Below are 56,655 nucleotides of genomic sequence, written 5' to 3' on the forward strand. Positions count from 1 at the left end.
ATGGGATATCACGATTACTCCAGTTTGATTGGGATCTTATTTTCTTGCAAGTCCCTAAAGGGTTTCTGTTAGTAATCTTTGTTGTTTTTCTGATGGTAGATTATCCAAGGGTTCATCGTCTTCTGTCACCAGAAGACTAACATCTGGTAACAAATCTTCTGGTAAGAAGCCAGCGTCTGTCAAGGTAATACATTCACTCATAAGAAATACTGGAGATAGCAGCTTAATTCTATTGTGGCAGCAGGATCAATTCCCTTCACCCTAGCAGCAGATTTTCTACACCTACTATTGTCGTCGTAGTTGCTACCTGGATAATTCTACTGTATTGCAATCGCCACTGTAGTGCATTAGAAATTGTTAGATAGCCAATTTCTGGGGGTTGCTGCAAAATTATTTCTGCAAGTATTTCACGCCCAATTTCATCTAAAGGAAAGTTGCGTCCCTCTAAAAATGCTATTACATCTTCTTTGTTACCATTACGGCGTAAGATTTCTATTAGCCCGTACGTTGTTTGATAATCTCCAGTTTTTTCTCTTGAGACAAGGACAACATTCTGGAATTTTAAATTAGCAGTGCGGGAGCTATGCTCATCAATCTTTTCATACGCCAATATCAGCAGATGATAGCCCAATCCATATACTTTTTGACTGGCATTCCGAAAGGGGCATGAAGATTGGGGCTGACGAATTGATGTCACTTTTAAATCAACTTCTAATCCGGGAAAATCAATTCCCAAAGCAGCACTACCAAGGGTGTATTCATAATTTGTAGACAAATAAATATTAATTAAAAGTCAACTCAACATACGTTCCTACTGCTTTGCCATCTGTAACCCCATACAAATTAGGAATCGGTGTTGCCTTAAGTACAACACAAAAATCCCGTGCAGCAGTTTTGAGAGAGGATAAGGTTAGCACTTCCATTTTTTAAATAGCCAAAGTTAATTGTTGCCAACCAGATTTACTCAATTCAAAGTTTGTCTGGCTGCTTCTGGTCTAATATTTCTATAATGCGCTCAAATAGTGTTCCCCTAACTCTATCTCTCACACCAAGTTTTTTACCAGCAGGACTAAACGGTTGGCAAGGGAAGCCAGCAGTTAAAATATCGTGATTGGGAATGTCTAAAATGGAGATTTTGTTAATATCGCCTAAAACAATAGAGTCTTTGCCAAAATTACTTTCATAAACTTTACAGCAAAGTTCATTGATATCATTCGCCCATACTGTTTGAATATTTGCATTTGCCAAACCCAGGCGAAACCCACTGATACCAGCAAAAAGCTCTAAGGCTTTGAGTTTGTTTGTTGTCATCTACGAATTTTGAAACAAATTATAACTGTGGGCAAGGAGGTATATTATAGTGCTTCTCGTTTGTATGCAATACACTCTAACCTCTTTCCTAAAAAGACAGAAGAATGAAAGTGAAGTCAAAACTGTACTGCACCCAAGCGAAAACCGCTATAGCGATCGCCATCGCACCCTTCGCGGTACGATGGGCACAAAGGGCGCAGAGAAGGTAAAATTATAAGTAAAAGTATTAAGAATTTTAAAGAAACTAATCAATGTCCAGCATTTCTCTTGACAAAAGTAACTCTCATGTCGTTGTTATTGGTGCGGGAATCGGTGGACTGACTGCTGGAGCATTATTATCTTATAGAGGTTACAGCGTCTTAATTTTAGATCAAGCCCTCGTACCAGGAGGCTGTGCTTCAACCTTTAAACGCCAGGGATTTACCTTCGATGTCGGAGCAACTCAGGTGGCAGGGTTGGAACCAGGAGGAATTCACCACCGCATTTTCTCAGAATTGTCAATAGATTTGCCACAAGCAACACCTTGCGATCCTGCTTGTGCGGTGTATTTACCTGGGGAAAGTACACCCATCAACGTTTGGCGCGACCAACAGAAATGGCAAGAGGAACGACAAAAACAGTTTCCTGGTAGCGAACCATTTTGGCAGTTGATGGCAACTTTATTTGATGCTAGTTGGGAATTTCAAGGACACGACCCAGTACTACCGCCGCGTAATTTATGGGATTTGTGGCAGCTAACGCAAGCGGTGCGTCCCAGTACATTAATTACCGTACCCTTCAGCTTGTTTACGGTAGGAGATGCTTTAAGGTTATGTGGATTGGGAAATGACCGACGACTGAGAACTTTTTTGGATTTACAACTGAAGCTATACTCCCAGGTGGATGCAGACGAGACAGCATTGCTTTATGCAGCAACGGCGTTGAGTGTATCCCAACTGCCTCAAGGATTGTTTCACCTCCAGGGAAGTATGCAAGTATTAAGCGATCGCTTGGTACAATCCCTAGAGAGAGATGGCGGCAAACTATTGATGCGCCACACAGTAGAAGAAATCAAAATAGAAAACGGTAAAGCCAGTGCTGTTGTTATTAGAAATCAGAAAACTGGCGAAGTTTGGACAGAAGCAGCCGACCACATAGTTAGCAACGTCACTGTGCAGAATTTGGTGCAGTTGTTGGGAGAACAAGCGCCATCTGGTTATAAAAACCGGGTGGAAAAACTGCCCCAAGCATCGGGTGCTTTTGTGGTGTATTTGGGTGTAGATGCTAGCGCGATTCCGCCTGGGTGTCCTCCGCACTTACAATTTCTGTACGATGCTGATGGCCCCATTGGAGAGAATAATTCCTTATTTGTTTCCGTCAGTCATCCTGGAGATGGTCGCGCACTGGAGGGGAAAGCGACAATTATTGCTTCTTCATTTGTCAATCCTGCACAGTGGTGGGAGACTGATGATTATGAAGGACTAAAAGAAAAGTTTACCCAAGAAGCGATCGCTCGTCTTGCTCAATACTTTTATCTCAAACCAGAAACTATTATTTATCAAGAAGCGGCAACACCCCGCACCTTTGCCCATTTCACAGCCCGCGATCGCGGTATAGTTGGCGGTATTGGTCAAAGGATTCCCACCTTTGGCCCCTTTGGGTTCGCCAATCGGACACCAATCCAGAATTTGTGGTTAGTTGGTGACTCCACCCATCCCGGCGAAGGTACTGCTGGGGTGAGTTATTCGGCCCTGACGGTAGTTAGGCAAATTGAAGCGCAAATGTAGTACTTTGTAAAGTTAGTTTTGAGGGTTTGTAGTAAGCACTTTAGTGCTTAGAAAATAAGGACTAAAATCCTTACTACAAACTTGTTTACAACTATTTAGATAGAGCAGAAATTTTATTAAATACTATAAATCATACTTATAACCGATGGCAAACAGGACGCAAAACTGATGAAATAAGGTTAGTGTTGCGAATCTGGAGTAATGACAGACAACGTTTTAATTCTTGGAGGACGAGGGCGGATTGGTAGCAGTGTTGCCGAGGATCTAGCTACCCATACGCAAGCACAAATTACGATTACTGGACGTTCTGCGGAGTTTGGGGAGGCTGTGAGCTTGTCTTCGGGGGGGCAAGTGCAGTTTTTGATATTAGATTTGGCAGAAGTTGACAAGCTGCGAGATGCGATCGCAAACTCTAACTTAGTCATCCATTGTGCTGGGCCATTTCACTATCGAGATACTAATGTTCTTGAAACCTGTATTGCTCAAGGCGTTAATTATCTAGATGTTAGCGACCACCGTTCTTATACCAGCAAAGCTCTTAATTATCATGAAAAAGCTGCTGCTGCTGGCGTGACAGCAATTATTAATACTGGCATTTTTCCTGGTATTTCTAACAGCATGGTACGCCAGGGAGTTGAACAATTTGATCAACCAGAAAAGATCCATTTAAGTTATTTAGTTTCTGGTTCTGGTGGTGCTGGCATTACAGTGATGCGGACAACTTTTCTGGGATTGCAGTATCCTTTTGAGGCTTGGATAGATGGAAAATGGGAGATAGTCAAGCCTTACAGTGAAAGGGAATTAGTTGAGTTTCCATCTCCTTATGGACGCAGTGGAGTTTACTGGTTTGATATGCCAGAAACCTTTACATTGCCCCACGCCTTCCCATCAGTAAAAACTGTAATTACCAAGTTTGGCTCTGTTCCAGATTTTTATAATCATCTAACTTGGATTGCGGCACACGTTTTTCCCAAGTGGTTAATGCAGCGTCGTTACATGATTGAATTTCTGTCTCATGTCAGCCATTCTATGACAGATGTCACTAATAATTTTAGTGGAATTGGAGTAGCAGTTCGTTCTGAGGTTACAGGGCAGAAAAATGGTGAAACAGCCGTTTATTGTTCAACTGTAGTGCATGAAAATACAGCTGTGGCTTCTGGTTATGGTACAGGTAGTATTGCCCAATTATTGCTAGAAGGTAAACTCAAAAAACCCGGAGTTTTTCCTGTAGAAGAAGCATTACCAACAAATTTATTTGAAGAGGTAATGCAAAGCCGAGGAATTAAAATTAATCACAGTTGGTCATAAGTATCTATCCGGTAATAAAGTAAAAATGTCAGTCTACTTAAGTAGATTTGAGCTATTAGTCCAGAATTTGATTTCTGGACGGTATGTTAGTAAGCACGATAATTTGCGACAGGTACGCGGGTAAGATTACACAACTTTGTGCTACTACTAAATCATTTGTGAACCACGAGATCCCCGACTTATTAGAGAAGTCGGGGATTTTAGTCTTGTGAATTAAGATTACTATAACTAAAAATTAATATACCTTGAGGTAGAAGAAAGAACTGTACCTAAACACTTAGGATGCCTGTGAGCCTAAGATATTTAGTTTATCTTCTACCTAAAAAGGCTCATAACAAAAGATTAGGAGGTTTTTTTCATGCAAAAAATTCTATTAACTTTAAAACAAGCATTTCGTTCAAGCTTTTTGGTTGTTAGCTTGATGGTTTTCATCAGCTTGACAGGTTCCTTCATTTTTGTTCAGCAAACTAGTTATGCAACTACTCTTGAAGAATTAAAACTAGTACCTCCAGAGTATAAACCGAATTCTGAAGAAAGAATTAATCGTGCTAACGAATACGATCCAGGTGTTGGCATTCAAGAAGAAGAACGAGAAGAAGCTTATGAGCAAGCAATAAAAGATTCAAAAAACCTTAATACTATAGAGAAGACTTATGAAAGAAATTTGAAGGCTGAACAAGAACAAAATCCCCCAGAAAGTTTTGGCGAAAAAGCGAAAGAAGTTATTGAAAAAGTAACAGGTAAATAGGGAATATAAACCGAAACCGAACCCCTTTATTACAAAGAAATGAGAATTTAATACTCAAAGCGCCTCTCCGGTTTGAAGCAAGTTTAGAAAATTAAATTGTAGCGACTGTCTTGAAAGTCGCTACATACAAAAAATGTTTTTACTCAAATTCATCTATTGTGGTGGGAGCACTAGTATTTTTCTTATTAGCAAAATTGCGCTCATACCACTTCATTAATGGAGTTGTACTAATTCCATGCACAATTACCGAGGCGACAATGGTAGTGTAAGTTATCCAAGCAATTTGTTCGGCTGCTTCACCTTTCAAGCCATGACCAAAGGCATAGGCTAGATAATATAAAGAACCAACTCCGCGAATACCGAACCATCCAAATAACCACCGAGTTGCTGGGTGGAAGGTTTGGCGGCGTGAATCTAGAGGACGTTTTCCTATTGTGCTAATCCAAACTCCTACAGGTCTGATGATCAAGAATAACAAAATTATCACTAACAAAGATTGCATACCATAATTAAGCATTGGTTTCAATAACAATATTGAACCTAATAGTAAAATTGTCCCAACTTCCAGCAGCTTTTCAATTTGCTCAACAAATTCCAATTGTGCTAGCGGTTTTTCAGGATTTCTGTAACTGCGTTGCACAACTAACCCAGCAACAAATACTGCTAGAAATCCATATCCATTAACCATTTCTGTTAAGGAATAAGTTAATAGAATTGTGCTGATAGCAATAAAATCTTCCATTAACTCATCGGCAGCACGGCGTTTTTGAACTTTTTTTTCAATCCAAACGATAGATTTGGCAACAACAATCCCCATAATAATACCAACTGCGATCGCCCATATTAAATCAACTGTAATCCACTTTTGAAACCAGTTACCCCAGTTGTCATCTTCTAAGGCATGAATGCCAAAATAAACGAAGGGAAAAGCTAAAGCATCATTTAACCCACCTTCAGAAGTTAAACCAAATCTCAACTCATCTTGGTCATTTGTACTGGTAAGTTGTACTTCTGATGCTAATACTGGATCGGTAGGTGCGAGAATTGCTCCTAGTAAAATTGCTTCTCCCCAATTCATCCCTAAAAACAATTTACCCACAACAGCCAGAGCAAAAATTGAAATTGGCATCAGAAATACAATCAATCTCACTGTAATATCCCAAACACCCAACTTTAGAGGACGAACAATTCTTAAGCCGCAGCTAAACACAGAAATAATTACTACAAGTTCTGTTATTTTCTCCAGCAGTTCGGTGTTAAAAACGTCATCTCGACGTAATTGAATCAGCCCTAAGCCATAAGGGCCTAGAAAAATACCAACCACTAGGTAGATAATGGCAAAAGAAAGGGGTAAGCGAGTAATCCAACCTGACCCTAAAGTTACCATCAGCAAAAGTAGACCAATCACAAATAGGTCAATAATATAGATATCTACCATATAGCGATTTACATAAATATAAGGTGTTGCTTTGTAAGCTTAGTTGCAATACCTTTGTATTAGAATTTACCTATGGGCAGATTTTCTGGGATTAGGAATTTAGAGACACCACCAAATTGGAGAAGAAGGGAATAGATAAATTTGGCGTTGGCTTTGCCCATCGTAGAAATCGCACTTTGATTATTTATTAGAAGTCTTTTAACTAATCGGATGTGGCACAGGAATATCGCTCAGACACACCTATACGCTTTTACGAATAGTTTGTAAGCTAAACGACATCTAGTTTGCATATCCAAAATTTATATAACTCTTGTGGCGTATGTCGAAAAGCTTACGCTAATTATGCAAGTTAAATGTGGAACAGCTTAATCGTATCTGGTTAAAGACTTATGATTAAAACCGCAGAGGGGAGGGATTTTTGGGCTTTCTGCATGGATTCAAGAATATAGCTAATTAGCCGGACATGATATATTTCCTACTTTCTGACTCAGATATCACCCAATTTAGTACAAATATACTATAATAGGTATAGCGTCCACAAAGCCTAGCCAAATGCATAATGGCTCTGTGAAAACCTTCTGGAAGATGGATTCAAGGGTTAGTTCGATGATGAAGCATTATATTCTCAACCTCAATCCGACTGCCAAGCATGAATGGGATCGGTGTATTTTACGTGACCCGCTGACTGCCAAACGCCCAGACATTGCTAAACTAATTGCCGAAGCAGTTGGTGCTGATACAGGTAGTTATTTGGTCAGTGTAAATATTGAAGTTCAAGTTTTGCAGCAAGCGGCAGTACCTCAAGCCGAACAACTCTCGCTTTCATTTCCAGAGGTGAGTGTGCCCTCACAACCACAACTGCGGGAAGCAGCTTGAGCTAAAGTGCAGAATTTAGCAGAAAATAATAAGCCTGCATAAGCCAATACGGTTCAGTTAAGCGCTACTTCTACAAAATCGTGGGTTTTTGAGACGCGATAAATCGCCGTCTCTACAAGTCTTTTGGTCTTATCTGAACTGTATTGCTGCATAAGCAGGCTTACTTTGTTAGCCGCAGACTTCAGTCTGACGGCTAAATAAATCATGGGTATATGGGCGGACTTAATCTTAAAAGGCAAAATTAACAAACTTTGGGGGTTTAAGTCCCCAGCCTCTATAGGCAGCGCGTTTTGTGTCGGGGTCTAAATCCCCCTCACAAAACGTAATTGCGAATTGCGAATTGCGAATTGCGAATTGCGAATTGGTTTAATGGTGTTATTCAAAAGACATCTCCAGAAATTAATGATGATCTACATTCATTTTCACTCCTATGTCCAAAGCTAATTTGAAAAACTTAAAAAATTGGCTGATACAGAGTATATATAAAGATGAATGAGGTTTAAATTTAAAATTTTTTGAGAGTTTATTTGAACTTGATTTTTGCTAACATTTAGGAAAATGACTGTAAATAATTAGTGGAAAATAATTGGCATACCTGCACTTCAGACATCGCTTTTTCTCCCCTAATTCAGTACATTTGGACTATAATATATATATAGCGTCCACCAAGCTGATTTAAGTGTAAAACTGCTCTGTGACAGCCTTTTGGTAAATGGATTCAAGGGTTGGTCTTATACTTAAACACTACATTATTGACCTTAGAGGAAAATTATTAAATGATGCAACTGAGTCATTATCCAGCTGCGATCGCACAAGCTGCCCAACGGGCTAATGAAATAGACTCTCAGTTGATGGCAGTGCAGCACCAAGTTAACCGATTTGAAGGCAATGCAGACCGCACCGCCGCCTTTGAGATGGATTTGAAAAATGATGCTCAACGCAAGGCTCGCCGCTTTGAGGTGTTGCTTGTGAATCAGGAATATCAAAAAGCAATAGACATTCAAATTCGACTAACTGTCGATAAAGCAAATGCCATTGCTCATTTGGAATATCTGCGTAACCAGTTTAGTGTAGCTAAGTTGGAAGCAAGATTAGCGATCGCTCAACAACTCTCCGATTTTGAATCTCGTGAATTAGTTGGTTTATAGTCACACCCATGAACCTCTAAATTCAACTCCCGATCTTTACACACATCTGTCGAATCTCTTGCTTGGTAACTATCATGCCTCGGAATCAACTCCGAGGCTAAGTCAAAGTATTAAGTTGCAGTTATGTATACAGAGGTGTTGTATCAGTATAGAGTCTAACCGAAGTTACTAAGCCTGTTTCGTGGCGATCAGTGATAGCTACCGCCCTAACTGTTACGACCTTTTGATCATTGCGTTTGTAATGATTTAAGGCTTCAAGGACAAAAGACGATTCGGTGCCGTAAATATTCAGTAAGTCGTGAGTCAAGCTATCGAAGGTAATCCAGTACTCAGAAAGACTCTGTAAAATGGCAGCCTTACCCTGAATAGGAGGATTATTGTTAGATTGCATAACACAATCATCTGCCAGAAATGTGCCATAAACTTCTATATTTTTAGTATCAATAGCCTCCAAGTAGGTGAGATACCACTCGTAGGTCTTGGGTGAAAGCTGGTTAATTGTAAGCCTATCGGTTTTCATGAGTCACTTATCCTTGCCACCTAACGAATTAAGCGGATTATCTCACGAGCGACTCATAATACTTAAACTTTGGAGTTTAGATTAGATATTCGTGAAGTTCTTAACTAATTACTATTAAATTTACTTACTAATAGTTTAGCAATGTAATCATTAATAGCTGTCATATCAAAACGCTGACTAGCGCTAGTTCTAGCATTACTTGCTATAGTTGCAGTTATTTCCGTCTCCTGAAGACAGGTGATAATTACTTGTGCAAGTTCCTGGGCTTCTCCTGGTGTCACTAGAAAACCATTAAGTCCATGTTCTACTAATTCCATTACACCCCCAGCTTTTGCTGCAACTACAGGTTTTCCACATAGCATTGCCTCTACAATCACTCTACCAAAGGGTTCTGCGGAAATAGAGGTATGTGCTACCAAGTCACAAGCTGCCATTAACTGGGGAATATCAGAACGAAATCCTAAAAATTTGACGCGGTTTTCTAATCCCAGTTCAGCAACTTGTTGATGTAGCTTTTGGACATAATCTTGTTCACCAAACAGTGCGTCACCCACTAAAATTGCTATCACATCATGCGGACATTTAGCAAGGGCATCAATTAAAATATGCTGGCCTTTCCAAGGTGCAAGACGGCTAAAGTGTCCAACGACAAATTTTCCTTCTAATCCTAACTGTTGCTGTAATTTATGAATGTCAAACTCATCAGTTTGATAACTTTTTGGATTAAAGCCGTTATAAACAACTTCGATGATATCTGGGCGTCCTCCTGCTTGTACGAAGGCTGTTTGACTAGCTTGAGAATTAGCAATTACTAATGATGCAAAACGATTAGCTAAGTTAACAGCAATGCGAAGATTAGTTTGGCTAAAATGTTCTTTGGAAAGAATATCATGCAAATGATAAACCAGAGGGCGACGACTAAAAAAACTTGCCAATGCTCCGACAACTAATGCTTTTTGCGTGTTGGCATAGATTAAATCGTATTCACGCGCTTTTTTAACTACCTTAGTAATCAAAGGCGCAAGTTGTCCTAAACTATTGAATCCTTGTAGCAAACTGCTTTCTTTACGAACTTGGATTGCTTGGGTTGTGAAAACTTCTACTGGAATATTATTTTGCTGTAATAAATTTTTAAATGGGCCATCTGCAAATAAACCTACTAAAGCGCGATCGCCATAAGGTTTAGCAATATCTATTAAACATAATTCGGCACCGCCTGGTTTACCGCTTTGATCTAAGAAAAGAATTCTCATTAAACCTCTTTTTATCTAATTTGACCCATGTAATGCCCCTAGCATTTATTAAACTTACTTGTTTAAGCTAATAAAATATTGCGTACTTGTTGGGCAATTTGATTCCAGTCGTAGTGGATGGTTGCGTACTGGCGACAGGCTGATCGTGAAGGTATGGGGATATTACCCAAAAGTACTTGTTCTAATTTTTCAGCAATGTCTGAGGCTTCTGTTGAAGTCGTAATTAAATCGGGTGAAAATTCTGATAAAATTTCTGGCATTCCCCCAACTGGAGTACATAAAACAGGAGTACCACAGGCTAGAGACTCAACTATTACTAATCCAAATCCTTCAAAAGATTGACTAGGCATAATAGTCAATTCGGCAGCTTGGTAAGCCATAGGTAATTGCTCATCAGGAAGAAAACCTAAAAATTTAACGTTGTCATCTAGTCCTAATTCTGTAGCCTGTTGTTGTAGTGCAGCTTGGATGTGACCACGACCTGCGATCGCTAGCCAAACATCTGGTATTCTGGGCTTAATTATAGCTAGAGCTTGTAATAATTTGTCAACTCCGGTTCGATGTACTAAGCGACGTGATGTAAATATAATCCGGCGATTATTAGGCCAGCCTAGCTTTGCACAAGCCTCCTGGGGTGATAAATTTGGTTGAAACCAATTAATATCAACTCCACCGGGAATAAGATGAATTTTGCTCCACGGTACTTGATATTTATCATGTAAAATTTTACCAAAAGCTTTGCTCAAAACAATGAAGCGATCGCAGCGATTATAAGTGTTTTGTTCTATTAACCAGTGTTTAATTAAAAGACTAAGGTTTTTGTTAACAACTTCCTGCTGACTCTCAGAAGCCCAAGGACCATGAAAGTTAAAAGTAACTGGTACTCCCTTTGGTAAAATATCTAAAATCGGAAAACTGTATAATGCAAAGTGCAAATTAATAGCATCTGGTTTGCTGGTTCTTGTTTTCTGGAAATTAGTGCGAATTGCCCATAATCTTTGCCAAATAGCACTATCCACAGAAGCCAAATTAGTCAGCTTAATGGGCGAATTTATTTCAGTCTCTGGTAGACCAACTCCGCATAATTCAATTTGGTCTTGATTTGCTGCTAATTTATGAGTTAGCTCATAAATATACCTTTCTAGTCCTCCGGGACTTTTGGGAAACCAACCTAATCCAAGGGTGAGAATAGATGCAGATGATGAAGCAAAATTTTTTGGTTGATTTTCCACTGATGTATCTCCTATAAATATATTAAAATAGGCGCACACGTGTACGCTTCTACATCTGTATCCAAACCTGAATCAATAGAATTTGTGAATACACATTACCAATAAGAATTTTTGTATAGAAAACCAATTTATAAACTATTTATATATCAACGTCAACAAGGAATAAAACCTGTGTTTTTCTTAACTAGATAACACCGAGATAGATATATATGATACCTCCAAATTCAGAAAGGTGAATGCTATATAGGTAGAGATCAAAAGCCACTACAAAGTAATAAATATAGAACGTTTTTGTATTAATGCTTACGATTTTAATTTAAAAACTAAGTAAATATTGATACCTTAAATAATAGACCTCTTGCATAAGTCGAATATACCCCCCTTAATCCCCCCGATATATTGGGGGGAAACTTGAAATCTTGCCCCCTCCCCTTCACAAGGGGAGGGTTGGGGAGGGGTGATTCAAGGATTTTTGCAACAGGTCTAATGTTTTAAATACAGCACATTGCAACTTGGTGAGGTACAGATTATCCTAAAGGCACAACATTGTTGTGCCCCTACCCGTGTACTTCATTTACCTGAAATAGGCTCTATATTAACTGAAATTTTAAAGAAGAAGGTGAGCTTTGTAAAGCTTATGTAAAATAATTTGCTATTTATATATCACTTTTTAATCACTTTATTCAAAGAAAAATCTCAGCCAACTTTGAAAGCAAGAGTGATTGGGGTAATAAATAAATAATGCTAACGCTTAGTACTTGTTTCGTGCGCTGATTGGTAGAGAACTAAGGCATTTTCACGTAAAATTGCTACAGAAATCGCCTCAGCTTCAGCTACAGTAATGTCAGAATCTGTAATTGCTTGCTCTAGCACTTCCCCTAAAACCTGGCGACCCCACTTTGCACCCAAGTAGTACAATTCTGGAATTGAGTGAGCATCAGAAGAATACATTAACTTAGTAGTGGGAGTTAATTCTAACATCTGCCTGATTGCTTCCCGCATTCCAGATACGCTTAAAAAGGGTATTGCCAAACCGAAATCTAGATAAACTTGGGGATATACAGAAGCTAAATAACCAGCCTGCTGCATATAAGGATATGAAGCGTGTAGCAATACTATTGGTACATGGCGATACTGCGGTAACTCTAGTAAATATCGCAGATTTAGAGGATTAGCCAATCGTAAATCCAAGCTAGGATCGCCGTAGCCAGTATGAAATTGCACTGGTAAGTGGTGTTTTGCTGCTACTAATAATGCCTGTTGTAACAGAAAATCAATCAGCGGTTTATCTGTCAGTCGCAGAGGTTGATTGTGCAGTTGTTGTTTGAGGTTGTCAAAGTGAGTCGCCGCCACCTCGTCAGCTACCGATTGAATATCCAAACCACTCCGGTAACAGGCAATACTTTTAAAAGCTACTACTCCCAGCGGTGGGGGATCAAGTTCACTTTTGAATCTGGCTAGGAAAGTAGCAAAATCAGGAGATTGCGGAATTAGCTGTTCTGCTAATAGTTCTAATCTCAGAATCCGTCGCACAGGAATAAACCTTTCATGCCACGACAGAGGTAGGATAGTTTCTGGCTGCAAACCATCATCTAAGTAAATCGCCTCTAGGTTAGCAGCCCGAAAATAAATCTGCGTTAGTTCTTCTAATCCTAGACTTTCTCGCCGTGCCAAAATTGCTGTTTCTTCAGCTTCGCAGTTCAATAAAGTGGCAATATCGCGCAAGCTACGCTGATAAAAGAACGTATGACGGGCATGGTAGTTAATTATTTCTGGATCATAGCCTTCAGTAAAGGCCGCTGCATAGGGAGACTGGGCAGCTACTTCTGGTTTTAATATGTTGTGGGCGTGTTGGTCAATTAAAGGAATATCAGCCAGATTCATTTTTAGTAGGGAGTAGAGAGTGGGGAATTAGGAAAAGACTACTTTCATACTTGGCAGTCTTACTAGTATTTTTCTAATAATGTTTTCACTTCTGCCGTTAATTCCCAATCTTTCATTGCTTGCCACTCTGCTTGACGCACTGCTAAGAACGCTTTGGCTAACTGGGGATTTAAAGCTGTTAATAGGATATCGTCTTGCTGGAGATGAGCGATCGCTTGCCCCAAATTATTTGGTAATGGGTCTATTTCTTTAGCACTGCGTTCTTCAATTGATAAATATCCAGGGTCTTGATTTACTGGGTTTAGTGGTGTGAGACTACGCTGCACACCATCAATTCCGGCTGCAATCACTGCTCCTATTGCTAAGTAAGGATTAGCTGAAGCATCTACAGTTTTCAATTCAAAGTGGCTGGGACAGCCCAAAGCAGGGTCACTAGGGACTCTAACCGCTGCCTCCCGATTATCTAATCCCCAACAACGGAAAGCACCACTCCAACTATGAGGAAGAATGCGGCGGTAAGAATTAGTACTTGGGGTAGTTAGTGCCATCAGTGCCGGCAGATGGCACAGAATACCAGCGATAAATTGTAATGCCACCTCAGAAAGACCATAGATATTCTGAGGTTCAGGTAATAGGTTTTTCTCGCCATGCCAAAGGCTCAGATGGATATGACAACCACTACCAGCTGCATCCGGGAAGATTTTGGGTAAAAATGAAGCAATGAGGTTGTGACGGTAGGCGATCGCTCTGACAGTTTCTCGAAAAGCAATTTGCCAGTCAGCTGCTTGTAAAGCATCGGTATAGCGCATGGAAATTTCCTGCTGACCTGGGCCTGATTCAGGATAATACTGTTCGACAGGTATACCTTGGGCAATAAGTGCATCAGCGATTTCATCAATTACTTTGCGGTGGAGATCCATTGCCTGAGTTGAAGCAAAAACTGTGGAGTCAGCCGGAATGATGCCATCAGGTGTTTGCCGCAGTAAGTAAAACTCATTTTCAAAGGCTGCCTGTACTTCCCAACCAGTTGATTTAGCTGCCGCAATCATCCGCTTCAAGAAATTTCGCGGGCATAACCCCCAAGCAGCACCATCTAATAACATATTGCCCATGACACGAGCATGACCAGGACTATAAGGTAAAGGCTTGAGGCTAGACCAATCTGGAACTAAGCGAATTTCACCTACTGGCCCTAAATTTGTTTCTGGCACAACTGCATCATACATTACGGGAATTCCCTGCTGCCCTACAGAAATCCCTACTCCATGTTCAAAGTAGTGAGCTAACATTCCCAGATGCACAGCTTTGCCACGGATAATATTAGCATTATCGCACCAAAGAACTCGTACAAATTTCACACCAGCTTCTTCAAGATATTTTTGTATTTTTTGAAAGTTCTTTTTTTCAGCCATTGCTAGTTATTTTTATCTTTACTCGATTTATTTTCTCATGAAAGTTATGGCAGAGTGATATCAGATGCCGTGTCCATACATAGCCCGTATCTTAGCCACTTCAAAATAGTTATATTTTTTTACGGATTTCATAAACAATGATTGTATATAAATAATTAAAAGCTGAAAATTATATGATAAATAAATTACTGGCGCAGTTAAAAAAACTACTTCACAAGCTCAATCAACACATCAAAAAATTATCTAATACTAGATATTTACAAAGAAATAAAACTTTCAATTTTTTACTCAGTCTGACTATTGGAGTCATTGTTACTACCCTTGGAATTACAACAGACTGGGCGACAACTGGAACACGCACGCTTACACATAATACTATTGGCAGTGAAAATCTGCGGCTACAAAATAATACTGAAATACCCACGCTTACACACAAGATATCTTCAATAAATAATACTATTGGCAGCGAACATCTGTGGGTACAAAACAATACTGAAATACCCACGCTTACACACAAAATATCGTCAATAAATAATACTATTGGCAGTGAAAATCTGCGGGTACAAAACAATACTAAAACACCCACGCTTAACTACAAAACATCATGGATAGGTAATACTATTGGCAGTGGAAATCTGCGGGTACAAAATAATATTGAGGCAATGTATGTTGCTCCTGATGGCACAGTTTATACCAACAGCCATTGGGATGAGGCGGCAATGGAGGCAGGAATATATAAAGATGGTAAGGTTATTGCTGCCCTTGGGGATACTCACGGCTGGAGTCGTGGTGGTGGCAAAGCTGTAACAGCAAATGGTAAATATGTTTACATTGCCATGACTCAAGGTTCGAGGGGTAAGACAAATGAAGATTACCCACCAGAAGGAACAACTTGGCATTGCGTTAGACGCTATGACTTGTCAGGAAAACCTGCGCCATTCTCTAATGGGCGTGGCTGGGATAAAAGTATGTTGATTACCAGTACTAAAAGTGAAGTCACTGGATTAGCAACTGTAGGAAGCGAGTTATATGTAAGTGATTTTGCTACTAACCAGATTCGTGTTTATGATACTGATACGATGAAGGAACTCCGCAGCTTTACCTTTGCTAATCCGGGAGCAATAACTATCGATCCACAAAAAAATCTGTGGATTATTCAAAGTAAAAATGGTACTAAGCCTGCAAAAATTTTACATTATTCCCAAAGTGGAAAGCAATTGCCCCAACAGATTGCAGATATCGTCGAACCAACAGCGATCGCTATTAATCATCAAGGTAAGCTGTTAGTAGCAGAAAATGGCCCGCGTCAGCAAATGTTGACTTATGAGATCAAAGATCAGCCAGTGCAGGTGGGTAGTTTTGGTTCTAAAGGCGGTATCTATGCAGGAGTTCCTGGTGAAGTTCGAGATTTGAAACTTTACGGACTTACCGGAGTTGGTACAGACGCTTCAGGCAATATCTATATAAATAGTAATGGTTTCAACAAATCAGGAACAGATTTGCGGAAATTTTCGCCATCGGGAAAACTAATGTGGCGATCGCTGGGATTGATATTCGTCGATAATGCAGATGCCGATCCTAAAACTGATGGTGTAGATTTATTCACCAAACAAGAACACTATCTGATGGATTACAGTCAGGCTGCTGGTAAGCAATGGACTTACAAAGCCTACACCTTAAATGCTTTCAAATATCCTCAAGATCCACGTCTGCATACATCGCCAGATGGAACCTTTGTTCGCCGCATCCAAGGGAAGCCGTTTTTGTTCCTTACAGATATGTATAACAGCTTTCTGCAAATATATCGTTTTAATCCCGCCACAGATGGTAAAGTCGCCATACCCGCCGGAATGTTTGTCGGTACTAATGGCGCAGATAAACCATTTATCAGCGGAAATTGGCCACCGCATCAACCAGAACAAGGAGAATGGATCTGGCGCGATCGCAACGGTAATGGCAAATTTGAAAAAAACGAATACGATCGCAGCAAAGATTATCCTCATCTCGGCGGCTGGTGGGTAGACAGCAAAGGAGATGTTTGGAAAGCTTTGCGAACAGAAGATGGCATTCGACATTATACATTACAGGGAATAGATCCTAAAGGCAATCCCATCTACACCTATAGTTTGATGGAAAAACAAACTACTCCCAAAATATTTAACGACTTGCGGCGGATCGAATATTTTCCTGAAACAGATAGTATGTATTTGTCAGGCTTTACGGTAGATCGTCCTGCATTTGGTGACGATGCTGGAGTTGCTGGATCTGAGATTGCCCGTTTTGACAATTGGAGTAAAGGAAATCGTACTCCCAAATGGCGGATTGTAATTCCCTACGACAGCACCGGTAAGCGTGAAGTGTCTACAGCAGCAATCAGTGTGGCGGGAGACTATGTATTTGCCGTGACAGTCAAAACCGCAGAAGTATATGTCTACAATGCCAAGACGGGAGCGCAAGTACAACAGTTAAAACCAGGCCCAGAAGTTGGCAGCGAAAGTGGCTGGATTGATATACCCTACGGGATTCGCGCTTTTCGGCGTTCCAATGGTGAGCATCTGGTATTTGTGGAAGAAAATTGGAAAGGAAAAGTGATTATGTATCGGCTGGCGGGGTGAGTATTTACAGCAATTACGACATAATATCATGTCCGCATAATTATACCAATTTGAAAAAAGAATGCGACAAATAGACCATTTGTAGAGACGCGATGAATCGCGTCTTTACCGAAAGATGTGTTGCAATCATTAATTGAATTGGTATTAGTTATGATTCCCCTAGTTATTACACCCCTCCCCTTGGTAAGGCTACGGTGTACACAAAAGTATAGTCTGCAAGGGTTTCAAGCCTTTTAGCCCCATAAATACCCCACTTTTGGGCAACTGGAAACTCAATTTCTCCCCCTTATTTTAGGGCTAGGGCAACGAAACCAAGTTTTAAGTGGGATTTCAAGACTTGTGTGTACACCGTAGGCTTGCGGGGAGGGGAGACGAAGCGTAGCTTTGGCTCTTTGGGGTTCTTCGGGTTTAATACAATGTCATTTGTGACTACAAAGGACAAATGACTAATGACTAATGACAGCCAACTCCAAAAATATTTCACAAATGATTTAGTATTGCTATATGTACAAAAATATGTGATTAAATATATCGCAGATTTAGTGTCAATTACTTTGTTATTTCCTATTTAGCCTTCACCCGCGCCTGCTTCACCATTGCAATCAAAGTTTGATGGGCATCTTCCGCATCTACTAAAACACGATCAAATTGAATGCGAACTGGTACAGCTTCCCCATTTACTTGCGCTGTTAAATCCATACCCTGTGCATCAATTGACAGCATTTCGGCTGCGATCGCATCTGTGACACCACCAAAAGCTTTAGCATAAACAACTACAGCATCAGCATGATCGTCATTCATGTGCTTGCAGATACGCGAACTAATTTCAGCAGAGAAATCATTAGACATTGTAAAGTTAAAAGTGATAAATATAGCAAGAGCCTAAATTCTCGGCTAAGTAGTTCAAATTAGCAGAAAAAGCTAGTCTTACGCATCGTTATTATAAGTTATATCTGAAAAACAATTGCTGTTGTATATATTTGATAAGTTAAGTTTATTACTCGTACAAAAATTAAATTAAAATAACTATTATCCAGTATTTTTACCTTCCATTGCGGAAAGCAGACAGCGTAAACTGTAGCAGAAGTATTAGCCAAAACTATTGCAGCTAAGAGACAATGAGCGAAACTAGCCCCAGACGAATTGTAATTGGGGATGTGCATGGACACTATGAAGGTTTAATGACATTGTTGGAGGCGATCGCCCCCACGTCAGAAGATCGAGTCTATTTTCTGGGAGACTTAATCGATCGCGGCCCTCATAGCGCACAAGTAGTTAATTTTGTCAAGGAAAATAACTACTCATGTTTGTTGGGAAATCATGAGCAGATGTTACTAAGCATTCTGACGAATGAAAGGACTTCCTCCTCGACGATGCAAGCATGGCTGTTTGGTGGAGGGCAAGCTACCGTGGCCAGTTACCAAGAGGCTCCAATTCCTGATGACCATCTGGATTGGTTAAAAGCTTTGCCTACATACCTTGACTTGGGAGATATTTGGTTAACTCATGCTGGTGTTGACCCTTGCAAGTCGGTGACAGAACAAACTGCCGATGAACTGTGCTGGATACGAGAGGAATTTCACAGCATTGAAAAACCCTACTTTCCAGATAAACAAATTATCATCGGTCACACCATTACCTTTACTCTGCCGGGTGTTTCTCCTGGTAAACTGGCACAAGGAAAGGGATGGCTAGACATAGATACTGGCGCTTATCATCCCCGGAGTGGCTGGTTGACTGGACTAGATGTCACAAATCAGTTGGTTTATCAAGTTAATATCTTTAAAAACTATATCCGTACGCTGCCTTTAGAAGAGGTTGTAAGTACGGTTGATCCAGCCAAAATTAAAGTCAATCGCCGCAATAAGAATTGAGCAATATTTGAAATGAGGGGGAGAAATCAATTCAAAATTCAAAATTCAAAATTCAAAATTAAAGAACTTCTGCCTCCTGCCTCCTCTTTCCCAATTCCCTCAAGACTTCGCTAATGGTCGAATATTAGCTTTATAACTAGCATTATCCAAGCCAGATTTTCCCTTACTAGGTTGAGAGTTAATTGCACGTTTGAGGGCATCAATGCGATCGCTGGTTCCGGGGTGTGTACTCAAAAATGTCGGAGTAGAACCACCTTTTTTCAGCAGCTTTTGCATAAAAGAGACCATTGCTGACTGGGCATAACCAGTACGTGTCAAAGTTCGTAGTCCTCTTTGATCGGCTTCAAATTCGTTTTTACGACTGCGTGGTAAGTCTCGCGCTAACTGTACACCAATTTGCACTGCGGAATTTCGATCTAAGCCAGCCGCCGTTAATAGACCACTTTCGAGGGCTTTTTGCTGCATCTGCTTGACTACGTGTTTCCCGCCAATATGACCAATTTCATGGGCAAGTACACTTGCCAATTCCGCTTCATTGTCTGCGGTTTTCAGCAAACCTGTGTGGACATATACATAGCCGCCCAAGGTCGCAAAGGCGTTAATAGAGTCATCCTCAACTATCTGGAAATTATAGGGGAGATCGGGGCGATCGCTATTCGTTGCTAAACGCCGACCAACTTGTTCTACATAACGATTCACTTCGGGATTGCGGTAAAGTCGGACTTGACTGCCGACCAATTCCTGATTAATCTGCTTACCAAGATCAACTTCTTGATTAGGAGATATATTAGAAAGCTGAAATGCCTGAACTCCTTGGAGTAGAAGAGGTAAGAAATCTAAAGTTCTTCCAGGCAAGGGTGTACTCAGGCACAGACTCAGGGCGACTACCACTGAAATTAGGGGATAAAACCAGCGACGCCGCCATACACGGTAATTTGCAGCAAAACCTTTCCAATTGAACATAATACGTTTTGAAGATTATTTCGGAAGAACATAAAATGAGGGGACAAATTATGAGACGGATTTAAAGTATTCTAAGTTGCATTCTTAACTCAAGACCAAAGGAGTTGTCATACAGATAATCTTGATGCAAATCTACCGAATTACGGAAGGCTAGGGATTCTCTCTAGAGATAGGCTTAAACACTAGATTTTACTTTCTAGGTGCGTCAGTCTTAACTGGTAAAAATTTAAGGGTTAGCTGCCGTGCCTCGGAAATTACGAACCTGTGATAAACTGTCGCATAACCGCAACCCCCGAATACTTTGAGTTATTACCAAAGAGGGAAAATTGCCGTTTCCATCGAAAACTTTCTTGCTACAATCCATTACTTCGCTATTACCTCGGAAAACTTTTTATGGCTATTTTAGATTCAAAAGGTCGCTTGTTTGGCAAAATCAATCTCCTAGATTTAGGTGCTGTGCTGGTAATTCTGCTAGTTATCTTTGGCATCTTTGTTTTTCCTGGCACTTCTGGTTCTGTTGCCCAAGTTGGTGCGAAAACAGTACCCATAGAAGTAGACTTAGTAGTTCGTGGTTTGAATGTACGCGACCCGGAAAAATTAATCGATAATGGGTTAAAAAAAGGCGGAAAAACCAATGTGATTATCCGTAATCAACCATACGGACAGATTGAAATTAAATCTATTCAACAGCTACCTAGAACAGTCAATGTTTTCCAACCGGATGGCACTGTTAAAGAACTGCCAGATCCAAAAAGCAACAATTATAGTGCAGATTTTCTTTTGACTTTAGATGGTAAAGCCCAAGTTACTGAAAGCGGGCCAGTTTTGGGTAACAGTAAAGTGAAAATTGGGATGCCATTTGAGTTAGAAGGCTTTAACTACAACTTCAATGCAACTGTCATTGATATCAGATTGAAAGATAAATAGTATTATCACTTTTGTTGATAATTTTATCTAGCAATCTTATTAAACATCTGGTGAAAAAGAATGTAGAGACGCGTTAGCGCAGCAGGGCAAAGCCCAGTCCAATTTTGCGTCTCTACTACTTATGTTAATTAAGCAAAGGCAAAAATTTGCGAATTAACCCGATTGTCACTGCTGGCAATTCCAACTGTGGTGTTAATCCGACATCTTCCAACTGTTGAAAAAATCGGATCGCTAGGGGATTGATTTCAGCAAGACGGCGACCAATTGAGGGGCCTGTAAATTCTGACTTTTGTCCCCAAATAATGGCGGTGGGAGTGGTTAATTGTTGAATATAAAGGGATAAATCAAAGCACAAATCGCCACGGACAAAGGACAGTGCTGCATACTCAGCATTAGGCTGTAGGGCAGATTCTAGATAAGCATCTACAATTTCTTGGTAGACTCGATTGGATTGAGCAAATTGCCGTTGTTCTAAAAAGCCGCGAATACCACTATTAGTAGCAATTCCAGTGCTGTAAAGTAAACGATCAACAATGGGAACGCTAACTAACTGGGCAAAAAAACTACGGGAGTAGTCTTCGCCAAAGTCAGAAAGTCCGGCGGGGGTGGTAAGAATTAAAGACTTGAATAAATCAGGACGATCTGCTGCTACCCGAATTATAAATGCTGCGGTCAAAGAAGAAGCGATCGCTGTTACTGGCCCAGTACAAGTCTGCTCGAAAAACTCCCGAATCGTGGTCAAATAATCCTCAATTTTATAACTCCGTGCTGGATGTTCAGACCTACCCCAACCGAGCAAATCTGGCGCAATGACCCGATATTCAGCCGCAAAAGCCGGATAAACTTTCGACCACTCATAAGCAGAAGACCCACCACCAAAGCCGTGCAGGAATACCAAAGTTTCTTGATCGTCTTTGGCAGTCTCATAATCCTGCCAAGGTGCTCCAGCAGCAGTATAATATGCCATTCTACCTAGTGAGGTATCTATAGAGCGTTGTTCAAATCCTAGTGGTTGAAACATAAGTATTTTTTCGTTGACTGTAGTGATTCGTTGGCACAAGTAAGACAAAATACCTTTGAAGTAGGCACACGGAGAGAATATTTGATAATTTCTTTGCCTCCCCTTTAGTCACCCTAGATGTTTACTGCACTCAGCGTTGAGTAAATTAACAAGCACTTAATATCTGTGTACTTAGTAAAAGCAACGTCCCTTGTAGGCAGTCTTTTAACTCAGCACTCTTAATGTGTTTAGTTCAAACTCCCCACTCATTGTTATTATCAGCGAACCAATCACTCTCAGACTTCTCGCTAGCGTCAGATTAAGTAGATATAAAATTACTGGATTACTTGTAAAGATTTGGTGCTTTTTTTCATAATAATCAAGTAACTTAACGTTGAAATTACTGTTTTATAAGGGTTTTTCATGGTAGCGAAGATCGCTCCAGCGTTAATCAAGCATAAGTTTTTATGGTAGTCTATCAAAAAACCCATAAATAATTTTGAGCGTCAACACGTCAACAATAGTTAAAACGCTTATTTTAATAAGCTGTTAAATCTACTTATATAGTAGAAACAATAGCTTTTGATGTATAACTAATCTGATTATTATCTAAGTAATGGTAAGGCGGAATGTCATGGTAAAGCAGGCTACTCTTCAATCAAATAAACTAGCAACGATTGAAGACGCTAAATTTGCGCTTGACAACTTTAATATACAAAACGAAATTAAAGCTTCAGCTAGGCGGGGTCAGGTCGAGCCAGTTCTTGATGCTGCCAGACTTACTGTACCTACTTGTATTTGTTTAGACTTAGAAGATTTGAAGTGTTTTGAAGCAGTAGAGCGCCAATATGAACGTTGGGGAGTCATTTTTCACAATTCTCTAGCAATACAGCCATCAAATCCAGCATTTCCAACCTATTCAGGGCTAATAGTCTTAATGGGAGCGCCTAAAAGCGGATTTTTAGAAGCTAGTTTCTTGCGTCCAGTTAATTCGGTTAGTGCCTTTGTCACTAGTTCGCAACGGCTAGTGCTTTCCGCCTACGATCGCGATCGGCAACTACTCGCTCAAACTGCACTACCAGGCTCTAATCTTGCCAATTCCGACTCGCCAATTTCCCCCAATACCTTATTATCTATAAATGTGAATAACATTTACAGCGTTACCTTTTGTACTTTTGATGGTCAATTCACCCTTGATAACTTTCGTTTTTGTCTTTAACTAAGACTTACCGAAGAAAGGCAGAGGGCAGGAGGCAGGAGGCAGAAGGTTTTAGAAAATAATTCTTCCCTTTTCCAAAAGGGTCTGAAAGCAACTAAATTTATTTATGAAAAACAAAAAAATATGTATTTCGAGACGTATAGCGCATATTTACAGCGTCCTTGCTAAATCCCCTGAATTTATGAATGGGGATTCCTCCTGCCTCTTTAAGTACAAAATGCCCTTGCTCTGAGCGATTGAAAATGGTATCTTATTTGCGCTGTGCTGTATTAGTCTACTATCCATTTATAAAACCGGGCATTTTGTGATTTAAGCCTTCATCCTTTCTTCATCCATAGTAAAACTTATACAATAGGTAATTTCTTAATCAAGTAGGTAAACACTGTGGCACAGGCTTCGTCTTCTTGGCAGCAATTGATCAACCAAATCCCCAACTGGAACTGGTCGCTTCCAAAATTCAAGACAAAGGGAGCCATAAAGCAGCAAACATTTAAACGTTTCTCTGGCCCTGGGGGCTTTCTTGGGTTCCTGACAATTATCATTGCCATGTTGTTGTGGAACTGGAAACTGCTACTGGCTCTCTTAATCGGCATTGGAGTAATGGTATTGGTTTACTCAATGCAGGCGTGGGACTGGCAATTGCGCTGGTCAAAAATACGTAAGTTCTTAAATAGTTCAAATCGTCGGTTAGCTTTAGCAGTCATCAGTGGTGGTATTGCTACTGTCAGCACTTACATGGCAGCTGCAATATGGGTTGACTCTCACAGTCACTGGATTGCTGCTGGTGCCATTGTGCAAGGTGTGGGAACCCTGTTAACTTTAATTTTATTGGTATGGCAAATTGTCAACTTCTATGAAAATCGAGAAGAAGACCACCTTGATCGGTTGTTGATGAATTTAACAGAAAAAGATTCATTGAAGCGGTTGATTGCTCTAGGTCAACTAACTAAATTGATCAGCCGTAAGCGAGTTGATTCTTCAGTGCAGCAAGATATTGTCCAATGCTTGCAACTCCTACTCAGTCGAGAGGAAGAAGTTGTAGTGCGAGAGGCAGCTTTTAAGAGTTTACAAGCCTGCGATCGCCTACAAGTGCTACCCCCCAAAACAGCAACAATTTTCACACCGATATCACCAAAAGTCAAACACCACGTTTATTAGTCATTTGTCATTTGTCCTTGGTTAAATGATGAGTCCTAATTAATGCCCAATGCCCAATCCCCTATGCCCAACACTTATTTTCGAGACAGCCTTCCATTACGAACTTGCACTACCGGATGATTGCACCGTCGTACCAATTGTTCATCGTGGGTGGTAACAATTACTGTAGCTCCAAAGGAATTTAACTTCTGGAGAATCTGGATCACTTGCCAGGAATTATCTGGATCGAGATTTCCAGTCGGCTCATCCGCTAACAGTAGAGGTGGTGTACCAACGATCGCACGGGCAATACTCACCCGTTGCTGCTCTCCTCCAGACAGTTGATCTGGAAAGCAGTCAGCTTTACTCAGCAAACCTACCAGCTTTAAGGTTGGTTCTAAACGTCGTTGAATTTCTTTACGGGTATACCCTTGAGCTTGCAGCACAAAAGTGACATTTTCTGCTACTGTTCGTTGGGTAATCAGTTTGTAGTCTTGAAACACAATACCAATCCGTCGCCGCAATAATGACAAGCGATCGCCCCGCAAATCAGCTACATTACATTCATCAACAATTACTTCTCCCTGTGTAGGCAACTCCTGGCCATACAGCAGTTTCAAGAGCGTTGATTTTCCAGAACCACTTGGCCCGGTTATAAACAGAAATTCTCCCTTTTTTACCTCAAGGTTTGCATTCAATAAGGCGTGAGTGCCGTTAGCATAAGTCTTGGTTACAGATTGCAATTGTACCTTTGTAGTATTGCTACCGTGCTGTTGAGTTTCACTGTCCTCTCCATGAAAGGATTTGTCTTTCTTAACTTGAGTTGTTAATACTGGCATTGTTAAATTTTCCTCATACCCACAACCAAACAGTTTGACTGCTTAAATGTGACATTCTCCCCAAAATAAGGATTCCCAGGTTTTGCCTGGGAATTTAAAATTCAACAAAGAAAATTTAAAATTTTTTTAAGACTTTAATACTAACTAAGTAAGAACACTCAGCACTCAGCACTCAGAATTCAGAATTCAGCACTCACAACTCAGCACTCTTAACTAATTGCACCCCTTGCTGTCAAACGATAAACAAACGCTTTCACCGCAAACGCTGGCAAAGCCAACATCCGCCGCCAGCGCCAAGGTTCTTGATAAAGGCGATACAACCATTCCAAATTATTATTTCCTAACCAAGCGGGAGCACGAGTTTTAGTTCCCGACCAAATATCAAAACTGCCACCAACGCCAATCCAAATTGCTTGAGGACACAAATGGCGGTTTTCGGCAATCCATAACTCTTGACGCGGCACCCCTAAACCGACAAAAATCACTTGTGGCTGCAATTGAGCCAGAGTTTCTCGCAATTGTGCTTCTTCTTCTGGAGAATGGTAGCCTGAGTGAGTGCCGACTATATTCAAATCTGGAATTTGCTGCTGCCAAAAATCTGCCGCATTTGCCGCCACTCCAGGCGCTCCTCCATAGAAAAATATTTTTGTTCCTGTGTTTTGTTGCCCAAGTGCTTGCAAAAGTTTTTCTGCTAATTCAATCCCTGGAAAACGCTGCACTTTTTGCCATAACAGCCACCGTAAATACAGAACAACCCCGGCTCCATCTGGAATCACGAGTTCAGCATTTTTAATCACCTGAGCTAATAATTGATTTCGCTCTGCCTGCATAGTCATTTCTGCATTGAGCGTTACGACATGAGTTCCTCTGCCTGTGTGCAGGCATTCTAACAACCAGCCTGGATAGTCAGCCATCACATGAACTGGTATTCCCAACACTGAAAATGCTTGATTGCCGTTAGACATAGCCTATTCTTAAGTAATACTCACACCAGATTTTGCATGAATGTTAAGTTTATCAAATTTTTTTATATTAGAACTTAGGCAAAAGAGATTCCCCTTTGCCCTGCAACGAGAGAAAGCATAATTAAACTAAATAGACATAAGAGTGAACAAGAATGTATCTACGCAGCACTGCTACGTATATATAAGGGTTTTAGATAACACATAATTAATTTCACTCCTCTGTCTATTAATCTTGGGCGCTTGTACTTGGGCTGAACCAGTCCAGCTTTTATTGTTAAAGTGTAATATTCACTCAGTATAAAACGCTCAACTCGCAACTCTGGTTCCGGGAATAGAAGCCCCCACTATACTGCTTGCAGTTAGTGTGGGAGTATGTCACGAAACTCGACTTTATGGTTATAGTGTAACGGGCTGAAGTTGGCTATGAGTAAAATTCGTATCGCTCTGATTGAAGATCATGACCTAACTCGTGTGGGTATTCGCACAGCACTACAGCAAAAGGATGAAATTGAAGTTGTAGGTGAAGCTGCTAATGCTGTTGAGGGTCTAAAAATGTTAAAAATGCTACAACCAGATATTGCCATTGTGGATATTGGTTTACCAGATAAAGATGGCATTGAGTTAACACGGGAGGTAAAATCTACTACTAATGGGCAGCAGCTAGTTACAAAAGTATTAATTTTGACGCTGCGGGATAACAAAGAAGCGGTGTTGGCAGCTTTTGCCGCTGGTGCAGACTCTTACTGTATGAAAGATATCAAATTTGATAATTTGCTGGAAGCAGTACGAGTAACTTACAATGGCAACGCCTGGATCGATCCAGCGATCGCTCGGATTGTATTACAACAAGCGCAACAAAATCCTCAAAAGTTGGAATCGGTTTTGGTCGATTCCAAGACTATTGCTCCTAACCCTGATTCTTTTGAGAATCTGGAAGGAATTCAACCTTACACCCTGACAGAAAGGGAATTGGAAGTGTTACAGTTGATTGTCGAAGGTTGTAGTAATGCAGTAATTGCGGAAAGACTTTACATCACAGTTGGCACTGTTAAAACTCACGTTCGCAATATTTTGAATAAGCTATGTGCCGATGACCGTACCCAAGCAGCAGTCCGCGCCTTGCGTTCTGGGTTAGTTGGATAAATTTAATTTTGGTGTGGATCAATTGAGGAGAATCAAGGGAAACTCACAACTTTGAAAATATAACTTTTCAAAGTGAATGGCTTCTCTAATTTTCTCTTATTTATTAGGTGGGATAAACATCATATTATCTCGCCATTCAAATATATAAAAACAAAAGTCAAATATGGCTGAGATTGGTACGGACAAACTTAAGCTCATGGTGGTAGATGATGAGCCAGATAACCTAGATTTACTCTACCGCACTTTTAGGCGAGATTTTCAAGTATATAAAGCCAATCATGCCTTTGGTGCTCTGGAAATCTTGGATCAATATGGCGAAATGGCGGTAATTATTTCTGACCAAAGAATGCCAGAAATGAATGGGACTGAATTTTTTAGTCGCACCGTAGAGCGCTTTCCAGACACGATTCGGATTTTGTTAACTGGTTTTACTGATGTCGAAGATTTGGTAGATGCGATTAACTCCGGTCAGGTATTCAAGTACATTACCAAACCCTGGAATCCAGAACGGCTGAGAGGGTTAGTTGAGCAAGCCACTGATACATATCGCCTAGTTAAGAAGCGCACCCAAGAGTTGCGTCGGGCCCTAAGGCGAGAATCTTTGTTTAATGCGGTAACAACAGCAATTCGGGAATCTTTGGACTACGATAGTATGCTGCAAAAAATTGTCGCAACTATTGGAGAAACATTTGAAGCTACCAGCTGCTTGCTCAAACCAGTAGAGGGCGATCGCCTTACACAAGACGAGTTTTTCTACCGCGATCCGAAATCTGATGTATTAGATTGCTTCTTCGACTCCAGTGTTTTAATCGAAAAGGTGCTGGAAACCCGTCATTATCAACTTGCTCAAGATATATATAACGGTAATCCTAGTCACCACCTAGTTGTGCCACTTAGCTACCATCAGCATCTGTTGGCTGTGCTGACCCTTCACCAATGGGGACGCGATCGCCCTTGGGAAGACGAAGACATCCAACTAATTGCAGGTGTTGCTGAACAAGCAGCCTTAGCCCTCTCCCAAGCAAAACTCTACCAACGCCTCCAAGAAAAGCAACAGCAGATTCACACTGAGTTAGAGGTGGCTCGCCAAATTCAATACAACCTACTACGCCAAAGTTTACCTGACATTAAAGGTGTGAAGGTACAAGCTTGCTGCTATCCGGCGCGAGAAGTAGGAGGCGATTTTTTTGAAGTTTTTGTCCATCCCAAAGGTGACTTGTGGTTGGCAGTGGGTGACGTTTCTGGCAAGGGCGTCCCAGCAGCTTTATTTATGGCTAGTATTATTTCAGTTTTGCGCCGAGAATTATCTCAAGAGACACCAGCAGAGCCGAATGTGGTCATGCAGAACCTCAACCACGCTCTCAGTGAAGATTTAATTAGCAACAATTATTTTGTCACTCTTGTGTTAGCTTGTTATACCCCTAGCACTAAGGAACTGGTCTACACTAATGCCGGTCATATCTATCCGCTTTTATGGTCACGTTGCTCGGCTTTAGCCGAAAATCCCAATTACCTGAAAGTTCGCAGCGTTCCTTTGGGGATTTTGCCTAAATGGCAGGCACAGTCTGGTCGCTTGGTTCTCGCTGCTGGAGACACATTGTTACTAGCCAGCGATGGCATTACAGAAGCAATGGTATCAAATAATCATGATTCAACAGTAAAAACTGAGGCTGGGGTTGAGCCAGTAAACCGTTCGATGCTGAATCAAGATGGTCTTTGGCAACTCTTACAACAAGAGCAACAACCACTTTCTCTTAACCATTTACTAGCTCGCATCCAGGCAGATAATCACGTTCAAGAAGACGATCAAACTATACTTTCACTGGAGATTTTGTAAGTCATGAAAAGTGAGCTTCATGTACCAAGCGACTTGAATTTTCTGAATATTGTTGAAAATTGGTTGTTAGGATGTTTGAAAATTCAGTTAGGGGAATCTGTGGATTGGTCGCGGCAATCAAGTCGTTTGAGACTGGCTTTAGTGGAAGCCTACTCTAATGCAGTCCGTCATGCCCACAAGGATCAACCAAATTTACCAATCTTACTACGTTTAGAAGTGAAAGACCGGGATTTTGCCTTAGAAATTTGGGACTACGGCGAAGGCTTTGACATGTCTAACTACTACGCTCCAAACCCGATGGAAAAGCAAGAAGGTGGTTATGGTTGGCTGATTATGAATCGTCTCATGGATAAAGTAGATTACAAGTTGCAGGTTAATGGTGCCAACTGTCTGAAGTTAGAAGCTACTTTACCCGAATTAGTCCAATAGACAAAAGTTATACCAATTCAAAATTCAAAATTCAAAATTCAAAATTAAGAAAGCCAGACATAACAAAGGTTTGGGAGTGTGTATCTGTCGCATTCTTTTTTCAAATTGGTATTACTATTTTTCAAGTCATGCTATTTATGAGGAAGAATTCAGAACTCAGAAGTCAGAATAAAGCCATGAATCTTGTGTGACTGTGTGAGAAATATTGGTTTAAAACTTTGCCCTTTATAGTTATTTGCTACTTACTTTTCACGACGTAAATTAAGTAACTCTTTGGGGGAAGCTAAAAGTTTGATTCTAGTATAAAAAATTTGCCGTTGTTGGTTGAGGATAAATAGCCACAAGACATTGACACTACACCACGAAGTTTGTGCTTTGCCTGTTACCTGGACTTGGATATCACCATTTTCTAAAGTCTCGGCTATTCCTGTGTTTGGGTAAGCTTTAATGTTTTGACCTTCTTGTTTTAAGTAGGCTGCGATCGCATCTACCCCCACAATATCAGATTCAAATGGCGGACGCATTACACCATCGATCGCAAATAAGGCAGCAGTTGCCTCAAATTCTCCTGCATTTAAGGTTTCAAAATAACGCAGTACGCTTGGTTCTGTAATTCCCTCAATCTGGAATTCTTCTTTAAACTGGGCTGGCGATATAAATTCAGCAGAGGTCATAAAATTACCTGTATTATGCTATCTGAATATTAATTTCAATACAAAAATAAATAAAATAAAAGCTGCTGTTGAGATAGATTGCTACATATTAATAAATCTTCCTAACGATGGAAGTCTTGAACTGCTACGCAGTTTAAGAAAGGCTATATGTCGGGTAATTAACAAATCTTAATTAAAGGTATTGGCTACTTAATGTATAATCAAGACGCCTTTATTTGGGCAAAATCCAGATAAAAAAATGAATCAGTATTCTGTAACGAGCAGCAGTCTGGTGAAAGAAAAAGCCAGCGAGTTGGGCTTTCACAAAGTTGGAATTACTGCTGTAGATCGGGTAAATGCCACAGAAGCGCAGAGGTTGCAAGCATGGATTGAACTAGGTTATCACGCTGATATGAAATGGATGGCTAATCCAAAGCGTCAGGATATCCGCTTAGTGATGCCAGAGGTGCGATCGCTAGTGTGTGTAGCGCTGAATTACTATACACCACATCAACGTCCTGAAAGTGAGGAATACGCCAAAATTTCCCGTTATGGTTGGGGAAAGGATTATCACAAAGTGATGCATAGAAAACTCAAGCAGCTATCTATATGGCTAAAATCACTTGATGCAGGCGTATTAGCTCTTTATTATGCAGATACTGGCCCGGTGCAAGATAAAGTGTTGGCTCAACAAGCTGGAATTGGTTGGATTGCCAAGAATGGTAATGTGATTACACGGGAATATGGCTCTTGGGTATTTTTGGGAGAAGTGTTGACCAATTTAGAATTAGAGAGCGATCGCCCACACACAGAACACTGCGGTAGCTGTACTCGTTGTCTTCAAGCTTGTCCCACAGGTGCAATTACTCAGCCTTTTGTTGTCGATGCTAATCGTTGCATTGCTTATCATACCATTGAAAATCGTGACAAGGAATTGCCAGAGGCGATCGCACCTCATTTACAAGGCTGGGTTGCTGGTTGCGATATTTGCCAAGATGTTTGTCCTTGGAATCAACGTTTTGCCCAAACAACTGATATTGCAGAGTTTCAGCCTTATCCTGGGAATATTGCTCCCCACCTGCTAGAATTAGCCCAAATCTCAGATCGGGAGTGGGATAAACGATTTCCAGCATCTGCCTTGCGGCGGATTAAGCCAGAAATGTTACGACGCAACGCCCTAGCTAATCTTGACGCATCCAGGCAGAAGAATGACCCAGAAAGTAATTATTTTTGATTTTGATGGCACAATTGCTGATACAGTAGATGCCCTTGTAAGTATTGCTAATCGTTTAGCTATAGAATTTGGTTATAGACAAATAAGCCCAGAACAATTAGCCTTCCTCAAAAACTTAACATCTAGGGAAATCATTAAGTACTCAGGAGTTTCTCTATTTAAGATACCTTTTCTAGTTAAAAAAGTTAAAGGGGAATTAAAAAACAAAATACCAGAATTAAAGCCAATTCCAGGCATTAAAGAAGCATTAACAGAACTCCAAAATCAAGGATATAAACTGGGTATTATCACTTCTAATTCTAAAGAAAATGTTACACGATTCCTCACAATCAATGATTTAAATCACCTATTTGATTTTATCTACTCAGGAATTACAATTTTTGGCAAAACAACTATCATTAATAATGTCTTGAGGCAAAAGCAACTCAAACCTCAAGAGGTTATTTATGTTGGAGATGAAACTAGAGATATAGAAGCATCAAAAAAAGCAAATATCCAAGTGATTGCAGTGACTTGGGGCTTTAACTCACCGGAAGTACTAGCCAAGCAAAATCCAGATTATTTAATTCAGCAACCTAGCGAACTACTAGAAGTGATGAACAGTCGTTAGTTAATAAATAATCAAAAGTCGATTGTGATAATTTGAACAATTGACAATCGATCAAAACAGTAGAGTGGGCAATGTCTACCAATGGCGATAACTTCAATTTTCATATTTGTGACATTGCCCATCTGACAAAATAGCAAGAAATCAGGAAAACTTAATTTTGCCGTTCACCCTTTTCTAAAGCTTGTTTTACTAAATCATCACTGACATTAGTTGCACCCCCAGTCTGAGAATTCCCAACTTCTTTTGCTGACTCTATAAAATCATCAGGATTGCCAGTTGACTGTGTTTGAGTTTTTGTCTCTTGTGGCTTAGAGGTTTTCTGGTTAGGTGCAGTAGCTGCTTCAGCTGCTGTTGCACCTTTACCTGTGCGATCGACTTCACTAACGCTGAATTTTTGTGCAGCTGCATAATCAGAATCAAAATCCACCGTTGGCGCTTTTTCTTCACCACTAGCTATGCTTTCGGCAGCTAATTGTGCATCCTGGGTGGAAGATTCATTTAAATTGGGCTTTACTTCTTCATCAGGCATAATTAAAACCTTAGGTAAATTTTTTATTGCTAGGGTGATTATAGCGAAGTAATGTGCTGATTTCTTGCTTCCTGGGGGAGACTTTTACCTCTATTAAAAGGTAGATTAAAGCTGCGATTTCCAATTAATTTAACTATTTCTATCGGTAGTAGAATCTGATCCTCAAACTCTGGTACCACTTAGTTTGGCCTGTTACATTTCCTTGGAAATAAATTTATGACTGCAAGTTACGATAAAACTATTTCTCAAGCCCAGAGCAATGAAACTCAAAAATTGGTGGATGCATTTAACGCCTTAGATACCGATGCTAAATTAGCCTGGTTCTATTTTGTTTATGAAAAAATGGGTGATTCGATCACGCCAGCTGCTCCTGCTGCGGCAGAACCAGAGTTAGCACCACTTTTGCTAGGAGATTATTTCAAATTGTCCGATGAGCAGCAACTAGATATTATGCGGGATATTGTTAACCGCAAAGACACAGAATATTCTCGTGCTTATGGGGCGATAAAAGAAAACAACCAGCTGCTAGTTTGGTATGCTTGGGCGGTAGCTATGGGAGATACGGTGGTTGGGATACCAGCTAGCTACCAGCCAAGTAAGGCAGTTAAGGATCTGCTTTCCCAAATTGAAGCACTAGATTTTGAAGAGCAAATGTCAGTGTTTAGGACAATAGCTGGTGAAGTGGGTTACACCGATGTTAAACCGATCGCAACGCAAGCAGAAACTGGGAAAACATCAAGTTTGTAATCAGCCTTGGCGATTAGAAGTCGCTACTACACAAATAAAAGTCCGCCTGTGCGGACTTTTATAACCTACGAGACAGCTAACTGACTCAAGTCGGCTGGAGTGAGGTTGGAGTGTACTACTTGACCATCACGGAACCAAACGATGCGCTGGGTTTGACGGGCAACTTCTGGTTCATGAGTTACCATGACAACTGTAATTCCACTGGCATTAAGTTCGCCAAAAATATCTAAGACTTCTTGGGTTGTGCGCGAATCGAGTGCGCCTGTGGGTTCATCGGCGAGGAGTACCACGGGACGATTGACGATCGCACGAGCGATCGCTACTCTTTGTTGTTGTCCACCAGATAGTTGAGTTGGTTTGTTGTTGAGGCGATTTGCTAAACCTACTCGTGTCAGTGCAACTGTTGCGCGATCACTTCTTTCTTTCGGACTCACACTTGCATAGACCATTGGTAGCATCACATTTTCTAATGCTGTGAGTTGGGGTAATAAATGGAATTGTTGGAAGACAAAGCCCAGCTTTTTATTACGGATATGTGCCAAGGATTTATCATCCATTTGCGCCACATCAATATTATCTAAGTAATAATGTCCGCCTGTGGGTCGGTCTAGACAGCCGATAATATTCATAGCTGTGGATTTACCTGAACCAGACGGCCCCATAATTGAACAATATTCGCCCTCGTGGATAGTCAAATTCACATCGTTAAGTGCTTTGACTTCAGTTTCGCCACTGCCATATATTTTAAAGATATTCTCCAAACGAATAATCGTTGATTTAGGGACGGGATTAGGAACTAGAGAATCGGTAATTGAAATAGTGTTTGCCATAAGGATTTAGTTATTAGTTGGTAGAGATGACTCAAATTGTGGTTTTGCGCCATACCTTTTTATAGGAGATTGTTATCTTATTCTTGTTGCACGTGTTGGCAACTATAGACATCGTTAGTTCAAGCATCAAAGATGAGGATCGTCTACAGGTGGGTGCCACCCTCCTTGTATCCATAACTGCCTTGATTCTTGGATAAATCCTTGGTTGTGAAATTCATCATTGATATCTAGTCGATGACAAGTTGCTCGACCTGTAACACTTTTACCAATGATCTTTAGTCCATTGCCTGTCCAGATGAAGTGATCTACCCACCGTTGCTGACGAGGATTGAATAAGGCGACTTGTTGCTGAAGTTTGAGCATCAACGCCAGTTGTGAAGTTGTAACGACGCTCATTATACCGACGACAAGCTAGAGCTAAGTTGTCATTTTTATCTGAGCCACCTAATGATTGTGGAAGAAGATGATCGATTGTGAAGCGATCTGAACTGGAGCGTTCTGGAGAGTGGCAATATTCACACAGATATTTAGCTCTTTCGCGCACAAACTGCCGAATACCATCTTTAACACCCACGACTGGCAATCAGTTTAGCGTTAACAAAAGTTAAAATGCGTTCCAGTTCAGCAATTCCAGCATATTCGGCTTCTTCTTCAGGAGTCAGCAATCCAGATTTTCGTTTCTCAAGCAATTCTTCTAGACGAGTATGTAACTCATCTGTAAACTTAGCAAGGTTAACATTATCAACTTTCTCAATGGTGATGCCAGAACGGAGCCATGATGAGGGTTCAATCATCAATACTGGGGTAATGACTTGAGGAGTCATAGTGCTTTAGCCTAAGTCTGTGGTGCTATAGTCATTGTAGTGTGCCCTGTGAATTGGCTGCCAAAATACTAAGGAATCATTGCTACCTTAATTACTTTACGCGCCTTCATCTCAGAAAACACCTGTTCTAAATCTTTTAATGGTCGCTGTTCACTAATAAGTAACTCAAAGGGAATTTTACGACTAGCTATGAGTGCAAGGGCCGATCGCACATGCTCTGGTGTATTATGAAACACGCCTTTGATGGTAAGTTCGTTATAGTGTAGCTGTTCTGTACTGACGGTAATGCTGGTATCCCGTGGACATCCACCGAATAAGTTGACTGTTGCACCAGGACGGGCGCAAGCGATCGCAGTTTCCCAAACACTTGGGACACCAGTGGCTTCAATTACTACATCTGCACCCCATCCTTGGGTAAGTTCTTTCACTACACTGGGAATCTCTGGAATTTGATGATAATTAAAGGTCTGGGTTGCACCCAATTTCTGACCAATTTCTAGTCTCTGGTTATTACCTCCCCACAGCAAAACTTCAGCTTTCTCACTCAACGCCGCCACAAACATCAACCCGATCGCCCCATCTCCCAAAACGACTACTTTATCTTTAGACTTAATATTAGAACGGGCTATACCATGCAACACACAAGCTAAAGGTTCCGTCATCGCTGCCAATTCCCACGGCAACTCATCAGGAATCTGCAACATATTATGCTCTACTATCGGTGCGGGAATTTTCAGGTATTCGGCAAAAGTCCCATTATTCCAGGTCAAATTTGGGCATAAGGAATATTCTTGACGTTGACAATAAAAGCATTTCATGCATGGAGCAGAATTATTAGCGACGATGCGATCGCCTACTTGCCAATTTGTCACCCCTGTACCCAAGGCAACAATTCGCCCAGCAGCTTCGTGACCAAACAGCGTTGGCGGTATCAGCATCCTGGCATGACCACCACGCCGCCAGACTTTCAAATCTGTACCACAAGTTGTTGCTGCCCCTACTTGGATTACAACCTCGCCAGCGGCCGGAGTGGGGTCAGAAACTTCCTCTAGGCGTAAATCTTCTTGACCATAAAGTAACGCTGCTAACAAAACTTTAAACCTATCAATTAGCTTCATCTGATTTTACCAGTTGGGCTTATTGATAGGTTTAAAGTAAATCACTATTGATTTTAGTAGATTTTATATGTCGAAAAACTAGGTATTCACCGCTGGCTGGGGAACCACTCCGGTGTTCCGGGTTTCCACATTAGGCAGGCGAGTAGCAGTTAATAGCGGTACTTCTTGTCGGCACGACAGGCAAAACCAATATAGTTCACCATGACGGGCATGACGCAGGAGGGAACCACCGCAGCATGGGCAAGTGTTGGCTCTCGTACTCATACCAATGTCCTCCTTAAAAAAATTGTTGTTTTAAGCTAAGTAAAAAAGCAGTTGATTAAAATTGGATGTTAGCTGCATGAATGCGGCCATTCGATTCTATGCGGTCTTTAATAATTTGTCTGTAAACAGCTTCATATCCGTTAACCATCTGGCTAACACTAAAATTGTTTTCTACATATTTTCGACAGGTTTGACGATTGAGTTCCAAAGCTGGTGGAATCATTGCCGCCATTTCTGCGTAGCTATTGCAGATAAAACCTGTTTTACCGTGGGCAATAACTTCAGGTACAGAGCCGAAATTCATGGCAATTACTGGTGTACCAGTTGCCATTGATTCAATCATTACTAAGCCAAAAGGTTCTTGCCAGTTAATAGGGAAAAGAGTTATGGCAGCATTACCCAGAAGTTCAGTTTTTTCAGTGTGGTTAATTTCACCGAGATATTCGATTTGCTGACCATCTATGTGGGGAGCAATCTCTTGTTCAAAAAACTCCGAGTTTACTGCATCAACCTTTCCTGCCATCTTCAAGCGCCAACCACTCTGTTTAGCAATGGCGATCGCATGTTGCGGGCCTTTATCTGGCGAAAAACGGCCTAAAAATGCTAAATAGGGAGGTTCTAAGGGTTGGGCTACGAATGGATAATCTACTAGCTCAATTCCGTTATAAACCGTGCCAACATAATTAAGATCGATTTGACGCTGCGAGTTACTAATGCTGATGTATGGTTGCTTTTGGTAGTAGCTAAATGCGTGACGGTTGTCAGTTGTAAAATTATTGTGCAGGGTGTGGACTGTAGAAGTTGCTGTTATCAAACTCGCTAAAGGTAATGCCGAAATCCCTACATGAGAATGGATAATATCGAATTGGTCAGCACGCTGGTAAACTTGGCTTAGTTCTAGCATTTCGTACACTGCATACTCTTTCACATTTGGGTCTAAGCGTAATGCACGTGGATAAACTGCTTCTAAATGAGCCAAAGTTTGAGAATCGCCAGAGGCAAATAAAGTTACCTCATGACCGCGACGAACAAGTTCATCAGTCAAGCGACTCACTACCAGTTCGATTCCTCCATAATTAGGAGGTGGAACCCTTTCCCATAAGGGGGCAACTTGAGCGATTTTCATAAGTTTTTCTGGTTCAGTCTATGAAATTGTCCTCAATATAATGAGTGACATCATTATTTTATGAGTAAAGAGCATTTGTACTTACTCTTTTGACATTTAAATTAACCTAACAGGCTATCAAAAGCGCAATAACGGTTAACCGTACCGCAAATTTTCTACCAACAAATCTAACTGACTATCGGCAAAAGTCAACTCTGAGCTATACTTCTAACCCTATAGCTAATCTATTATTTGTTGCATCTGTCTTGGGAATCATAATGAGGTAGAATATTTTGTAGCAGAACTTACAAAATTGAATATTTGGTAGCTGAAAATACTAAAATATTCAATGGGATCAAGTCATTAAAGCTTCATTTAAAGGTAATTGGCAAAAAGAACATAAATTATAAATATTAAGTAATTGTACAATAATTACATAATTTGTAATTAGTAATTTAAAAAAATTCTGATAACTAACTAATGAAAATCGCTACTTGGAACGTCAACTCAATTCGCACTCGCCTTGAACAGGTTATCGATTGGTTAACCCTAAATCCCGTTGATGTTCTCTGCTTGCAAGAAACCAAAGTTGTGGATGCTGAATTTCCGCGATCGCCTTTTGAGCAGTTAGGGTATAACCTTTATATGTCAGGACAAAAATCTTATAACGGTGTAGCCCTAATTAGCCGCCAGCCACTCCTAAATGTCAGTAGCGGGTTTAGGGCAATTTTGCCAGATTTACATCACGAATGGGACGAGCAAAAGCGCGTAATTACAGGTGTAATTGATGGTGTTCGGATTGTAAACTTATATGTTCCTAATGGCGCAGCGGTAGGAACTGAGAAATACGAATACAAACTGCGCTGGTTGACAGCTCTACATGAGTATTTACGATTGCTGGTGTTGTCAGAATCTGCAATTTGTGTGTGCGGCGACTTCAACATTGCCCTAGAAGATAAAGATATTCACGAGCAAGTGAGTACAGAAAATCACATTATGGCAACAGAAACAGAGCGTCAAGCCTTACGGGATATTCTGAAACTGGGATTTGCCGATGCTTTTCGCAAATTCACCACAGAAGGCGGAAATTATAGCTGGTGGGATTATCGCTCCGCCGCCTTCCGTCGTAACTTAGGTTGGCGAATTGACCATCACTATCTGACACCTATCTTGTATGAGCGCACTACAAGTTGTATTATTGATGTCGCACCTAGAAAATTAACTCAACCTAGCGACCATGTGCCGGTAATTGTGGAATTTTGAATTGGGCATTGGGGATTGGGGAAAAACTTGCTGCAACTTCTCCTATACTCCCTTATCCCTTATCTCCATACCCCATGCCCAATTAATCAATCAATTTAACGGCTTATATATATCCTCAGAGCTGGGATTGAGATAAGGACGCTGTAAATCTATTAGGTGTCGCGCAAAGTGTTGGTCAATCGTCCTCATCCGTTCCTCCATCGCATTTTTACCTTTTTGCCAAGCCTCCAATAAAGCATTAGCGACGATTTGGCAACGGTTCATCCCAAAACTTTCTTGTGCCGCAAATTTTTGGCTTGGTTCCTCAGCTAAACCTAACCCTGGAGCTAAAAATTTGGTAAACAAAGGAATTTCGGGCTGGAAATGGGATTGATTTTCGATATAAACAGTCTGAAGGATTGTGCGGATTGCTGGATAGTCGGGGAGTTCAAAGTAAAGTAGCCCCGAATCATAGCGTCCATATGCAGAAGGGTTGTGGAGAACCTGAAAGCTAAAGGGAATCGAGGCTGCATTCAATTGCAGTGTCAAGCTTTCCATAAGAGCGATCGCACCAGATGCCGTAAAGTTAAAGTAGATTCGCCCTGCTCCTAAATCGGCGTCTGGGTTGCTTTGCCGTCCCTGTCCAACATTGCTAACTGCTAAGTAACAGCCGTTTTGCAGTCGATTTTTGGGCATCCAGATTGCTACCATGTCACCCACTTTGATAGATTTCTTACTGGATTCTAGATGGCAATCTGGCTCAACATAAAGTGTTAAACCGCCTTTAGTCACAGCCATAGTCCCATCAGGTTCTTTCTGCAACACCTGCCATCGAGGGTCAAAGTAACCTATGCCGTGATTACTGGCGTGCAGTTGCTCGTAAAAGTCCCAGTCAATCTCCAAAATAGAATTATCTGCTAAATTATGCTTTTGCGGGCGATTAGTATTATCAGTATTGACTGCCAAAGTACTTTGCAGGGAGCCATTGTAATAGATTCCATAGAGAAAATTTCGTAGTAGGAGAGTAAGATACTTCTGTTGTAAATCTACGGAATTTTGCTGAAATCTATCGGCTATTTTAGTCGGCAGAGCGAAGGGTTGATAATTGGGATGGTAAATACAAAAATTGGACTCAATCTGGATATTCTGAGCAATATCAAATAGAGAATTTAGCGATTGATTGATAGAGGAATATAGCATTAATCCATTCAAAAATCAAACTAAAAAAAAGAGAATTCAGGAGTCAGAATTTAGAATTCAGAATTGAAGTATGTGTGACTGGTTCTGTTGCGCGGTCTTATCCTTTAGTATTAACAACCACGCAGCCGAGTTTTTTCGTAATAAATCCGAAGTAACTGCTGCTCCTTTACAGGCTGAGGAAATTTATGAATCTTTGCCACAGGATTCAGAATTTCTGACTCTGATATCCCGAAAATGCTCAGTACACCTTGTTCCGGCATTACAAGTAAACTTTTAGCTACTTGCAGCATACAGAGTTCAGCATTATTAAAGTGTTTCCGGCACGTAATCATCTCCTGAATTTGATGAATTAGTGCCAGCCCCGCAAACTGGATAACCCGCGAAATAAAGTCACGGCGGTATTCTAAAATCATTGGGAAAGCATTCACATAAGCTCTAATGAGGGCAATAAGTGAAGGTTGTAAAATTTCTAACGGTGTTAACGCCAAATGTAGAGATTCTTCTAACTCAATGGTGGGGTCTACAACCAGACTCTTAAGCCAAATTTCTAAATAGCTTGCTAGTAAAGTTCCTAAATCAAAGGCTGGGTCTCCCCAAGAACAAGCTTCCCAGTCAATTAGTCGTACAAGACAATTGTCTAATTGCTCCCATCTGGAATGAACCAAAATGTTGTTCAATTTCAGGTCGTTGTGAGTTAAGCAGCAAGGATTCCAGCTATATGCCAAATCTGCGATCGCAGATGACAAACTCTCGTATTGTTGATAGAGAACATAGAATTTCAGTGCATCCGTGGGAACAGTCCCAAAAATCTCCGGCCCAATTGACCCTACCCCTTGGGCTGGATTGTAAAAGCCATAGCGAAACTCTCCTTGAGGAGCAGTTGCCATAAAATCCCTATATTCTCGGCGGTTGTAGGTGGCGCGATGCAGTCCAGCTAAAGTCGTGCCGATGGCAGAGGCAATTTCTTGTGGAAAAATCTCATTGTTGTGGTATAATGTCGCAAGCTCTAGATATTCACTCAAGTAGCTACGGACAAGAATCGAATTTTCTTCGTCAAAATGCACTACCAATGGCGCAATCGCTGAAGTATTACCTAGAACTGGAAACTGTTGTAGCAACTGGTGAAACAGCCACTCCTGAAACAATTCATGAGGCGCGCCGTCATTGTTCTTAACGTTACGTCCTTGTTTGAGGAGCAGTTGACGATTATCTGCTAAAGTCACTAGTAAATTGAAATTGTTCTGACTACTTCCTGGCAACTCAGATTTGTCTGATGGGCCATCTTCTGAGCTACACAGACCCGCGTCTTGCAGATACTGGATAACGTTATGAGAAGACAGTGATAATACCATGTATTATTTCCTACTTCATTAAATTACTTAAACTTATCGTGGCAAATTTGCTTGGTCTTAAGAGTTTTCAGTAGATAGGAACTAATGCAAGAAGAGAGATGTGAATAACAATAAAGATTTCTACAATCTACTAATATCGCATATTTGGGAGAAAAACCTGCCAAAATGGCACCAAGTCCTTTGCAATTCCTTTAAAATTTGCTCCAAGATACTTTGACATCTTTACACTTTATCAGCATAGTTACTTAGATACATCTACAGTAAGTTTTGTGGTAGAGCCTTTTTTGTGGCAAAGAAGCATCCCCAGCAAAAAACTGATTAGCAGCAGATGTTATTTGATGTTTAGTAGTTATCCTCAAAGCAGCGAAGAATTTCAGTAATCCTTCGCGGTACGAAGCACGCGATTCAACACTATTACTTTTATTTATCATCACAAAGCCAAAAAAACCGGAGTTTTTCGGCAATTAAAAATTATTTTTTGATTTAATTTTCAGAATTGATGTCTGTAAAGCTTGTTATCACGTTATTTTCGTCACCTACAAATTGTAGATGACTATGGGCGATCGCAAACAAAGCCTACATGAGCGCATCTTATGTAAGTGTACTTTTGTCAAGGTTGAAACAGGGCATTTTTCAAAGGCAAGGGTAACAAATTTCAGTAATATAAATGTACTAATATAATTCAAAGCAGGGAAAGTCATGCCATACCAAAAAAACAGGAGGGTAGTTATTACTTAGAGACTAATGCTACCTTAAAGCCACAAATTGATTCACCATCACCGCCAATGCCAGCATACCCAAAATCGTCATTAATCCCGCAGGCATAAACTTGCGTGTTTTTACCAGTCGAAATGCAAAGAAAACTACTAAAACAGTAGTAACTAACACTGCTAAAATCGCACCCCAAGTTTGTCCTTGAAGTTGAAAGTAAGCGGCAAGTATTAGTAATAAACCGCTAATGCTACCACTTAGGAGTGAAACTCTACTTGTAGCTTGAATGTAGCCAATAACGCCACCAACAATCGCTAAGATGCCGTAGGCAAAAGCAGCAACTATACTTAAATTCATTGTTAAAACCTATGTAGACTTTGACTTTACTACCAGGGTCAGCAGACAATTTACCATAGCTATTTAGCTATACCACACAGTTGATTGATGGATAATCAAGCGATACCAATGGCAAGTACTTCCTTATATACAAAGGTCCAATTTCTCCAGCGCCAAGCAGCCTCACTCTTACTGTACCAGTCTGTTCTCCAAGGCGAAGTTGGGATGGCATTTCTGGAACTGTTGCAAGCTATACGTTACACTGATACCGATGCACGGGGTTGTCTCCAAGCTTACGGCAGTTACTTTCACGCTTTGGCTGCTAGAAATCAAAATTGGGAAGACTATTTAATCACTCAAATTCTCTTCTCTGAGAATCCTTTTACAAGGCTGGCGGGAGTGCGAGAATTTGAAGATTTGCCCTCAGCTTTAGTAACAGCAGTTCAGCATGATTTACAAATATTGCAAAGTCTCTATGAATGTAGCAGCGCTTCTTTGAGCGAGTGGGTACAAGACGTAGCTTATATGCCGATTTCACCAGTAGTGTGGTATAAAGAGCAAGAATTGCTAGGAGTAGAGACAAAATTCACTACATATCTACAAGAGTTAGATAATTGGGGTGATGCTGTAGAAGAGTTAGCAGCTTATTATCGGCAATGTGGCTCTGGTTTATTTGCAGAATATCGCGCTTTACGCTGGCAATCTGGGCAGTTTATCGGTGTTAGGTATTCTGACCCGGTTAAACTGAGTGCGCTTGTCGGTTACGAATCTCAAAAAGATGTTTTGCTGAAAAATACAGAGTTTTTATTATCAGGAGAGATGGCACTGCATGTATTACTTTACGGTAGTCGCGGTTCTGGCAAATCTTCTTTAGTGAAATCTTTGTTGAATGAATATAGCAATCGCAGCCTCCGATTGTTGGAAGTGGCAAAATCTGATTTAAAAGACTTACCAGAAATCGTGGAACATTTACGGAGTGTGTCACAAAAATTTATTATCTTTGTCGATGACCTTTCATTTGAAGAAGATGATGATGCCTTTAAAGCACTCAAGGTAGTTTTAGAAGGTAATTTAACGGCGCGGCCTCAAAATGTAGTTGTGTATGCTACTTCCAATCGCCGCCACTTGATTCGGGAGTTTTTTGTGGATAGACCTGCACCAAAGGATAACGAGGAAATCCATGCCTGGGATACGATGCAGGAGAAGCTTTCCTTTAGCGATCGCTTTGGTTTAACCTTGACTTTTGAACCAGCCAATCAGAAAACTTATTTAAAAATTGTACAACATCTAGTGACACAAGCTGAAATTAATATTACCCAAGAAGATTTGGAATTTCAGGCATTACAATGGGCAACTCGTCATAATGGTCGTTCTGGACGTACAGCACGGCAGTTTGTTGATTTTTTAAAAGCAGATTTAACACTTTTTCATGCAAATAAAAACATATCCAACAATTAACATTAAAATTGTTTCATTGATGATTGCGCTTTTTTGTAACTTATAGAACAGTGTTATCCACTATTCACTAAAGTTAGAGATTTCATAACAATTCTGATACCAAAATTGAGAAAAATATCTTGATTTACTAGATAAACCACTTGGATTAAGTATTTTATGTGTATGTATTTTTTAATTACGAATTACGTTAGCGTAGGAGTAGCGAGTCTGCGAGCGTCATTACGAATTACAAATTACTGTGAGAGCTACTTATTCAGATAATTTAACTACGCTAAAAACCATCAATATGCAATCAGTAACGATCAGCAATCGATTTATACTAGTGATAGTTGCCTTTAGTGTGAGTTTTGGTCTTAGCCTTGTCCCAAGCTGGGATTTTAATAAAGCCTTTCTCACAGGTGTAATTACTGCCGTTACTATCCATACAACAGCATTATTCATAGACAAGCGGCGCAGAAATTATGAAATGTTTGTTTTAGGTTCTCTCCGCAAGCGAATTAAAGATATGGAGGGATTAAAGGCTCGTGTTGTCAGAGAAATCAATCAAATTGAAGAACATCATAATTTACTATATGCTGAATCACAACAACTACAAAATCAAGTCATAGAAAGCCGTAGCCAAAGAGATAGTCTACATCGAGAATTAAGAACATTTGCAGGACAAAAGAAGCAATTAGAAACAGAAGTTAGTAGTCTGCAAACTGAAATTAGTAATTTGCAGAACAATCAAACTGAATTGAATAATGCTTTTTCTACCCTCACAGCAGAGAAGCGCCGTTTAGAGTCAAATTGTAATGTATCTCGTGCTGAAATCACCCAATTGCAAAGTCAAATTTCCGGGCTACAACACGAGAAACAAGAAGTTGAAAGTAATTTAACTCTTTTAGGCAGACTCAAACCCCAATTAGAAGAAAAATTATACGAACTGCGAATTGCAATTCAAGAGCTAGAAGTTGAAACAACCCAAAACAATCAATTGCTTGTAGCAACGAAAACCGAAAGAGAAAATATCCAAGCTATCCTGAATTCTTCACAAACCCAATTAGCAGAACACAAAGCCGAATTACAGCAATTACAAGGACAAGTTTCATTATTGCAAGAAGAACGAGACTCATTACAAAATCAAGTATGGGAATTACTACAACAAGTAGAAACATTCAATCCAGAGCCTTTGTCGGATAATTCCCAAGAAGATGATATTGAATTGCTTCCATTTTCTGAAATAATTGAATCTTCAGATGTAATTGAAAATTCGGAAGTTGAGACATCGGAAAATATCCCCGAAGAATGGACTAATTTTCTTGTAAATCTCCCCGGACATGAGTTACAAGTATTAAAAGCTATAGTTGAACAAGATAATCCCAATAGTGCTATTAAAAAAATTGCCGAAGCAAATATCACTATGCCAAATTTATTAATCGATTCTATAAATGAACGGGCAAATGATACTATTGGGGAATTAATAATTAATTCTAATTTGGAAAGTCCAAAACTTTATCAGGAGCATATAACAGATGTAAAAAAAATGATTGCGATGTATGAAGGCCTCATGGCTAGACATACTTCGTCAAATTAAATTGTTATTGCAGTTGTAAGATTTAGTAGTAAGATGATGTACCTTACCTACTTACTGCGTGCTTCTGCGTTTAGAATAAAGTGAAGTGTAATACATGGCAAAGCTCAAAATCTCGAAGAAAATTTCCACTGCTTTAATCAATTCTCTTGGTGCAGGGGTAGTACCAAGAGTGGGAGTTGAATATATAGCAGTAGGTCGAGAAAAAGAACTAAAAAGCTTATTACAAAATCTCGATGATATTGCAGAAGGTGTCGCAGCATTTCGCTTCATAATTGGTAACTACGGTTCCGGTAAAAGTTTTTTACTGCAACTAATTCGTAATCGAGCAATGGAGCAAGGTTTTGTAGTAGCTGATGCTGATTTATCCCCAGAACGTCGATTAGCTGGAAGCAACAATGAAGGTGTAGCTACCTATCGAGAATTAATGAGCCACCTAGCTACAAAAACTCGTCCTGATGGTGGTGCTTTAGTCTCAATTTTAGAAGGATGGATTAATAAAATTCAACAAGAAGTGGTTAAAGAAACTGAAATGCGTCCGAATGACGATGGTTTTGATGACCAAGTTGAATCGAAAATTAGGGAAGTAGTTCAGTATATTGAAGATTTAGTTCACGGTTTTGATTTTGGTAACGTGATTATCGCTTATTGGCGTGGCTACCGATTGGATGATGATAATTTAAAAAATGCAGCGATGCGCTGGTTACGGGGAGAATTTACTACTAAAGTTGAGGCGAAAGCAGCTTTAGGAGTGCGGGTAATTATAGATGATGATAGCTGGTATGACTATATAAAACTATTTGCTAAATTTGTGGCTGAGATTGGCTATAAAGGACTATTAATCTTAGTTGATGAAGCCGTACATTTATATCAAATATCTACCACCGTTACACGAGAAAAGAATTATAATCGACTCCTGGCAATGTTTAACGACACCATGCAATGTAAAGCAGAACATCTTGGCATTGTTGTTGGTGGAACAACTAAGTTTTTAGAAGACCCCAAACGGGGACTTTTTGCAGATCAAGCTTGGCAAAGACGCACAAAAGAAAGTCATTTTGTTGCACAAGCTAATATTCAGGAACATTTAGGGCCAGTGATTCGGCTAAATCCGTTGAGTGAAGCAGAAATTTTGACGCTTCTGCAACGTTTAGCTGAGATTCATGCACTCAATTTTGGGTATGAACAGACTTTGACGAATCGTGAGTTGAAGGAGTTTGTGCAAGAAATTATTAATCGCTTGGGTGCAGAAGCATTACTGACACCAGGGGAAATTGTGCGAGATTTTATGAGTGTGCTGAATATTCTTCACCAAAATCCAGGAATTGCGTTTGGTGAATTAATTCATGGCTCTAAATTTAAACCCACTGCTATGGGTAAGGATGCAAATGTGGATGAAGATGGCGCAGCCGAATTTAGTTTGTGATTAATGATAAAGACACTACTATACTGATTTAAAATCAGGTAAAAAAGTGTGTAAACAGAAATGTCAGCCAAAGACTTATTCCATGAAGCAGTCAAGAAGGGTCTTCAGAAAGAGCAGTGGATAATTACACATGACCCATTAAGGATCGAGTTTGGTAAGGAGGATGAAGTTAGAATAGATTTGGGTGCAGAAAGACTCTTAGCGGCTGAAAAAGCAGGAGAAAAGATTGCGGTTGAGATTAAAAGTTTTTTGAGTGACTCAGCATTGTTTGATTTTCATCTGGCGTTGGGCCAATTTTTGAACTACCGTTTAGTTTTAGAAGCTAGTGAAAGAGAACGCATATTATACTTAGCAGTGCCAATTGCTGCTTACGAATCGTTTTTCCAACGGGATTTACCCCAAGCATCAGTGCGGCAATACCGAATTAAGTTGATTGTATATGATCCAGTGGATGAGGTGATAGTTAAATGGATAAACTAGCATTTTATCGTCAGTGTATTCAAAAACTATTGACCGAATACAGCGACGTTATCCCGATAAACGGCGAAATTGATACACAAATAATTTTTGATACAGAACACGACCATTATCAAATTGTTGATTTGGGATGGGATAAACATCACCGCATTTATAATTGCGTGATGCATTTGGATATTAAGAGCCATAAAATTTGGATTCAACGTAACCAGACTGATAAGTTGATTGCTGATGAATTGGTAGCGATGGGTGTACTAAAACAAGATATTGTATTGGGCTTGCAGCCTGTTTATGCCAGAGAATACACAGGGTATGGTGTGGGGTAGGGCTAACCAAGTTCAATCCTATCCGACCACGGGGGCGATGCCTGTGGCGAGCTAACTCTGGTGACTCATATCGTTATCTGTGTGATGCGATTTCAAATACTAATGAGTAAACCTCTGACAAAAGTCGAAATCTCTCATCAAATTCATCTGTTTTCAGGATTGATTAAAATAGCTTTTGGTTGATTAGCATTAAATAGAGAAGCAGACAACAGAATAATCGGTTTGTTTGTTTGGTTTTCTCCATAATGAATCATTCCGGCAGATTCAACTAAAGAATCTCCCACTGTAAGCTGTATAGTTTTCCCTTTTTGAAGAATCAACTCTGTGCCGTTAGCTTTCGTTACTTTAGCTTCTCCTTCCACAACAGTATAAATTAAAGTTCCCGCCTCTACTCGTTCAATCTGCATTCCCGGATGAGTATGAGTAGGGAGTTTTGCTCTTGGTGCGATGATATAGCGTACAAGTTCAAGAATCTGCTTTTTATCTTGAGTTGGATAACCACTCGCTAAAACTTCACGGGTAACAGATTGAGTGTAAGTATTGGGTGAGGAGATTTCTTGGCTCTTAACAACTACACTGCCAAAAGCTAGGATAGCTAAGGGGAGAATCAGAGACAGTTTTCTCATATTAAAAGTTTTTTGTTTGGACAATACATTTAATTAAATCATTTTGTGTTTAGTTTGTCTAATTACTTAACTTGCCAGTGCTATTCAGATAATTTTTTGAGTACATTTTGAACCTCATCTGCCCTTTTTGGATCAAGTTAAATGTACCTTTAAGCCGCTATTTTGAGATATTTTTTGAATATGTCTTCAGAAACTATTTCATCTTCATCAAGATTGCTAACAAGACATCGAATTAATTAAAGCAAGGCTTAACAGAGAATAGAACACTTTTTTACGCGATCGCACCAACAAAATCATTCACTAGCACTTTCTGGAAACAACCGATTCAAGTCTAATAATATATCTTCAAATCCAGGAATAGCCACTGACTGATTCGGTAAATAAATCTGTTTGCTGAGATAGTTAAACTTACTTTGAGCATTTTGATATGGCTGGCTGTGTTGCTCAAGTTGACGAGCTGGTAAATTCACAATCCAGTAATAAGAAATTCTGGCTTCTGCATACAAAGACAGCTTGGTTGTTTGGTCATAATCTAGAGTTTTATCTGAAATTTCAATTACTAACAAAATATCTTCGGGATAAGGATGATGAGCGAGATAATCTTCATCTTTTCCTCGTGCAATGACAACATCCGGCTCAGGCTCACTTTGATTAGGAAGGGTGATAGGATCTTGTCCACGGATGACTGCTCGATCGCCTAATAGCCGATCTAATTGACGGCATAGGATAGAACTACAAACTGTATGAGGCGTTCCCTTTGCTGTCATTTGAATCAGTTCTCCTCGAATCAATTCAATATGATTGGCCTCTGTCAGAAATCCGAGTTCAATCAATCGATGGTATTCAGCGATGGTAAATCGCTTAGGTGTCACAGCATTCATGAGACATCCTTCTAATGGCACTGATTCCACTTTACTTGTAGATTAAACTGACAGCGTTGTTTACCGCCGCAGGCATTGCAATAACTTAAGCCGTTGTTACTACAACTGAACCATTGATAAGTAACCTTAAAGCCGTTGTTACTACAACTGAAGCTGTTATTATCAATGCTGAAGCTGTCGTTACCACAGCTTAAGTTGTGGTTATGAATATGAATTTTTGTAATAAGTCTATTGCAAAGGAGTAGCGATCGCCTCAAATTGTTGCCAACAAAGGTATAATGCCCGCGGTACGTGAAAACATCCTTTCCATTTGCCACCTTTAAGGTTCAACAACACTTCTCCACGCCGATTCAGGTAGCCAAACCATTCACCATACTCGGAATCAGCAAAGTGTGACCAGGCATAATCGTGCATCTTTTCATACCATTCCCAACACACCTCACGCTCGGTTAGGCGATAACCCATCGCTAATGCAACCAAAGACTCTAGGTGAACCCACCACAACTTTTGATCCCATTCTAATTGTTGTGGGGGATGACCGTCTGCATCCATAAAGTAATACAACCCGCCATACTCGTTATCCCAAGCAAAATTTAGGATGTTTAACACCACATCAACGGCTTGGTTAATAGTTTTGGTGTCGTTTTGGCGACGCGCGATGTCCATGATGAACCACATCGCTTCGATACCGTGACCTGGATTAATCAGCCGTCCCTCAAAAGAATCTATGTGGGAACCGTCAGGGGCAACATTTTCGTACATTAGCCCCCGTTCTTGGTCGAGAAAATCGGTTATCACTTCGCGGACTGTCTCAGCTAGGACATTCTCTAGTGTTTCCTTTGGCAGCAACCATTCCATTTCTAGAGTCAGGTTGGCTAAAATCATCGGTACAGCCAATGATTTCATCGGGCGTGTGCCGGGATAGGTTTTATTATATTTGCCCTTGGGGTTATCTTTGCGGCGTAATACGTTGTTATAAGCTTGCATCGCTACATCCTTTGCCCATTCTTCGCCGCCAGCGAGTGCATATTGACTAAATGCCATCGCCGCAAAGCAATCAGAAAAGATGTTGTAAGGCTCAACCAGTGGTTTCCCTTCACGGGTGAGGGCAAAGTACCAGTTACCATCGCTATCTCTGCCATGTTGGGCGAGAAAATTAGCGCCGTTGCTGGCAATTTTTAGCCAATTTTCGCGCTTTTCTAGCTGATTGTAAAGCATCGAAAAAGTCCACACCTGGCGGTTTTGCAGCCAGATAAATTTATCTGTATCATAAATTTTGCCTTCGCGATCAAGGCAGGTGAAATAGCCGCCTTGCTGCCAATCAAGAGAATATTTTTCCCAAAAGGGGAGTACGTCGTTGAGGAGGGCGTTTTTGTAAAGTTCAGCGTAGGCGTAGCCCGCCGGAGGCATCGCTAGAAAATTATACTCCATAAATTTCCTCCCCTTTTGTACCAAAACCAACAGCTTAACAGTTATCATATTTTGACTCGAACATGGAGCGTAGGCGTAGCCCGTCGTAGACATCGCGTCAGTCTTTTACAAGATTTAGTCAGCAGAAGCTATACTTCTATCTTGGATCTTGCATCATTCTCAATAACCGTAGGGTAGTTTTTTAGAGATGAGGTTGTTATGAGTCAGATTGAACGAGTTGCGATCGTTGGAGGAAACCACGGTAATGAGTTAACAGGAGTACATTTAGTCAAAAAGTTTCAGCAATATCCTAATTTAATTAACAGGGAAAGTTTTGAAACTCTGGCATTACTTGGTAATCTCAAAGCTATTGAAGAAGGCAAACGATACATTGACAAGGATTTAAATCGTTGTTTCACTAATCAAGGCTTACAAAATCCCCAACTCTCAAGTTATGAAGATACGCGGGCAAAAGCAATTCAACAGATATTGCAACCGCAAAATCAGCCCTTTGTAGATGTAATTGTTGATTTGCATAGCACAACTGCCAACATGGGTTTAACTCTAATTTTTTGTGATATGCATCCTTTATTGCTTCACTTAGGTGCTTATTTAAGTTCTATCAATCCTTTAGTGAAAGTCTGTATTAATCAGGAATCCAAAGAAAATGGTTTTCTCCGTTCTCTGTGTGAATTGGGTTTTGTTATAGAAGTTGGGGCTGTGGCTCAAAATGTTTTAAACGCTGAATTATTTCAGGAAACAGAACAGCTTATTTATGCAGTTTTAGATTATTTTGAAGGGTGCAACCAGGAGAATATTCCGCAGACAAGCAATCACCTTACACTTTATAAATCCATTAAGACTATCGATTATCCTAAAAGCGAGCGTGGGGAAATTCAAGCCATGATTCACCCCCAGCTTCAGTTTAGGGATTATGAACCTTTGCATCCAGGCGATCCAATCTTTCTGACTTTTGAAGGAAAAGATATTTTCTATGAGGGAGCGTCTACTGTTTATCCTATTTTTATTAATGAAGCAGCTTACTACGAGAAAGGAATTGCGATGTATTTAAGTCAAAAGCAGGAAGAAATAGTTTAATTTGTTCGCCCTTCTAACCATCTCCTGCAACGCCGTCCCAAGCAGCAATTTCAGCTTGATACTCTGCATCTTCAACATCCTGCTTTAGCGCTGTAATCATTTCTGCTGCTAAAACTCGGCGGCGGTGTTCTGCTAGCAGTGTATTGATATATGCACTACGGTTCCCTTGTGCACACCGATCTACAAATTGCAGAATGTCTTCTTCTAAAGTAATTGTGACTTTGAGGATCTATAATTAATTTTTAGTATTACTTTATCATCATACTAAAATTTACTAAACTTATACCAATTCAATTAATGATTGCAACACATCCTTGGGTAAAGACGCGATTCATCGCGTCTCTACAAATGGTCTATTTGCCGCATTCTTTTTTCAATTTGGTATTATACACCTGGCCTATATAAGCAAATTCCAGTAAAGCGTAGACACATATTCCCTTGTAGTCAGACATCGCTTTAGTCGATTTATTTAGTTATCAAAATTAAGCAGACAAATATTTTTGGCAATTAATATCAATCTTCTGCCCGCAATAACCAAAAGCCGCTATAAGTCATACCAGAATCATCAGGTTGAACTAACAAAAAATGCAATCCTCGGCTTTGCTGCTTGCGTTGTTCAAATGCTTGGGCTGCTGTTGTAACTTCTGGATCTTCAAATGTGGCAACAATCCACCTATCCACCAAGCTAGCTTCTAATATTAAGCCATCTGGTGCGCCAGAAATGTAGTTCAAGCTTACAGGACGGGCTTGCTGTAACCACCGTGCTAGGCGCATTGATTGCCGTCCACCATAAATTACTACACCAGGAACAGGAACTGTTGATGCTAAACCCAAATTGATGGGTTTGCGATGTTCTGGGAGGTGCAAAATGGGAATGGGGCGATCGCTAAATCTCGTTTCTACATCACTAGCAGCTAGAGCCGCAAAACGCCATTGTTCTCCCCAGAGGTTTTCTGGTAATGGTGCTGGAGGTGGTTTATCCAGCGTTGAGGGATATTGCTTTTCTTGTAACCACTGCTTTAACGCCAAGGTGTGGCGGGTAGGTTCGACATTAATACTTAAATTGCGTCCAGCCGCTTCAATTAAACTTAGAGACTGAGGACGAAACACTTGAATTACATCTGGCAATTTTTCACCAGCAGCTAGCTCAAGTTGAGCAGCCACCCAACTCGAATTCGCTGCTGACTGGAGACAGGTGGCTTCATATTGAAAGCTGCGAGTTGCGTCACAAATCAACAACTCCCATAAAATTTGTCCAGACGCATCTTGTGAGGGACGACGATAAAAATCAACCTGCCAAATTTTCATAATTATGTGGGCATGGGGCATTGGGCATTGGGCATGGAGGTATGGGAGGGATCGATGAGAGTTAAAACTGAAAGTTTTAGGTTCAGAGGCTCAAATTTCAAGCTCAGAGGTTCAAAGTTCATCCTCAGAGGTTCAACTTCCGAGTTCAGAGGCTCAAATTTCAAGCTCAGAGGTTCAATGTTCATGCTCAGAGGCTCAAATTTCAAGCTCAGAGGTTCAATGTTCATGCTCAGAGGCTCAAATTTCAAGCTCAGAGGTTCAATGTTCATGCTCAGAGGCTCAAATTTCAAGCTCAGAGGTTCAATGTTCATGCTCAGAGGCTCAAATTTCAAGCTCAGAGGTTCAATGTTCATGCTCAGAGGCTCAACATTCAAGCTCATCTTCCCATGCCCAATGCCCAACACCAATTTATAAAGCCTGAATCCATTCTTTGACTGAATATTCAGTCCAAATGCCATTTTTCCAGTAAGGATCGTTTTCAATTAACTGGCGTACAGTGGCTTCGTCTTCGGCTTCGTAAATCCCAAAAACTTTTGTAACATCCTTAGTGGGGCCGATGGTAATCAGCACACCAGATTCTTTCTGTTTTGCTAATCCGTCTAAATGAGCTTGACGATAGGGGGCGCGTTTTTCGATAACGTCTTCGCAGTAAGTTCCCCAGAGTACATATTTAGGCATAGCTAAGACTATTTTGGATTTTGGATTTTAGATTTTAGATTTTAGATTTTGCAGCCAGTGCATCGGGGAGTAAGAAATTATTAATTTCTCACTCCTAGCAAATGACAAATGACAAATGACAAACGACAAATGACTAACTTCTCAAGTTGACGCCGAATTTTTCCACCAAGGCTTCGCGGACTTTATTGTGTACTGGTTCCACTTCTGCCTCAGTCAGAGTACGATCGCTAGCCCGATAAATTAAGCGGAATGCTAAACTCCGCTGTCCTTCGGGGACGTTTTCACCACGATATTCATCAAATAATTCCACCGATTCGAGCAAATCTTTACCAGCTTTGGTAATTACTTTTTCAATTTCGACAACTGAGATTTTCACGGGTGCGAAAAAGGCAATGTCGCGATCGCTAGCTGGATATGTAGAATAGGGCTGGAATGTGGGAACGAGAATTTCATCTTCTTCCAAAGAATCTAAAAGCACATCTAGATCCAATTGAAAAACATAAACGGAATCTGGTAAACCTTTTTCTCGTCGCAGTTGGGGATGGAGCTGCCCAAAAATCCCCAGTCTGTTACCCCGAATCCACAGGGAAGCGGTACGTCCTGGATGTAAGCGATCGTCGCGGCGATCGGGTTGAAATTCGATTTGCAAGCTCAATTGCCGAAATACACTTTCTAAAATGCCTTTGGCTTCAAACCAGGTGATGGGTTCTTCGCGTCCACTTTTTGACCATTTGCCAAGGGTGCGATCGCCTCCGATAATCCCCGCCAGGGCTTCTGTTTCTTGCAAACCGTCTTCTTCTTGCCAGAAAATCTGCCCGATTTCAAAGCCGTTCAGCGCACCATTACCCTGCTCTAAATTGTATTGAAAGGCATCAATTAACCCCGATATCAAATCGGTTCGCAGCGCTGAATATTCAACAAATAAGGGATTGGACAGTACTATGTTTCTGTCTTCTCCTGGTTTGACTAAAGAATAGTGGATTAATTCTGTCAATCCTTCAGCTCGCAGGAAAGCCCGTAACTTGCGAATTAGTTCTTGATCTAAAGGTAGATAACCAGCTTCCGCTTTTTCTGGCAAGGTATCGCAGAATTTGTTGTAGCCATAGAGACGGGCAATTTCTTCAATTAAATCAATTTCTCGCTCTAAGTCACGGTAACGATAGGGTGGGACAGAAACTGACCACGTAGGTTGATGGCTGCTATCTTCTCCTGAAGAAGTTAACTGACACCCCAATGCAGTCAGGATGCGCTCAACATCTTGTTTTTGCAGTTCGCCTGTGTCCTCTTCTAAATCGATGGGCCCCAATATCTGATTAACTCGGTCTAAACGCAGGGCGATAGAACGACTCCAAGTAGACGGATCAGGGCGGGTGTCGGCAATTTCTTGCTGGACTATAATTCCACTAGCTAATTCACTAATTAAGGATAAAGCGCGGCGATTGGCTATTTCCAACTCAGCCCGATTAACTCCCCGTTCGTATCTGCCAGAAGCTTCACTTCTTAACCCAACACTCCGGGAAGAACGGCGAATTGCCACGGAATCAAATAAAGCTGCTTCTAAAACTAGGCTTTGAGTCCCTTGATGGACTTCTGTTTCTTCCCCACCCATGACTCCCGCCAGTGCAACGGGCCTGTCGTTAGCGGTGATTAACAAATTTTGGGTTGATAGGGTGCGAGTTTGTCCATCTAGGGTTTTTAAGAATTCTCCATTATTAGCGAAGCGAACGCCGATGGTTAAATTTTCGCTACTTGCAACAGATTTTAGGCGATCGCAGTCAAAGGCGTGCAGTGGTTGTCCCCATTCCAACAAAACGTAGTTAGTAATGTCCACCACATTACTAATGGGACGTACCCCAGCCGCCCGCAAACGCTGTTGCAGCCATTCGGGAGATGGAGCAATTTTGATCTGTTCGATTACCGTACCAATGTATGCAGGACAAGCTTGGGTATCAGCAATTTTTAAAGCTAACTTTCCGGCATTTTTGGGAATAGAGACTTCACTAGGTTCAGGAATGCTCAACTTTCCACCGGTTAAAGCTGCTACTTCTCTGGCTACACCTACCATACTTAGAGCATCAGCGCGATTGGCAGTTGCGGTAAGGTCTAAAATTACATCATCTAAACCCAACAATGGCCGCACATCACTACCCAATGGTAAATTTTCCTGGGTAAAAATATGAATTCCGTCTACATCGGTGGGCAAACCGAGTTCCTTTAAAGAACAAATCATGCCCTGAGATGGGACACCACGTAGTTTTGCAGGTTTAATTTTTAAATCAATTTTGGGTAAGTAAGTACCCGTAGTTGCCACTGGGACATAGATATCTGCCTTCACATTGGCAGCGCCACAGACAATATTTAAAGTCTCACCTGTACCGATATCCACTTGGCAAACACTCAATTTATCGGCGTTGGGATGGGGTTGACGCTCAAGCACTTTGCCGATCACCACGCCATTTGCCCAAGTGCGGCGGTCTTCAATCTCTTCTACCTCAAACCCCGCCATTGTCAGGGTTTCGGCTAATTCTTCTGGACTAAGTTTTATCTCTACTAGTTCGCGCAGCCAATTTAGAGAAATACGCATGGAATGTGCTTGTTTTAGGAATCGTCTTTTGCTCTTATTTTAGGGTGCAAGAAGCGATCGATGGCTACTCGTCCCGCAAGGCTTACCCTTTCACTTGAACAATCCTACTACGTTAGACTGGCAATGTAAAAATAAGTAAATACTGAGAATGTATCTACGCAAAGAAGTAAGACATTATTTTTATTTGGTTGATTTTGACATTAAACTACAT

General features: G+C 40.6%; 57 protein-coding genes and 1 pseudogene. 25 read left to right on the top strand and 33 right to left on the bottom strand.

From position 1 onward, the window contains the following. Positions 1 to 54: 54 nt before the first annotated feature. Genes HWQ40_RS22040 through dcm form a run of 4 tightly spaced genes read right to left on the bottom strand, consistent with a single transcriptional unit; the run spans position 55 to position 1,311 of the window. Complete coding sequence (locus HWQ40_RS22040) at positions 55 to 201, bottom strand: hypothetical protein (protein WP_292782039.1); 147 nt, start codon at positions 199 to 201, stop codon at positions 55 to 57. A gap of 55 nt (positions 202 to 256) precedes the next feature. Next, positions 257 to 775 carry a restriction endonuclease gene (locus tag HWQ40_RS22045; protein ID WP_334985602.1) on the bottom strand — a complete coding sequence of 173 codons (519 nt, stop codon included), beginning with the start codon at positions 773 to 775 and terminating at the stop codon, positions 257 to 259. 7 nt (positions 776 to 782) lie between these two features. After that, positions 783 to 917: a hypothetical protein gene (locus HWQ40_RS35710; RefSeq protein WP_366934022.1), complete on the bottom strand. Its 135-nt coding sequence runs from the start codon at positions 915 to 917 to the stop codon at positions 783 to 785. 52 nt (positions 918 to 969) lie between these two features. After that, positions 970 to 1,311: a DNA cytosine methyltransferase gene (dcm, locus tag HWQ40_RS22050; protein ID WP_292781815.1), complete on the bottom strand. Its 342-nt coding sequence runs from the start codon at positions 1,309 to 1,311 to the stop codon at positions 970 to 972. Positions 1,312 to 1,375: 64 nt separating this feature from the next. On the opposite strand from dcm, the gene HWQ40_RS22055 reads away from it, so the two are divergent. From HWQ40_RS22055 to HWQ40_RS22070, 4 genes are all read left to right on the top strand, one after another. Continuing rightward, positions 1,376 to 1,528 (top strand): hypothetical protein, encoded by a 153-nt coding sequence (locus tag HWQ40_RS22055; protein WP_292781818.1) that lies wholly within the window; start codon positions 1,376 to 1,378, stop codon positions 1,526 to 1,528. A gap of 34 nt (positions 1,529 to 1,562) precedes the next feature. After that, a complete protein-coding gene (crtD, locus tag HWQ40_RS22060) occupies positions 1,563 to 3,077 on the top strand; it encodes a C-3',4' desaturase CrtD (protein WP_292781820.1) in 1,515 nt (504 codons plus the stop codon). A 201-nt stretch (positions 3,078 to 3,278) separates the two neighbouring features. Continuing rightward, complete coding sequence (locus tag HWQ40_RS22065; RefSeq protein WP_292781823.1) at positions 3,279 to 4,385, top strand: saccharopine dehydrogenase NADP-binding domain-containing protein; 1,107 nt, start codon at positions 3,279 to 3,281, stop codon at positions 4,383 to 4,385. 358 nt (positions 4,386 to 4,743) lie between these two features. Continuing rightward, a complete protein-coding gene (locus HWQ40_RS22070; RefSeq protein WP_292781825.1) occupies positions 4,744 to 5,133 on the top strand; it encodes a hypothetical protein in 390 nt (129 codons plus the stop codon). Positions 5,134 to 5,272: 139 nt separating this feature from the next. Here HWQ40_RS22070 and HWQ40_RS22075 read toward each other — a convergent pair whose 3' ends face one another. Continuing rightward, on the bottom strand, positions 5,273 to 6,571 hold the full coding sequence (locus HWQ40_RS22075) for a sodium:proton antiporter (RefSeq protein ID WP_292781828.1): 1,299 nt from the start codon (positions 6,569 to 6,571) through the stop codon (positions 5,273 to 5,275). Positions 6,572 to 7,177: 606 nt separating this feature from the next. Here HWQ40_RS22075 and HWQ40_RS22080 point away from each other — a divergent pair. Both HWQ40_RS22080 and HWQ40_RS22085 read left to right on the top strand, forming a co-directional pair. Continuing rightward, the gene (locus tag HWQ40_RS22080; protein ID WP_069069307.1) at positions 7,178 to 7,447 is read left to right on the top strand and encodes a hypothetical protein; all 270 of its coding nucleotides are present in this window, start codon (positions 7,178 to 7,180) and stop codon (positions 7,445 to 7,447) included. Between the two features lie 776 nt (positions 7,448 to 8,223). Beyond that, positions 8,224 to 8,595 carry a hypothetical protein gene (locus HWQ40_RS22085; RefSeq protein ID WP_292781831.1) on the top strand — a complete coding sequence of 124 codons (372 nt, stop codon included), beginning with the start codon at positions 8,224 to 8,226 and terminating at the stop codon, positions 8,593 to 8,595. Between the two features lie 121 nt (positions 8,596 to 8,716). Here HWQ40_RS22085 and HWQ40_RS22090 read toward each other — a convergent pair whose 3' ends face one another. The 5 genes from HWQ40_RS22090 to HWQ40_RS22110 all read right to left on the bottom strand — a co-directional run bounded on the left by HWQ40_RS22090 (position 8,717) and on the right by HWQ40_RS22110 (position 14,896). Next, entirely contained in the window at positions 8,717 to 9,115 is a 399-nt protein-coding gene (locus tag HWQ40_RS22090; RefSeq protein ID WP_292781834.1) for a nuclear transport factor 2 family protein, read from the bottom strand. Between the two features lie 104 nt (positions 9,116 to 9,219). Continuing rightward, complete coding sequence (locus HWQ40_RS22095; RefSeq protein WP_292781838.1) at positions 9,220 to 10,368, bottom strand: glycosyltransferase family 4 protein; 1,149 nt, start codon at positions 10,366 to 10,368, stop codon at positions 9,220 to 9,222. Between the two features lie 62 nt (positions 10,369 to 10,430). Next, positions 10,431 to 11,600 (bottom strand): glycosyltransferase family 4 protein, encoded by a 1,170-nt coding sequence (locus HWQ40_RS22100; RefSeq protein WP_292781841.1) that lies wholly within the window; start codon positions 11,598 to 11,600, stop codon positions 10,431 to 10,433. A gap of 744 nt (positions 11,601 to 12,344) precedes the next feature. Further along, positions 12,345 to 13,484 carry an amidohydrolase family protein gene (locus HWQ40_RS22105; protein ID WP_292781845.1) on the bottom strand — a complete coding sequence of 380 codons (1,140 nt, stop codon included), beginning with the start codon at positions 13,482 to 13,484 and terminating at the stop codon, positions 12,345 to 12,347. 62 nt (positions 13,485 to 13,546) lie between these two features. After that, the gene (locus HWQ40_RS22110; RefSeq protein ID WP_292781848.1) at positions 13,547 to 14,896 is read right to left on the bottom strand and encodes a glutamine synthetase family protein; all 1,350 of its coding nucleotides are present in this window, start codon (positions 14,894 to 14,896) and stop codon (positions 13,547 to 13,549) included. Between the two features lie 173 nt (positions 14,897 to 15,069). Between HWQ40_RS22110 and HWQ40_RS22115 the strand changes: the two genes are divergently transcribed. Continuing rightward, positions 15,070 to 17,511 (top strand): hypothetical protein, encoded by a 2,442-nt coding sequence (locus HWQ40_RS22115; RefSeq protein WP_292781851.1) that lies wholly within the window; start codon positions 15,070 to 15,072, stop codon positions 17,509 to 17,511. Between the two features lie 564 nt (positions 17,512 to 18,075). Here the strand turns inward: HWQ40_RS22115 and HWQ40_RS22120 are convergent. Next, positions 18,076 to 18,360, bottom strand: a complete 285-nt coding sequence (locus HWQ40_RS22120) for a DUF2470 domain-containing protein (protein WP_292781855.1) — start codon at positions 18,358 to 18,360, stop codon at positions 18,076 to 18,078. 269 nt (positions 18,361 to 18,629) lie between these two features. Between HWQ40_RS22120 and HWQ40_RS22125 the strand changes: the two genes are divergently transcribed. Further along, the gene (locus HWQ40_RS22125; RefSeq protein WP_292781858.1) at positions 18,630 to 19,385 is read left to right on the top strand and encodes a metallophosphoesterase family protein; all 756 of its coding nucleotides are present in this window, start codon (positions 18,630 to 18,632) and stop codon (positions 19,383 to 19,385) included. A gap of 99 nt (positions 19,386 to 19,484) precedes the next feature. Here HWQ40_RS22125 and HWQ40_RS22130 read toward each other — a convergent pair whose 3' ends face one another. Beyond that, positions 19,485 to 20,348, bottom strand: a complete 864-nt coding sequence (locus HWQ40_RS22130) for a M48 family metallopeptidase (protein WP_292781861.1) — start codon at positions 20,346 to 20,348, stop codon at positions 19,485 to 19,487. 393 nt (positions 20,349 to 20,741) lie between these two features. Between HWQ40_RS22130 and HWQ40_RS22135 the strand changes: the two genes are divergently transcribed. Next, a complete protein-coding gene (locus tag HWQ40_RS22135; protein ID WP_292781864.1) occupies positions 20,742 to 21,275 on the top strand; it encodes a DUF4330 domain-containing protein in 534 nt (177 codons plus the stop codon). Positions 21,276 to 21,399: 124 nt separating this feature from the next. Here HWQ40_RS22135 and HWQ40_RS22140 read toward each other — a convergent pair whose 3' ends face one another. After that, a complete protein-coding gene (locus tag HWQ40_RS22140) occupies positions 21,400 to 22,296 on the bottom strand; it encodes an alpha/beta hydrolase (protein WP_292781866.1) in 897 nt (298 codons plus the stop codon). Positions 22,297 to 22,909: 613 nt separating this feature from the next. On the opposite strand from HWQ40_RS22140, the gene HWQ40_RS22145 reads away from it, so the two are divergent. Then, positions 22,910 to 23,494 (top strand): hypothetical protein, encoded by a 585-nt coding sequence (locus HWQ40_RS22145; RefSeq protein WP_292781868.1) that lies wholly within the window; start codon positions 22,910 to 22,912, stop codon positions 23,492 to 23,494. 384 nt (positions 23,495 to 23,878) lie between these two features. After that, entirely contained in the window at positions 23,879 to 24,652 is a 774-nt protein-coding gene (locus HWQ40_RS22150) for an armadillo-type fold-containing protein (RefSeq protein ID WP_292781870.1), read from the top strand. A 74-nt stretch (positions 24,653 to 24,726) separates the two neighbouring features. Here the strand turns inward: HWQ40_RS22150 and ftsE are convergent, their stop codons facing one another. Continuing rightward, positions 24,727 to 25,470 carry a cell division ATP-binding protein FtsE gene (gene ftsE, locus HWQ40_RS22155; protein ID WP_292781872.1) on the bottom strand — a complete coding sequence of 248 codons (744 nt, stop codon included), beginning with the start codon at positions 25,468 to 25,470 and terminating at the stop codon, positions 24,727 to 24,729. A 209-nt stretch (positions 25,471 to 25,679) separates the two neighbouring features. Continuing rightward, a complete protein-coding gene (locus HWQ40_RS22160) occupies positions 25,680 to 26,435 on the bottom strand; it encodes a WecB/TagA/CpsF family glycosyltransferase (RefSeq protein ID WP_292781874.1) in 756 nt (251 codons plus the stop codon). 423 nt (positions 26,436 to 26,858) lie between these two features. Here HWQ40_RS22160 and HWQ40_RS22165 point away from each other — a divergent pair, with 423 nt between their 5' ends. The 3 genes from HWQ40_RS22165 to HWQ40_RS22175 all read left to right on the top strand — a co-directional run bounded on the left by HWQ40_RS22165 (position 26,859) and on the right by HWQ40_RS22175 (position 29,844). Next, positions 26,859 to 27,578: a response regulator transcription factor gene (locus HWQ40_RS22165; RefSeq protein ID WP_292781876.1), complete on the top strand. Its 720-nt coding sequence runs from the start codon at positions 26,859 to 26,861 to the stop codon at positions 27,576 to 27,578. 163 nt (positions 27,579 to 27,741) lie between these two features. Further along, positions 27,742 to 29,415 (top strand): SpoIIE family protein phosphatase, encoded by a 1,674-nt coding sequence (locus HWQ40_RS22170; protein ID WP_292781878.1) that lies wholly within the window; start codon positions 27,742 to 27,744, stop codon positions 29,413 to 29,415. A gap of 3 nt (positions 29,416 to 29,418) precedes the next feature. Further along, positions 29,419 to 29,844 carry an anti-sigma regulatory factor gene (locus HWQ40_RS22175; protein ID WP_094351551.1) on the top strand — a complete coding sequence of 142 codons (426 nt, stop codon included), beginning with the start codon at positions 29,419 to 29,421 and terminating at the stop codon, positions 29,842 to 29,844. 242 nt (positions 29,845 to 30,086) lie between these two features. Here the strand turns inward: HWQ40_RS22175 and HWQ40_RS22180 are convergent, their stop codons facing one another. Beyond that, the gene (locus HWQ40_RS22180) at positions 30,087 to 30,518 is read right to left on the bottom strand and encodes a ketosteroid isomerase family protein (RefSeq protein WP_292781880.1); all 432 of its coding nucleotides are present in this window, start codon (positions 30,516 to 30,518) and stop codon (positions 30,087 to 30,089) included. 238 nt (positions 30,519 to 30,756) lie between these two features. On the opposite strand from HWQ40_RS22180, the gene queG reads away from it, so the two are divergent. Continuing rightward, positions 30,757 to 31,731 (top strand): tRNA epoxyqueuosine(34) reductase QueG, encoded by a 975-nt coding sequence (queG, locus tag HWQ40_RS22185; RefSeq protein ID WP_292781882.1) that lies wholly within the window; start codon positions 30,757 to 30,759, stop codon positions 31,729 to 31,731. Next, entirely contained in the window at positions 31,706 to 32,341 is a 636-nt protein-coding gene (locus tag HWQ40_RS22190) for an HAD-IA family hydrolase (protein WP_292781884.1), read from the top strand. The genes queG and HWQ40_RS22190 overlap by 26 nt, the downstream gene beginning before the upstream one ends. 151 nt (positions 32,342 to 32,492) lie before the next feature. Here HWQ40_RS22190 and HWQ40_RS22195 read toward each other — a convergent pair whose 3' ends face one another. Next, positions 32,493 to 32,870 (bottom strand): hypothetical protein, encoded by a 378-nt coding sequence (locus HWQ40_RS22195; RefSeq protein ID WP_292781886.1) that lies wholly within the window; start codon positions 32,868 to 32,870, stop codon positions 32,493 to 32,495. Between the two features lie 216 nt (positions 32,871 to 33,086). On the opposite strand from HWQ40_RS22195, the gene HWQ40_RS22200 reads away from it, so the two are divergent. Beyond that, on the top strand, positions 33,087 to 33,617 hold the full coding sequence (locus tag HWQ40_RS22200; RefSeq protein ID WP_292781888.1) for an orange carotenoid protein N-terminal domain-containing protein: 531 nt from the start codon (positions 33,087 to 33,089) through the stop codon (positions 33,615 to 33,617). 65 nt (positions 33,618 to 33,682) lie between these two features. Here HWQ40_RS22200 and HWQ40_RS22205 read toward each other — a convergent pair whose 3' ends face one another. The 7 genes and pseudogenes from HWQ40_RS22205 to HWQ40_RS22230 all read right to left on the bottom strand — a co-directional run bounded on the left by HWQ40_RS22205 (position 33,683) and on the right by HWQ40_RS22230 (position 37,779). Next, positions 33,683 to 34,447 (bottom strand): ABC transporter ATP-binding protein, encoded by a 765-nt coding sequence (locus tag HWQ40_RS22205; RefSeq protein WP_292781890.1) that lies wholly within the window; start codon positions 34,445 to 34,447, stop codon positions 33,683 to 33,685. A 126-nt stretch (positions 34,448 to 34,573) separates the two neighbouring features. Next, the gene (locus HWQ40_RS35715; RefSeq protein WP_366934023.1) at positions 34,574 to 34,843 is read right to left on the bottom strand and encodes a hypothetical protein; all 270 of its coding nucleotides are present in this window, start codon (positions 34,841 to 34,843) and stop codon (positions 34,574 to 34,576) included. Between the two features lie 52 nt (positions 34,844 to 34,895). Beyond that, a pseudogene (locus HWQ40_RS35720) lies at positions 34,896 to 35,021 on the bottom strand (HNH endonuclease); the annotation flags it as partial. After that, positions 35,011 to 35,271, bottom strand: a complete 261-nt coding sequence (locus tag HWQ40_RS22215; RefSeq protein ID WP_194043991.1) for a hypothetical protein — start codon at positions 35,269 to 35,271, stop codon at positions 35,011 to 35,013. The pseudogene HWQ40_RS35720 and the gene HWQ40_RS22215, both read right to left, overlap by 11 nt. 68 nt (positions 35,272 to 35,339) lie before the next feature. After that, positions 35,340 to 36,362 carry an alcohol dehydrogenase catalytic domain-containing protein gene (locus tag HWQ40_RS22220; RefSeq protein WP_292782034.1) on the bottom strand — a complete coding sequence of 341 codons (1,023 nt, stop codon included), beginning with the start codon at positions 36,360 to 36,362 and terminating at the stop codon, positions 35,340 to 35,342. A 105-nt stretch (positions 36,363 to 36,467) separates the two neighbouring features. Beyond that, positions 36,468 to 36,653 (bottom strand): hypothetical protein, encoded by a 186-nt coding sequence (locus HWQ40_RS22225; protein WP_104909358.1) that lies wholly within the window; start codon positions 36,651 to 36,653, stop codon positions 36,468 to 36,470. A 55-nt stretch (positions 36,654 to 36,708) separates the two neighbouring features. Beyond that, on the bottom strand, positions 36,709 to 37,779 hold the full coding sequence (locus tag HWQ40_RS22230) for a glycosyltransferase family 4 protein (RefSeq protein WP_292781893.1): 1,071 nt from the start codon (positions 37,777 to 37,779) through the stop codon (positions 36,709 to 36,711). A gap of 459 nt (positions 37,780 to 38,238) precedes the next feature. On the opposite strand from HWQ40_RS22230, the gene xth reads away from it, so the two are divergent. Next, positions 38,239 to 39,021 carry an exodeoxyribonuclease III gene (gene xth, locus HWQ40_RS22235; protein ID WP_292781895.1) on the top strand — a complete coding sequence of 261 codons (783 nt, stop codon included), beginning with the start codon at positions 38,239 to 38,241 and terminating at the stop codon, positions 39,019 to 39,021. A 90-nt stretch (positions 39,022 to 39,111) separates the two neighbouring features. Here the strand turns inward: xth and HWQ40_RS22240 are convergent, their stop codons facing one another. The 3 genes from HWQ40_RS22240 to HWQ40_RS22250 all read right to left on the bottom strand — a co-directional run bounded on the left by HWQ40_RS22240 (position 39,112) and on the right by HWQ40_RS22250 (position 42,620). Beyond that, the gene (locus HWQ40_RS22240) at positions 39,112 to 40,200 is read right to left on the bottom strand and encodes a T3SS effector HopA1 family protein (RefSeq protein WP_292781897.1); all 1,089 of its coding nucleotides are present in this window, start codon (positions 40,198 to 40,200) and stop codon (positions 39,112 to 39,114) included. A 110-nt stretch (positions 40,201 to 40,310) separates the two neighbouring features. Further along, complete coding sequence (locus HWQ40_RS22245) at positions 40,311 to 41,552, bottom strand: phosphotransferase (protein ID WP_292781899.1); 1,242 nt, start codon at positions 41,550 to 41,552, stop codon at positions 40,311 to 40,313. 747 nt (positions 41,553 to 42,299) lie between these two features. After that, positions 42,300 to 42,620 (bottom strand): TMEM14 family protein, encoded by a 321-nt coding sequence (locus HWQ40_RS22250; RefSeq protein WP_292781900.1) that lies wholly within the window; start codon positions 42,618 to 42,620, stop codon positions 42,300 to 42,302. 87 nt (positions 42,621 to 42,707) lie between these two features. Here HWQ40_RS22250 and HWQ40_RS22255 point away from each other — a divergent pair, with 87 nt between their 5' ends. The 5 genes from HWQ40_RS22255 to HWQ40_RS22275 all read left to right on the top strand — a co-directional run bounded on the left by HWQ40_RS22255 (position 42,708) and on the right by HWQ40_RS22275 (position 47,859). Continuing rightward, the gene (locus tag HWQ40_RS22255) at positions 42,708 to 44,057 is read left to right on the top strand and encodes an ATP-binding protein (RefSeq protein ID WP_292781902.1); all 1,350 of its coding nucleotides are present in this window, start codon (positions 42,708 to 42,710) and stop codon (positions 44,055 to 44,057) included. 286 nt (positions 44,058 to 44,343) lie between these two features. After that, the gene (locus HWQ40_RS22260) at positions 44,344 to 45,633 is read left to right on the top strand and encodes a tellurite resistance TerB C-terminal domain-containing protein (RefSeq protein ID WP_292781905.1); all 1,290 of its coding nucleotides are present in this window, start codon (positions 44,344 to 44,346) and stop codon (positions 45,631 to 45,633) included. Between the two features lie 94 nt (positions 45,634 to 45,727). Then, entirely contained in the window at positions 45,728 to 47,056 is a 1,329-nt protein-coding gene (locus tag HWQ40_RS22265) for an ATP-binding protein (RefSeq protein ID WP_292781906.1), read from the top strand. Between the two features lie 60 nt (positions 47,057 to 47,116). Next, positions 47,117 to 47,536 (top strand): XisH family protein, encoded by a 420-nt coding sequence (locus tag HWQ40_RS22270; RefSeq protein WP_229494665.1) that lies wholly within the window; start codon positions 47,117 to 47,119, stop codon positions 47,534 to 47,536. Beyond that, positions 47,524 to 47,859, top strand: coding sequence for a XisI protein (locus HWQ40_RS22275; RefSeq protein WP_292781912.1), 336 nt, complete (start codon positions 47,524 to 47,526; stop codon positions 47,857 to 47,859). Before HWQ40_RS22270 ends, HWQ40_RS22275 begins: the two co-directional genes overlap by 13 nt. Before the next feature lie 143 nt (positions 47,860 to 48,002). Here the strand turns inward: HWQ40_RS22275 and HWQ40_RS22280 are convergent, their stop codons facing one another. The 3 genes from HWQ40_RS22280 to HWQ40_RS22290 form a co-directional block, all read right to left on the bottom strand. Beyond that, positions 48,003 to 48,485: a cupin domain-containing protein gene (locus HWQ40_RS22280; RefSeq protein ID WP_292781914.1), complete on the bottom strand. Its 483-nt coding sequence runs from the start codon at positions 48,483 to 48,485 to the stop codon at positions 48,003 to 48,005. Positions 48,486 to 48,778: 293 nt separating this feature from the next. Further along, entirely contained in the window at positions 48,779 to 49,366 is a 588-nt protein-coding gene (locus HWQ40_RS22285; protein WP_292781916.1) for a Uma2 family endonuclease, read from the bottom strand. A gap of 228 nt (positions 49,367 to 49,594) precedes the next feature. Beyond that, complete coding sequence (locus HWQ40_RS22290; RefSeq protein WP_292781918.1) at positions 49,595 to 50,797, bottom strand: AGE family epimerase/isomerase; 1,203 nt, start codon at positions 50,795 to 50,797, stop codon at positions 49,595 to 49,597. 198 nt (positions 50,798 to 50,995) lie between these two features. Here HWQ40_RS22290 and HWQ40_RS22295 point away from each other — a divergent pair, with 198 nt between their 5' ends. Further along, a complete protein-coding gene (locus tag HWQ40_RS22295; RefSeq protein ID WP_292781920.1) occupies positions 50,996 to 51,874 on the top strand; it encodes an aspartoacylase in 879 nt (292 codons plus the stop codon). 513 nt (positions 51,875 to 52,387) lie between these two features. Here HWQ40_RS22295 and HWQ40_RS22300 read toward each other — a convergent pair. After that, entirely contained in the window at positions 52,388 to 53,182 is a 795-nt protein-coding gene (locus HWQ40_RS22300; RefSeq protein ID WP_292781922.1) for a Tab2/Atab2 family RNA-binding protein, read from the bottom strand. Between the two features lie 33 nt (positions 53,183 to 53,215). Here HWQ40_RS22300 and HWQ40_RS22305 point away from each other — a divergent pair, with 33 nt between their 5' ends. Further along, positions 53,216 to 53,596 (top strand): hypothetical protein, encoded by a 381-nt coding sequence (locus HWQ40_RS22305; protein ID WP_292781924.1) that lies wholly within the window; start codon positions 53,216 to 53,218, stop codon positions 53,594 to 53,596. Here HWQ40_RS22305 and HWQ40_RS22310 read toward each other — a convergent pair. Both HWQ40_RS22310 and pheT read right to left on the bottom strand, forming a co-directional pair. Continuing rightward, entirely contained in the window at positions 53,591 to 53,860 is a 270-nt protein-coding gene (locus tag HWQ40_RS22310; RefSeq protein WP_289799149.1) for a YciI family protein, read from the bottom strand. The genes HWQ40_RS22305 and HWQ40_RS22310 overlap by 6 nt on opposite strands. A 133-nt stretch (positions 53,861 to 53,993) precedes the next feature. Continuing rightward, positions 53,994 to 56,444 carry a phenylalanine--tRNA ligase subunit beta gene (gene pheT / locus HWQ40_RS22315; RefSeq protein WP_292781926.1) on the bottom strand — a complete coding sequence of 817 codons (2,451 nt, stop codon included), beginning with the start codon at positions 56,442 to 56,444 and terminating at the stop codon, positions 53,994 to 53,996. Positions 56,445 to 56,655: the final 211 nt, after the last annotated feature.

It is taken from the genome of Nostoc sp. NMS9 (assembly GCF_017114995.1).
In the GTDB taxonomy this organism is placed as follows: domain Bacteria; phylum Cyanobacteriota; class Cyanobacteriia; order Cyanobacteriales; family Nostocaceae; genus Nostoc.

What these genes read in the sequence shown, in the direction of transcription:
- xth (WP_292781895.1), top strand. Translation starts at nt 38,239, where the DNA reads ATGAAAATCGCTACTTGGAACGTCAACTCAATTCGCACTCGCCTTGAA.
- HWQ40_RS22140 (WP_292781866.1), bottom strand. Translation starts at nt 22,296, where the DNA reads ATGTTTCAACCACTAGGATTTGAACAACGCTCTATAGATACCTCACTA.
- HWQ40_RS22300 (WP_292781922.1), bottom strand. Translation starts at nt 53,182, where the DNA reads ATGAAAATTTGGCAGGTTGATTTTTATCGTCGTCCCTCACAAGATGCG.
- HWQ40_RS22080 (WP_069069307.1), top strand. Translation starts at nt 7,178, where the DNA reads ATGATGAAGCATTATATTCTCAACCTCAATCCGACTGCCAAGCATGAA.
- HWQ40_RS22040 (WP_292782039.1), bottom strand. Translation starts at nt 201, where the DNA reads ATGAGTGAATGTATTACCTTGACAGACGCTGGCTTCTTACCAGAAGAT.
- HWQ40_RS22250 (WP_292781900.1), bottom strand. Translation starts at nt 42,620, where the DNA reads ATGAATTTAAGTATAGTTGCTGCTTTTGCCTACGGCATCTTAGCGATT.
- HWQ40_RS22180 (WP_292781880.1), bottom strand. Translation starts at nt 30,518, where the DNA reads ATGACCTCTGCTGAATTTATATCGCCAGCCCAGTTTAAAGAAGAATTC.
- HWQ40_RS35715 (WP_366934023.1), bottom strand. Translation starts at nt 34,843, where the DNA reads ATGAGCGTCGTTACAACTTCACAACTGGCGTTGATGCTCAAACTTCAG.
- HWQ40_RS22200 (WP_292781888.1), top strand. Translation starts at nt 33,087, where the DNA reads ATGACTGCAAGTTACGATAAAACTATTTCTCAAGCCCAGAGCAATGAA.
- HWQ40_RS22170 (WP_292781878.1), top strand. Translation starts at nt 27,742, where the DNA reads ATGGCTGAGATTGGTACGGACAAACTTAAGCTCATGGTGGTAGATGAT.
- HWQ40_RS22230 (WP_292781893.1), bottom strand. Translation starts at nt 37,779, where the DNA reads ATGAAAATCGCTCAAGTTGCCCCCTTATGGGAAAGGGTTCCACCTCCT.
- HWQ40_RS22070 (WP_292781825.1), top strand. Translation starts at nt 4,744, where the DNA reads ATGCAAAAAATTCTATTAACTTTAAAACAAGCATTTCGTTCAAGCTTT.
- HWQ40_RS22085 (WP_292781831.1), top strand. Translation starts at nt 8,224, where the DNA reads ATGATGCAACTGAGTCATTATCCAGCTGCGATCGCACAAGCTGCCCAA.
- HWQ40_RS22065 (WP_292781823.1), top strand. Translation starts at nt 3,279, where the DNA reads ATGACAGACAACGTTTTAATTCTTGGAGGACGAGGGCGGATTGGTAGC.
- pheT (WP_292781926.1), bottom strand. Translation starts at nt 56,444, where the DNA reads ATGCGTATTTCTCTAAATTGGCTGCGCGAACTAGTAGAGATAAAACTT.
- HWQ40_RS22135 (WP_292781864.1), top strand. Translation starts at nt 20,742, where the DNA reads ATGGCTATTTTAGATTCAAAAGGTCGCTTGTTTGGCAAAATCAATCTC.
- HWQ40_RS22255 (WP_292781902.1), top strand. Translation starts at nt 42,708, where the DNA reads ATGGATAATCAAGCGATACCAATGGCAAGTACTTCCTTATATACAAAG.
- HWQ40_RS22295 (WP_292781920.1), top strand. Translation starts at nt 50,996, where the DNA reads ATGAGTCAGATTGAACGAGTTGCGATCGTTGGAGGAAACCACGGTAAT.
- HWQ40_RS22225 (WP_104909358.1), bottom strand. Translation starts at nt 36,653, where the DNA reads ATGAGTACGAGAGCCAACACTTGCCCATGCTGCGGTGGTTCCCTCCTG.
- HWQ40_RS22280 (WP_292781914.1), bottom strand. Translation starts at nt 48,485, where the DNA reads ATGAGAAAACTGTCTCTGATTCTCCCCTTAGCTATCCTAGCTTTTGGC.
- HWQ40_RS22190 (WP_292781884.1), top strand. Translation starts at nt 31,706, where the DNA reads ATGACCCAGAAAGTAATTATTTTTGATTTTGATGGCACAATTGCTGAT.
- HWQ40_RS22205 (WP_292781890.1), bottom strand. Translation starts at nt 34,447, where the DNA reads ATGGCAAACACTATTTCAATTACCGATTCTCTAGTTCCTAATCCCGTC.
- HWQ40_RS22145 (WP_292781868.1), top strand. Translation starts at nt 22,910, where the DNA reads ATGGTAAAGCAGGCTACTCTTCAATCAAATAAACTAGCAACGATTGAA.
- HWQ40_RS22265 (WP_292781906.1), top strand. Translation starts at nt 45,728, where the DNA reads ATGGCAAAGCTCAAAATCTCGAAGAAAATTTCCACTGCTTTAATCAAT.
- HWQ40_RS22095 (WP_292781838.1), bottom strand. Translation starts at nt 10,368, where the DNA reads ATGAGAATTCTTTTCTTAGATCAAAGCGGTAAACCAGGCGGTGCCGAA.
- HWQ40_RS22115 (WP_292781851.1), top strand. Translation starts at nt 15,070, where the DNA reads ATGATAAATAAATTACTGGCGCAGTTAAAAAAACTACTTCACAAGCTC.
- HWQ40_RS22055 (WP_292781818.1), top strand. Translation starts at nt 1,376, where the DNA reads ATGCAATACACTCTAACCTCTTTCCTAAAAAGACAGAAGAATGAAAGT.
- HWQ40_RS22215 (WP_194043991.1), bottom strand. Translation starts at nt 35,271, where the DNA reads ATGACTCCTCAAGTCATTACCCCAGTATTGATGATTGAACCCTCATCA.
- crtD (WP_292781820.1), top strand. Translation starts at nt 1,563, where the DNA reads ATGTCCAGCATTTCTCTTGACAAAAGTAACTCTCATGTCGTTGTTATT.
- HWQ40_RS22175 (WP_094351551.1), top strand. Translation starts at nt 29,419, where the DNA reads ATGAAAAGTGAGCTTCATGTACCAAGCGACTTGAATTTTCTGAATATT.
- HWQ40_RS22275 (WP_292781912.1), top strand. Translation starts at nt 47,524, where the DNA reads ATGGATAAACTAGCATTTTATCGTCAGTGTATTCAAAAACTATTGACC.
- HWQ40_RS22290 (WP_292781918.1), bottom strand. Translation starts at nt 50,797, where the DNA reads ATGGAGTATAATTTTCTAGCGATGCCTCCGGCGGGCTACGCCTACGCT.
- HWQ40_RS22245 (WP_292781899.1), bottom strand. Translation starts at nt 41,552, where the DNA reads ATGGTATTATCACTGTCTTCTCATAACGTTATCCAGTATCTGCAAGAC.
- HWQ40_RS22075 (WP_292781828.1), bottom strand. Translation starts at nt 6,571, where the DNA reads ATGGTAGATATCTATATTATTGACCTATTTGTGATTGGTCTACTTTTG.
- HWQ40_RS22160 (WP_292781874.1), bottom strand. Translation starts at nt 26,435, where the DNA reads ATGTCTAACGGCAATCAAGCATTTTCAGTGTTGGGAATACCAGTTCAT.
- queG (WP_292781882.1), top strand. Translation starts at nt 30,757, where the DNA reads ATGAATCAGTATTCTGTAACGAGCAGCAGTCTGGTGAAAGAAAAAGCC.
- HWQ40_RS22240 (WP_292781897.1), bottom strand. Translation starts at nt 40,200, where the DNA reads ATGCTATATTCCTCTATCAATCAATCGCTAAATTCTCTATTTGATATT.
- HWQ40_RS22165 (WP_292781876.1), top strand. Translation starts at nt 26,859, where the DNA reads ATGAGTAAAATTCGTATCGCTCTGATTGAAGATCATGACCTAACTCGT.
- ftsE (WP_292781872.1), bottom strand. Translation starts at nt 25,470, where the DNA reads ATGCCAGTATTAACAACTCAAGTTAAGAAAGACAAATCCTTTCATGGA.
- HWQ40_RS22120 (WP_292781855.1), bottom strand. Translation starts at nt 18,360, where the DNA reads ATGTCTAATGATTTCTCTGCTGAAATTAGTTCGCGTATCTGCAAGCAC.
- HWQ40_RS22270 (WP_229494665.1), top strand. Translation starts at nt 47,117, where the DNA reads ATGTCAGCCAAAGACTTATTCCATGAAGCAGTCAAGAAGGGTCTTCAG.
- HWQ40_RS22310 (WP_289799149.1), bottom strand. Translation starts at nt 53,860, where the DNA reads ATGCCTAAATATGTACTCTGGGGAACTTACTGCGAAGACGTTATCGAA.
- HWQ40_RS22090 (WP_292781834.1), bottom strand. Translation starts at nt 9,115, where the DNA reads ATGAAAACCGATAGGCTTACAATTAACCAGCTTTCACCCAAGACCTAC.
- dcm (WP_292781815.1), bottom strand. Translation starts at nt 1,311, where the DNA reads ATGACAACAAACAAACTCAAAGCCTTAGAGCTTTTTGCTGGTATCAGT.
- HWQ40_RS22305 (WP_292781924.1), top strand. Translation starts at nt 53,216, where the DNA reads ATGGAGGTATGGGAGGGATCGATGAGAGTTAAAACTGAAAGTTTTAGG.
- HWQ40_RS22125 (WP_292781858.1), top strand. Translation starts at nt 18,630, where the DNA reads ATGAGCGAAACTAGCCCCAGACGAATTGTAATTGGGGATGTGCATGGA.
- HWQ40_RS22105 (WP_292781845.1), bottom strand. Translation starts at nt 13,484, where the DNA reads ATGAATCTGGCTGATATTCCTTTAATTGACCAACACGCCCACAACATA.
- HWQ40_RS22285 (WP_292781916.1), bottom strand. Translation starts at nt 49,366, where the DNA reads ATGAATGCTGTGACACCTAAGCGATTTACCATCGCTGAATACCATCGA.
- HWQ40_RS22260 (WP_292781905.1), top strand. Translation starts at nt 44,344, where the DNA reads ATGCAATCAGTAACGATCAGCAATCGATTTATACTAGTGATAGTTGCC.
- HWQ40_RS22195 (WP_292781886.1), bottom strand. Translation starts at nt 32,870, where the DNA reads ATGCCTGATGAAGAAGTAAAGCCCAATTTAAATGAATCTTCCACCCAG.
- HWQ40_RS22130 (WP_292781861.1), bottom strand. Translation starts at nt 20,348, where the DNA reads ATGTTCAATTGGAAAGGTTTTGCTGCAAATTACCGTGTATGGCGGCGT.
- HWQ40_RS22110 (WP_292781848.1), bottom strand. Translation starts at nt 14,896, where the DNA reads ATGGCTGAAAAAAAGAACTTTCAAAAAATACAAAAATATCTTGAAGAA.